At 62.1% G+C, this 54,157-nt stretch carries 58 protein-coding genes and 1 pseudogene (1 of these 59 only partly in view); 31 read left to right on the top strand and 28 right to left on the bottom strand.

What is annotated here, in order from left to right; all coding sequences use genetic code 11:
* Nucleotides 1-1,118 precede the first annotated feature (1,118 nt).
* Complete coding sequence (locus tag AC0L26_RS01280; protein WP_473630888.1) at nucleotides 1,119-2,042, bottom strand: hypothetical protein; 924 nt, start codon at nucleotides 2,040-2,042, stop codon at nucleotides 1,119-1,121.
* Nucleotides 2,043-2,418: 376 nt separating this feature from the next.
* Here AC0L26_RS01280 and AC0L26_RS01285 point away from each other — a divergent pair, with 376 nt between their 5' ends.
* Nucleotides 2,419-3,201 (top strand): class I SAM-dependent methyltransferase, encoded by a 783-nt coding sequence (locus tag AC0L26_RS01285; protein WP_473630889.1) that lies wholly within the window; start codon nucleotides 2,419-2,421, stop codon nucleotides 3,199-3,201.
* Nucleotides 3,202-3,302: 101 nt separating this feature from the next.
* Here AC0L26_RS01285 and AC0L26_RS01290 read toward each other — a convergent pair whose 3' ends face one another.
* Entirely contained in the window at nucleotides 3,303-4,217 is a 915-nt protein-coding gene (locus AC0L26_RS01290) for a LysR family transcriptional regulator (protein ID WP_473630890.1), read from the bottom strand.
* Between the two features lie 100 nt (nucleotides 4,218-4,317).
* Here AC0L26_RS01290 and AC0L26_RS01295 point away from each other — a divergent pair, with 100 nt between their 5' ends.
* Both AC0L26_RS01295 and AC0L26_RS01300 read left to right on the top strand, forming a co-directional pair.
* A complete protein-coding gene (locus tag AC0L26_RS01295) occupies nucleotides 4,318-4,641 on the top strand; it encodes a nuclear transport factor 2 family protein (RefSeq protein ID WP_473630891.1) in 324 nt (107 codons plus the stop codon).
* Nucleotides 4,638-5,417: an SDR family oxidoreductase gene (locus AC0L26_RS01300; RefSeq protein WP_473630892.1), complete on the top strand. Its 780-nt coding sequence runs from the start codon at nucleotides 4,638-4,640 to the stop codon at nucleotides 5,415-5,417. The genes AC0L26_RS01295 and AC0L26_RS01300 overlap by 4 nt, the downstream gene beginning before the upstream one ends.
* Before the next feature lie 24 nt (nucleotides 5,418-5,441).
* Here AC0L26_RS01300 and AC0L26_RS01305 read toward each other — a convergent pair whose 3' ends face one another.
* Nucleotides 5,442-5,912, bottom strand: coding sequence for a MarR family winged helix-turn-helix transcriptional regulator (locus AC0L26_RS01305; RefSeq protein WP_473630893.1), 471 nt, complete (start codon nucleotides 5,910-5,912; stop codon nucleotides 5,442-5,444).
* A gap of 142 nt (nucleotides 5,913-6,054) precedes the next feature.
* Between AC0L26_RS01305 and AC0L26_RS01310 the strand changes: the two genes are divergently transcribed.
* The gene (locus AC0L26_RS01310; protein ID WP_473630894.1) at nucleotides 6,055-6,849 is read left to right on the top strand and encodes an alpha/beta fold hydrolase; all 795 of its coding nucleotides are present in this window, start codon (nucleotides 6,055-6,057) and stop codon (nucleotides 6,847-6,849) included.
* A 342-nt stretch (nucleotides 6,850-7,191) separates the two neighbouring features.
* On the opposite strand, the gene AC0L26_RS01315 is transcribed toward AC0L26_RS01310, so the two are convergent.
* Complete coding sequence (locus AC0L26_RS01315; protein ID WP_473630895.1) at nucleotides 7,192-8,502, bottom strand: hemolysin family protein; 1,311 nt, start codon at nucleotides 8,500-8,502, stop codon at nucleotides 7,192-7,194.
* Between the two features lie 76 nt (nucleotides 8,503-8,578).
* Nucleotides 8,579-9,493, bottom strand: a complete 915-nt coding sequence (locus AC0L26_RS01320; protein WP_473630896.1) for a LysR family transcriptional regulator — start codon at nucleotides 9,491-9,493, stop codon at nucleotides 8,579-8,581.
* Between the two features lie 165 nt (nucleotides 9,494-9,658).
* Here AC0L26_RS01320 and AC0L26_RS01325 point away from each other — a divergent pair, with 165 nt between their 5' ends.
* Nucleotides 9,659-10,771: a Gfo/Idh/MocA family protein gene (locus tag AC0L26_RS01325; RefSeq protein ID WP_473630897.1), complete on the top strand. Its 1,113-nt coding sequence runs from the start codon at nucleotides 9,659-9,661 to the stop codon at nucleotides 10,769-10,771.
* A gap of 31 nt (nucleotides 10,772-10,802) precedes the next feature.
* Here the strand turns inward: AC0L26_RS01325 and AC0L26_RS01330 are convergent, their stop codons facing one another.
* The gene (locus AC0L26_RS01330) at nucleotides 10,803-11,510 is read right to left on the bottom strand and encodes an LssY C-terminal domain-containing protein (RefSeq protein ID WP_473630898.1); all 708 of its coding nucleotides are present in this window, start codon (nucleotides 11,508-11,510) and stop codon (nucleotides 10,803-10,805) included.
* A gap of 113 nt (nucleotides 11,511-11,623) precedes the next feature.
* Here AC0L26_RS01330 and AC0L26_RS01335 point away from each other — a divergent pair, with 113 nt between their 5' ends.
* On the top strand, nucleotides 11,624-12,343 hold the full coding sequence (locus AC0L26_RS01335) for a gamma-glutamylcyclotransferase (protein WP_473630899.1): 720 nt from the start codon (nucleotides 11,624-11,626) through the stop codon (nucleotides 12,341-12,343).
* A 1-nt stretch (nucleotide 12,344) separates the two neighbouring features.
* On the opposite strand, the gene AC0L26_RS01340 is transcribed toward AC0L26_RS01335, so the two are convergent.
* From AC0L26_RS01340 to AC0L26_RS01350, 3 genes are all read right to left on the bottom strand, one after another.
* Nucleotides 12,345-13,145, bottom strand: a complete 801-nt coding sequence (locus AC0L26_RS01340; RefSeq protein WP_473630900.1) for an extensin-like domain-containing protein — start codon at nucleotides 13,143-13,145, stop codon at nucleotides 12,345-12,347.
* A 119-nt stretch (nucleotides 13,146-13,264) separates the two neighbouring features.
* A complete protein-coding gene (locus AC0L26_RS01345; protein ID WP_473630901.1) occupies nucleotides 13,265-14,227 on the bottom strand; it encodes an extensin-like domain-containing protein in 963 nt (320 codons plus the stop codon).
* Nucleotides 14,228-14,302: 75 nt separating this feature from the next.
* Nucleotides 14,303-14,728, bottom strand: a complete 426-nt coding sequence (locus tag AC0L26_RS01350) for a DUF3775 domain-containing protein (RefSeq protein ID WP_473630902.1) — start codon at nucleotides 14,726-14,728, stop codon at nucleotides 14,303-14,305.
* Between the two features lie 197 nt (nucleotides 14,729-14,925).
* On the opposite strand from AC0L26_RS01350, the gene AC0L26_RS01355 reads away from it, so the two are divergent.
* Together AC0L26_RS01355 and greA are read left to right on the top strand one after the other, a co-directional pair.
* Complete coding sequence (locus AC0L26_RS01355) at nucleotides 14,926-15,462, top strand: tetratricopeptide repeat protein (protein ID WP_352933688.1); 537 nt, start codon at nucleotides 14,926-14,928, stop codon at nucleotides 15,460-15,462.
* 262 nt (nucleotides 15,463-15,724) lie between these two features.
* The gene (gene greA, locus AC0L26_RS01360; protein WP_065012064.1) at nucleotides 15,725-16,198 is read left to right on the top strand and encodes a transcription elongation factor GreA; all 474 of its coding nucleotides are present in this window, start codon (nucleotides 15,725-15,727) and stop codon (nucleotides 16,196-16,198) included.
* 27 nt (nucleotides 16,199-16,225) lie between these two features.
* On the opposite strand, the gene waaC is transcribed toward greA, so the two are convergent.
* From waaC to rfaD, 3 genes are read right to left on the bottom strand one after another with little or no spacing between them, the layout of a single operon-like run.
* A complete protein-coding gene (waaC, locus tag AC0L26_RS01365) occupies nucleotides 16,226-17,200 on the bottom strand; it encodes a lipopolysaccharide heptosyltransferase I (RefSeq protein ID WP_473630903.1) in 975 nt (324 codons plus the stop codon).
* Entirely contained in the window at nucleotides 17,197-18,204 is a 1,008-nt protein-coding gene (gene waaF / locus AC0L26_RS01370) for a lipopolysaccharide heptosyltransferase II (RefSeq protein WP_473630904.1), read from the bottom strand. Before waaF ends, waaC begins: the two co-directional genes overlap by 4 nt.
* The gene (gene rfaD, locus AC0L26_RS01375; RefSeq protein ID WP_473630905.1) at nucleotides 18,177-19,127 is read right to left on the bottom strand and encodes an ADP-glyceromanno-heptose 6-epimerase; all 951 of its coding nucleotides are present in this window, start codon (nucleotides 19,125-19,127) and stop codon (nucleotides 18,177-18,179) included. Before rfaD ends, waaF begins: the two co-directional genes overlap by 28 nt.
* A gap of 140 nt (nucleotides 19,128-19,267) precedes the next feature.
* Here rfaD and AC0L26_RS01380 point away from each other — a divergent pair, with 140 nt between their 5' ends.
* From AC0L26_RS01380 to AC0L26_RS01405, 6 genes are all read left to right on the top strand, one after another.
* Entirely contained in the window at nucleotides 19,268-19,504 is a 237-nt protein-coding gene (locus AC0L26_RS01380) for a type II toxin-antitoxin system Phd/YefM family antitoxin (RefSeq protein WP_473630906.1), read from the top strand.
* Complete coding sequence (locus AC0L26_RS01385; protein WP_473630907.1) at nucleotides 19,470-19,910, top strand: hypothetical protein; 441 nt, start codon at nucleotides 19,470-19,472, stop codon at nucleotides 19,908-19,910. Before AC0L26_RS01380 ends, AC0L26_RS01385 begins: the two co-directional genes overlap by 35 nt.
* A gap of 31 nt (nucleotides 19,911-19,941) precedes the next feature.
* Entirely contained in the window at nucleotides 19,942-20,574 is a 633-nt protein-coding gene (locus AC0L26_RS01390; protein ID WP_127206370.1) for a LysE family translocator, read from the top strand.
* Between the two features lie 151 nt (nucleotides 20,575-20,725).
* Nucleotides 20,726-22,216, top strand: a complete 1,491-nt coding sequence (rfaE1, locus tag AC0L26_RS01395) for a D-glycero-beta-D-manno-heptose-7-phosphate kinase (RefSeq protein ID WP_473630908.1) — start codon at nucleotides 20,726-20,728, stop codon at nucleotides 22,214-22,216.
* A 7-nt stretch (nucleotides 22,217-22,223) separates the two neighbouring features.
* Nucleotides 22,224-22,796 (top strand): D-sedoheptulose-7-phosphate isomerase, encoded by a 573-nt coding sequence (locus tag AC0L26_RS01400; protein ID WP_473630909.1) that lies wholly within the window; start codon nucleotides 22,224-22,226, stop codon nucleotides 22,794-22,796.
* Nucleotides 22,789-23,454 carry a D-glycero-alpha-D-manno-heptose-1,7-bisphosphate 7-phosphatase gene (locus tag AC0L26_RS01405; RefSeq protein WP_473630910.1) on the top strand — a complete coding sequence of 222 codons (666 nt, stop codon included), beginning with the start codon at nucleotides 22,789-22,791 and terminating at the stop codon, nucleotides 23,452-23,454. The genes AC0L26_RS01400 and AC0L26_RS01405 overlap by 8 nt, the downstream gene beginning before the upstream one ends.
* Here AC0L26_RS01405 and AC0L26_RS01410 read toward each other — a convergent pair.
* Nucleotides 23,451-23,936, bottom strand: a complete 486-nt coding sequence (locus AC0L26_RS01410; RefSeq protein WP_473630911.1) for an Lrp/AsnC family transcriptional regulator — start codon at nucleotides 23,934-23,936, stop codon at nucleotides 23,451-23,453. The genes AC0L26_RS01405 and AC0L26_RS01410 overlap by 4 nt on opposite strands.
* 259 nt (nucleotides 23,937-24,195) lie before the next feature.
* On the opposite strand from AC0L26_RS01410, the gene trxB reads away from it, so the two are divergent.
* Both trxB and AC0L26_RS01420 read left to right on the top strand, forming a co-directional pair.
* Nucleotides 24,196-25,170: a thioredoxin-disulfide reductase gene (trxB, locus tag AC0L26_RS01415; RefSeq protein ID WP_473630912.1), complete on the top strand. Its 975-nt coding sequence runs from the start codon at nucleotides 24,196-24,198 to the stop codon at nucleotides 25,168-25,170.
* Nucleotides 25,171-25,259: 89 nt separating this feature from the next.
* Nucleotides 25,260-26,156: a LysR family transcriptional regulator gene (locus AC0L26_RS01420; protein WP_126105318.1), complete on the top strand. Its 897-nt coding sequence runs from the start codon at nucleotides 25,260-25,262 to the stop codon at nucleotides 26,154-26,156.
* 233 nt (nucleotides 26,157-26,389) lie between these two features.
* Here AC0L26_RS01420 and AC0L26_RS01425 read toward each other — a convergent pair whose 3' ends face one another.
* The 3 genes from AC0L26_RS01425 to AC0L26_RS01435 form a co-directional block, all read right to left on the bottom strand.
* Nucleotides 26,390-26,887 (bottom strand): methyltransferase family protein, encoded by a 498-nt coding sequence (locus AC0L26_RS01425; protein ID WP_473630913.1) that lies wholly within the window; start codon nucleotides 26,885-26,887, stop codon nucleotides 26,390-26,392.
* A 706-nt stretch (nucleotides 26,888-27,593) separates the two neighbouring features.
* Nucleotides 27,594-29,645 (bottom strand): elongation factor G, encoded by a 2,052-nt coding sequence (locus tag AC0L26_RS01430; RefSeq protein WP_473630914.1) that lies wholly within the window; start codon nucleotides 29,643-29,645, stop codon nucleotides 27,594-27,596.
* Between the two features lie 400 nt (nucleotides 29,646-30,045).
* Nucleotides 30,046-30,912, bottom strand: a complete 867-nt coding sequence (locus AC0L26_RS01435; RefSeq protein WP_473630915.1) for an alpha/beta fold hydrolase — start codon at nucleotides 30,910-30,912, stop codon at nucleotides 30,046-30,048.
* Nucleotides 30,913-31,060: 148 nt separating this feature from the next.
* Here AC0L26_RS01435 and AC0L26_RS01440 point away from each other — a divergent pair, with 148 nt between their 5' ends.
* Together AC0L26_RS01440 and AC0L26_RS01445 are read left to right on the top strand one after the other, a co-directional pair.
* A complete protein-coding gene (locus AC0L26_RS01440) occupies nucleotides 31,061-31,639 on the top strand; it encodes a methyltransferase family protein (RefSeq protein ID WP_473630916.1) in 579 nt (192 codons plus the stop codon).
* Between the two features lie 150 nt (nucleotides 31,640-31,789).
* A complete protein-coding gene (locus AC0L26_RS01445; RefSeq protein ID WP_473630917.1) occupies nucleotides 31,790-32,185 on the top strand; it encodes a (R)-mandelonitrile lyase in 396 nt (131 codons plus the stop codon).
* A 64-nt stretch (nucleotides 32,186-32,249) separates the two neighbouring features.
* On the opposite strand, the gene AC0L26_RS01450 is transcribed toward AC0L26_RS01445, so the two are convergent.
* The gene (locus tag AC0L26_RS01450; RefSeq protein ID WP_473630918.1) at nucleotides 32,250-33,452 is read right to left on the bottom strand and encodes a pyridoxal phosphate-dependent aminotransferase; all 1,203 of its coding nucleotides are present in this window, start codon (nucleotides 33,450-33,452) and stop codon (nucleotides 32,250-32,252) included.
* 203 nt (nucleotides 33,453-33,655) lie between these two features.
* Between AC0L26_RS01450 and AC0L26_RS01455 the strand changes: the two genes are divergently transcribed.
* The 3 genes from AC0L26_RS01455 to AC0L26_RS01465 all read left to right on the top strand — a co-directional run bounded on the left by AC0L26_RS01455 (nucleotide 33,656) and on the right by AC0L26_RS01465 (nucleotide 36,113).
* Nucleotides 33,656-34,549 carry an EAL domain-containing protein gene (locus AC0L26_RS01455; protein WP_473630919.1) on the top strand — a complete coding sequence of 298 codons (894 nt, stop codon included), beginning with the start codon at nucleotides 33,656-33,658 and terminating at the stop codon, nucleotides 34,547-34,549.
* Entirely contained in the window at nucleotides 34,546-35,400 is an 855-nt protein-coding gene (locus AC0L26_RS01460) for an EAL domain-containing protein (protein WP_473630920.1), read from the top strand. The genes AC0L26_RS01455 and AC0L26_RS01460 overlap by 4 nt, the downstream gene beginning before the upstream one ends.
* Nucleotides 35,401-35,501: 101 nt before the next feature.
* Nucleotides 35,502-36,113, top strand: a complete 612-nt coding sequence (locus AC0L26_RS01465) for a glutathione S-transferase family protein (RefSeq protein ID WP_473630921.1) — start codon at nucleotides 35,502-35,504, stop codon at nucleotides 36,111-36,113.
* Between the two features lie 261 nt (nucleotides 36,114-36,374).
* Here AC0L26_RS01465 and AC0L26_RS01470 read toward each other — a convergent pair whose 3' ends face one another.
* Nucleotides 36,375-36,575 carry a hypothetical protein gene (locus AC0L26_RS01470; RefSeq protein WP_473630922.1) on the bottom strand — a complete coding sequence of 67 codons (201 nt, stop codon included), beginning with the start codon at nucleotides 36,573-36,575 and terminating at the stop codon, nucleotides 36,375-36,377.
* Between the two features lie 259 nt (nucleotides 36,576-36,834).
* Nucleotides 36,835-37,047, bottom strand: a complete 213-nt coding sequence (locus AC0L26_RS01475) for a cold-shock protein (RefSeq protein ID WP_023678332.1) — start codon at nucleotides 37,045-37,047, stop codon at nucleotides 36,835-36,837.
* A 331-nt stretch (nucleotides 37,048-37,378) separates the two neighbouring features.
* On the opposite strand from AC0L26_RS01475, the gene AC0L26_RS01480 reads away from it, so the two are divergent.
* Nucleotides 37,379-37,705, top strand: a complete 327-nt coding sequence (locus tag AC0L26_RS01480) for a hypothetical protein (RefSeq protein WP_473630923.1) — start codon at nucleotides 37,379-37,381, stop codon at nucleotides 37,703-37,705.
* 12 nt (nucleotides 37,706-37,717) lie between these two features.
* Here AC0L26_RS01480 and AC0L26_RS01485 read toward each other — a convergent pair whose 3' ends face one another.
* Nucleotides 37,718-38,287 carry a methylated-DNA--[protein]-cysteine S-methyltransferase gene (locus tag AC0L26_RS01485; protein WP_473630924.1) on the bottom strand — a complete coding sequence of 190 codons (570 nt, stop codon included), beginning with the start codon at nucleotides 38,285-38,287 and terminating at the stop codon, nucleotides 37,718-37,720.
* A gap of 179 nt (nucleotides 38,288-38,466) precedes the next feature.
* Between AC0L26_RS01485 and AC0L26_RS01490 the strand changes: the two genes are divergently transcribed.
* Together AC0L26_RS01490 and AC0L26_RS01495 are read left to right on the top strand one after the other, a co-directional pair.
* A complete protein-coding gene (locus AC0L26_RS01490) occupies nucleotides 38,467-39,333 on the top strand; it encodes a transglycosylase SLT domain-containing protein (RefSeq protein WP_473630925.1) in 867 nt (288 codons plus the stop codon).
* Nucleotides 39,334-39,443: 110 nt separating this feature from the next.
* Nucleotides 39,444-39,932, top strand: a complete 489-nt coding sequence (locus AC0L26_RS01495) for a GNAT family N-acetyltransferase (RefSeq protein WP_473630926.1) — start codon at nucleotides 39,444-39,446, stop codon at nucleotides 39,930-39,932.
* 359 nt (nucleotides 39,933-40,291) lie between these two features.
* Here the strand turns inward: AC0L26_RS01495 and AC0L26_RS01500 are convergent, their stop codons facing one another.
* On the bottom strand, nucleotides 40,292-40,633 hold the full coding sequence (locus AC0L26_RS01500) for a hypothetical protein (RefSeq protein WP_473630927.1): 342 nt from the start codon (nucleotides 40,631-40,633) through the stop codon (nucleotides 40,292-40,294).
* A gap of 197 nt (nucleotides 40,634-40,830) precedes the next feature.
* Here AC0L26_RS01500 and AC0L26_RS01505 point away from each other — a divergent pair, with 197 nt between their 5' ends.
* The 3 genes from AC0L26_RS01505 (at nucleotide 40,831) to AC0L26_RS01515 (ending at nucleotide 43,010) form a co-directional block, all read left to right on the top strand.
* The gene (locus AC0L26_RS01505) at nucleotides 40,831-41,286 is read left to right on the top strand and encodes a lysozyme inhibitor LprI family protein (RefSeq protein WP_473630928.1); all 456 of its coding nucleotides are present in this window, start codon (nucleotides 40,831-40,833) and stop codon (nucleotides 41,284-41,286) included.
* Between the two features lie 320 nt (nucleotides 41,287-41,606).
* Complete coding sequence (locus AC0L26_RS01510) at nucleotides 41,607-42,350, top strand: DUF899 family protein (protein ID WP_473630929.1); 744 nt, start codon at nucleotides 41,607-41,609, stop codon at nucleotides 42,348-42,350.
* Between the two features lie 108 nt (nucleotides 42,351-42,458).
* Nucleotides 42,459-43,010 carry a DUF4142 domain-containing protein gene (locus AC0L26_RS01515; RefSeq protein WP_473630930.1) on the top strand — a complete coding sequence of 184 codons (552 nt, stop codon included), beginning with the start codon at nucleotides 42,459-42,461 and terminating at the stop codon, nucleotides 43,008-43,010.
* 35 nt (nucleotides 43,011-43,045) lie between these two features.
* On the opposite strand, the gene AC0L26_RS01520 is transcribed toward AC0L26_RS01515, so the two are convergent.
* Entirely contained in the window at nucleotides 43,046-43,366 is a 321-nt protein-coding gene (locus AC0L26_RS01520; protein WP_354487090.1) for a DUF1476 domain-containing protein, read from the bottom strand.
* 476 nt (nucleotides 43,367-43,842) lie between these two features.
* Here AC0L26_RS01520 and AC0L26_RS01525 point away from each other — a divergent pair, with 476 nt between their 5' ends.
* From AC0L26_RS01525 to AC0L26_RS01535, 3 genes and pseudogenes are all read left to right on the top strand, one after another.
* A complete protein-coding gene (locus AC0L26_RS01525) occupies nucleotides 43,843-44,226 on the top strand; it encodes a DUF6152 family protein (protein WP_473630931.1) in 384 nt (127 codons plus the stop codon).
* Nucleotides 44,227-44,691, top strand: coding sequence for a DUF6644 family protein (locus AC0L26_RS01530; protein ID WP_473630932.1), 465 nt, complete (start codon nucleotides 44,227-44,229; stop codon nucleotides 44,689-44,691).
* Nucleotides 44,687-44,969: pseudogene (locus AC0L26_RS01535) on the top strand (Rid family hydrolase); the annotation flags it as partial. The gene AC0L26_RS01530 and the pseudogene AC0L26_RS01535, both read left to right, overlap by 5 nt.
* Before the next feature lies 1 nt (nucleotide 44,970).
* Here the strand turns inward: AC0L26_RS01535 and AC0L26_RS01540 are convergent.
* From AC0L26_RS01540 to AC0L26_RS01565, 6 genes are all read right to left on the bottom strand, one after another.
* Nucleotides 44,971-45,459 carry a hypothetical protein gene (locus AC0L26_RS01540; protein WP_473630933.1) on the bottom strand — a complete coding sequence of 163 codons (489 nt, stop codon included), beginning with the start codon at nucleotides 45,457-45,459 and terminating at the stop codon, nucleotides 44,971-44,973.
* A complete protein-coding gene (locus AC0L26_RS01545) occupies nucleotides 45,456-46,847 on the bottom strand; it encodes an HD domain-containing protein (RefSeq protein ID WP_473630934.1) in 1,392 nt (463 codons plus the stop codon). Before AC0L26_RS01545 ends, AC0L26_RS01540 begins: the two co-directional genes overlap by 4 nt.
* Before the next feature lie 122 nt (nucleotides 46,848-46,969).
* The gene (gene carB, locus AC0L26_RS01550; RefSeq protein ID WP_473630935.1) at nucleotides 46,970-50,467 is read right to left on the bottom strand and encodes a carbamoyl-phosphate synthase large subunit; all 3,498 of its coding nucleotides are present in this window, start codon (nucleotides 50,465-50,467) and stop codon (nucleotides 46,970-46,972) included.
* 364 nt (nucleotides 50,468-50,831) lie between these two features.
* Nucleotides 50,832-51,755 carry an SH3 domain-containing protein gene (locus AC0L26_RS01555; protein ID WP_473630936.1) on the bottom strand — a complete coding sequence of 308 codons (924 nt, stop codon included), beginning with the start codon at nucleotides 51,753-51,755 and terminating at the stop codon, nucleotides 50,832-50,834.
* Between the two features lie 279 nt (nucleotides 51,756-52,034).
* Nucleotides 52,035-52,793 (bottom strand): metallophosphoesterase family protein, encoded by a 759-nt coding sequence (locus AC0L26_RS01560; RefSeq protein WP_473630937.1) that lies wholly within the window; start codon nucleotides 52,791-52,793, stop codon nucleotides 52,035-52,037.
* 245 nt (nucleotides 52,794-53,038) lie between these two features.
* Nucleotides 53,039-53,395 carry an ArsR/SmtB family transcription factor gene (locus tag AC0L26_RS01565; RefSeq protein ID WP_473630938.1) on the bottom strand — a complete coding sequence of 119 codons (357 nt, stop codon included), beginning with the start codon at nucleotides 53,393-53,395 and terminating at the stop codon, nucleotides 53,039-53,041.
* Between the two features lie 194 nt (nucleotides 53,396-53,589).
* Between AC0L26_RS01565 and AC0L26_RS01570 the strand changes: the two genes are divergently transcribed.
* Nucleotides 53,590-54,157 carry the 5' portion of an MFS transporter gene (locus AC0L26_RS01570; RefSeq protein ID WP_473630939.1) on the top strand. Its footprint extends 611 nt past the window's final position, so 568 of the gene's 1,179 nt are visible here — the first part of the coding sequence; the start codon lies at nucleotides 53,590-53,592; its stop codon lies off the right edge, out of view.

Genomic DNA, 54,157 nt, shown 5'->3' on the forward strand with positions numbered 1-54,157 from the left:
GGGGCCCTCATCCCGCCCCCCCGGGGGCCCTCCGCCCGGCGCGGGTGTGTGGCGGGCCGCGCCCCGGCATGGGGGGGGGGGGGGCTTTGGGCCCCCCCCCCCGGGGGGGGGCGGGGGGGGGGGCGGGCTGACAAACTCACACTCGCGGGCATGGGTTGATTTCCGACCCAACTCAAGCGACTTCGGCAGCGCGCCGTGCGTCCCACTTACAGGTACAGGCCTGGAGCTACTTTATTGCAGTGACCCTGCCTGCCGTATTGAGGCGACAGCCGACTTGCGCCCGCCGAACTTCGATGCCGCCTTGTCTTGCGTAGTCTATTCGCACCTCGATCGGCGCCGTGAGTGCGCCTCGGCGTTGACGCAAGGCGCCTGCGCTTACCGCGTGCACACCGACGGCGCCAAGCGGCGTCGCAGCGGATATGATCGCCGCGCGGCAGGCTCGCACGACCTGAGCTGGCGTACCCGGTTTCGATTTCAGGGGTCCCAGAGATCCCAAGGGATAGCCCCTGGTGGAGTCACCCTCACCGGCTTTGGAAGGCCTAAGCACGGGTGGCAGGGCCATCCGTTGCCTGTTGGTCTTGGCAGAGGCAGTGGCCGTCGTGATTGCGGCCGGACTACCGGGAGCGGTAGCCGATCCGTTTTCGGCGGGCGGATGGTCGCCCACTGTCGAAGGGCTGCCGCTGGCACTAACGCCTGCGCCGACGGACACGTTACCTGTGCCGACCGAAGCTCCAAGGTTTGCTCCACTCGCACCGCCGACGCTCGTGCCGACCCCCACAGATGCGCCTTGCGAACCTGCACTCACGCCAGCACCGAGCCCGAGACCGCCGACGCTCGTGCCCACCCCCACAGAGGCGCCTTGCGAACCGGCGCTCACTCCAGCACCGAGCCCGAGACCGCCGACGCTCGTGCCAACCCCCACAGATGCGCCTTTCGAACCGACGCTCACGCCACCACCGACCCCGAGACCGCCGGCCTTACCGCCTAAACCTGCGTCAAGCGCCGAGGCAGGCCCGATTGCGATCCCGATCGTCAGCGCGGCTGCGACGTACTTTTTCATTTTCATACTCCCTCGGCATCCATTTCACGCGCTAGTCTTCACTGGCGTAGGTCGAGCTTTACATTGGTCGCGTCGGGAGCAATGCGGCGGGAAGAGCGATGGTTGCCGGCAGAACAGGATGGCGTGACTTTTGGACCTTCACTTTCTGTTTTTTCGGCAAGCCCGGTTTACGGGCTGGTTGGACGCCCGAACGCGATAGCGTACTTGCAAGTGGGGTACGTGATTTCGGCGCGCGCGCCACCACAGTGCGACGCTTCTCCTTGACGATGTCGATGGCCTCACGCGCGGCACTGAGGCTGCGTGCTAGACCGATGCCCCTTTGACGCTCTTTCTCCAGCGCCGCACTCAACGCTGCCGAGATCTGCTTTGAAGCGTCGCGTTCCTTTCGAACAATATCGAGGTCGCGTACGGCTGCATCTGCTCGTTCGCGTTCCAGTTCGAGTGCTTCTCCAGCTTGCTTTAGAGCGGTCTCGGCCACCACTCGGTCTTTTATGGCGTTGGTCTTCTCGACCGCGGCCAGGTTTGCGCCTGTCTTAAGAGCGTCGATAGTTTGGCGAGCCGTGGTGAGTTCTTGTTCCAAGAGTTCAACCTTGTGCCTTTCCTCATCAAGCGTTCGCTTCGCAGCCACTTGAGAGGCTTCAATAGACGCGTGCGCTCCGGCAGCCTTCTCGCGGTCCCAGAGAATGGCTTCGGCCCTAAAGCGTTCGATAACGCGCTGCGCGCTCTCCAGCGCTTCGTCTATTTGCTGCTGCTCTTTCAGGGTTTGTGATTGCTTAGCCAGTTCCGCTCGTGCCGCGGCCAATTCGCGGCGTAAGGCTTCTTCGGATCCGAGCGCGCCAAGTTGCGCCTTGCCCGGTTCTTGCGAAACCGCGACCGGCGAGCTGTCGTTAGCAGCAGCGATCTCTGACGCTTCTGGCGCCACCTGACTGTTTGCCGGAGATGCCAACAGCAGAATGAGGAATAGCGGAACGAGGTACAGCATGGCGGCCCTGCCATGTGTGGCGTGAAGGAAAATCAAAGGCGGTGGTTTAATGAAGGTGAAGTCACAGCGGCGACATCTTGACCTGGTGCTCTGCACATGACCCATCACTGAAACTCACTGACCGCGGCTCACCGCTATTTTATTCTCCACTTACTGCACGCCGCGGCACTGGATGACGCGCCACCTCAAGGTTATCTCCGATTTCCTGTTTTTCGTCATTCGAACGAACGAAATTTTGTTCATTTACTCTGGGAGTTGTTACTCCTGAGAGTTGTCTGAAATTCCGAAAGGCAGCCTGCTCAAATGCCGCAGGCCATATTGCCGCGCGCTTCGGCCCTGAGTTAGGTTGGCCATCCCGCCAAGACAGGTACAGGTGATGGCTTTCAATCGCGCTGATTTCTACGACGCGGAGTTGCGAAAGCACAACGAACACTTTCGTGCTGCCGTCAACGCCGGACCACGCGACCGCGTGCTCGATATTGGCTGTGGTGCAGGGCAAACCACATGTGACGCTGCTCGCATGGCCGTCAAGGGAAGCGTGATCGGTATCGACGTATCGGCAGAGATGCTTGAGGTCGCTCGCGAGCGTAGCTCAGAGCAAGGGTTACGGAACGTCAGGTTTGAACAGGGCGACGCTCAGGTCCAGGCGTTCCCCGCGGATCATTTCGACCTCTGCATCAGCCGATTTGGGGTGATGTTCTTTGCCGATCCGGCCGCTGCGTTCGTCAACATTGCGCGGGCGATGCGGCCGGGCGGGCGCTTGGTGTGGATGGTGTGGCAGAGCCGGGAGCGCAACGAATGGGCCACCGCCATTCCGAGCGCGCTAGCTCCGGACTCGGTCGCTCCTGTGAGCGCCAATGGCGCGTTCTCACTCGGCGATCCCGCTGCCGCCACCGGCGTCCTGACCGCGGCCGGCTTTGCGTTCATTGACTTTGCCGAGGTCCATGAGCCGGTCTTCTATGGTCCGGATGTCGATGCAGCGTATGACGCTGTTATCGGCTTCGGGTTTGCGCAGGAAGCACTGGCGGGCGTCGGCGCGGCGGCGGCTGACAAAGCGTCGCAGAGGCTACGCGCCTTGCTGGACGCGCACTTGACTGCCGACGGTGTGTTTTTCGACGCGCGTGCGTGGATCGTCACCGCTCAGCGGGCGAGCGAGTAGTCACGAGCGGTCCGTGCCATGTCCGAACGGAGCGGGCCAGCGGCGGCGTTGGTTGGCCGAATAGCCTGAATGACCGCTTCAGGCGCAAAGCGGCACGGCGCTTATAGAGCCGTGTTTCGGCCTTTTGAGCCGAGTTCCCGTGCTAGCTCAACGAATGCTCTGTGCGCCGCGGATGGATTCCGTCGTCCCGGGTAATAGATGCAGAGTTCGTCGGTAGGCGGCATCCATTCCTTCAGAACGCTGATCAATCGCCCTGCCTCAATATCCTCGCGCACGTCACGTTCCATTACGTAGCCCAGCGCCACGCCTTCGAGCACTGTGCCGCGGGACAGGCTTGCCTCATCCAAAGTCATCGGTCCGTTCACATCGATCAAGAGCGGTTCACCATCCTTCTCGAAGCGCCAGCGAAAGAGCGCGCCATTCGGCAGCCGGATACGGAGACACCTGTGTTGAAGGAGGTCAGTCGGCGTGGAAGGCGTACCATAGCTTTTGAAATAGTCGGGCGAGCCTATGACCACATTTCTCTGCGGCCGACCCAGCGAGATCGCAATCATGTCACTCGGCACGAGGGTGGCGCGACGCACGCCCAGGTCGAAGCCTTCCGCGACAATGTCCAGGAGCCGTCCCTCGGTCACCAGATCGATATGGACCTGCGGGTAACGCCTGATGAACTCCAGAAGCAGGGGTGAGAGGATCTCTCGCGCGGCAGTGGCATAGGAATTGATGCGGAGCGTTCCCGTGGGGTTTGCCTGCTTTGAGCGCGCTGCATCCATGGCACCGTGGATGTCCTGCAACGCAGGACCGACGTTCTCGACGAACAGGCGACCGGCATCCGACAGAGATACGCTGCGGGTGGTTCTGTTGAACAAGCGAACGCCAAGGTGGGCCTCCAGCTTGCCGACGGCATTGCTAAGGGCAGTCGTCGACATTCCCAGGTCAAGCGCCGCGCCGCGGAAAGAGGATCTGCGAGCAACGGCTACGACAGCTTCCAGATCGTGAAGGCCAGGCCTCGCCATTATCCTACTTTCCGCAATTCGACATCCATATTTATCCCAATTATCCGAACATCGGAATACGCCTACTTGTGGAGCGAACAACCGCAAGAGGAGATGAGAGATGCAACTGCCGCAGGCGATCCAGGCTTATTTCGACGCGGATCGGAAGAACAACTGCGAGGCTCTGCTGGCCTGCTTCGCGCCGGGGGCCGCTGTCCATGACGAGGGCAGCTCCCACTCCGGGCACTATGCCATCGGCAATTGGTGGGAATACTCAAAAGCCAGGTATCGGCACGTCGCCGATCCGGTCGAAGCCCTCACTGACGAGCATGGGACGAAGGTGATCGCCAAGGTCACCGGCGAGTTTCCCGGCAGCCCTGCAAATCTCACCTACGTCTTCCGTCTGATGGGCGACAAGATCGCAGCCCTGGAGATCGGCGCATGAGCGACTTCCTGAATCTATCAAGCAAGCGCGCCCTGATCACTTCCGGCACAAAGGGGGCCGGTGCCGCAACCGTCGACCTGTTCCGCAAACTCGGCGCGCGTGTGCTGACGACGGCCCGCTCGTTCCCCGCGAACTCTTCGGCAGACCTTTTCGTGGCTGCCGATCTTTCCACCAGCGAAGGCTGCTTCACGGTGGCCGAAGCCGTCAAGGATCAGTTGGGCGGCGTCGATATTATCGTTCACATGCTCGGCGGTTCTTCCTCGCCGGCAGGCGGCTTCTCGGCGCTGGGCGACAGTGATTGGCACAAGGAACTCGATCTCAACCTGTTTCCCGCCGTGCGGCTCGACCGAGAACTGATACCGGCAATGATCGCGCAGGGAAGCGGCGTGGTGATCCACGTCTCTTCCATCCAAAGGCTGCTTCCCCTGCCAGAAGCCACGACCGCATACGCCGCGGCGAAGGCGGCATTGTCGACCTACAGCAAAAGCCTCTCCAAGGAGGTGTCGCCGAAAGGCGTGCGTGTCGTTCGCGTGTCTCCGGGCTGGATAGAAACCGAGGCTTCCGTCAAACTCGCCCGACGTCTCGCGGATGAGGCAGGCACCGACGTTGAAGGGGGCAAGAAGATCATAATGGACTCCCTCGGTGGGATCCCCCTCGGTCGCCCCTCAAGCCCGGCCGAGATCGCCAATCTCGTTGCCTTTCTGTCTTCCGATCGTGCCTCTTCGATCACGGGTGCGGAGTACGTAATTGACGGAGGAACCGTGCCTACAGTGTAAAAAAAACCTCCCCTGCTTGCCGGCTCAGGCCGTGTTCCCCCAGACGCCCGTATGTTCATAGATCGCGTCACGCAGCTCCCTGACGTCACGGTTGATCTGGTTGAGATGCGCTGGGCTTTGCCCTGAGGAGGCAAGCAGAGCGTCAGCAAGGCAGCCCGCACGAGATCTGAGTTCGCGTCCCTTATCAGTTAGCGCAACCACGACCTGCCTCTCGTTCGCGGGGTTCCGTGTCCGGCGCAGAAGTCCTGCCGCTTCGAGCCGTTTGAGCAACGGCGTCAGAGTGCTCGACTCCAGCGCGAGCCTTTCGGCGATGCCGCCAACGGTCAGCTCGTCCTCGCGCCAGAGGACATTGAGTACGAGGTATTGGGGATAGGTCAGGCCCAAATCGTCCAGCAGTGGCTTGTACACCCTCTGGATGGCCATGCCGGCAGAGTAGATCGCGTAACAGAGCTGATCGTCGAGCGGCAATGGGTTGTTGGGTTTTTTCGTTGGCATGGTGGCTCTCCTTGGGCCTGATATAGCCTACCCGATCCGAAAAAAGAATATCGCGATAAAAATTATGCTGGACATATCGCAGCTGAAATCGTAGAGAAAGATATCGCGATAATTGTTATCGGATAAGTAAGAGGAGATCAGCATGACTTCCAGGACGACCAACCTTCTGGCCGCAACTGCCGCTGTCGCAGGAATTGCCGCAGCCACGGCCACTCACTCTGCCGAGAGAATTCCCGACAAGCAAACCGTCCAGAACGTGGTGCTGGTGCACGGCGCGTTCGCTGATGGATCGGGTTGGCGCGGCGTCTATGACGAACTGACCGCCCGCGGCTATCGTGTGTCGATCGTCCAGAACCCGCTCACCTCGCTTGCGGACGACGTTGCCGCAACCAAACGCATTCTTGACCGTCAGGATGGACCTGCGGTCCTTGTGGGGCATTCCTGGGGCGGCACGGTGATAACGGAAGCAGGTACCCATTCAAACGTGACAGGCCTGGTTTACGTATCGGCGTTGTCGCCAGATGCCGGTGAGACGACTGCACAGCAGTACGAGGGTTACCAGACCCCGCCTGAATTTGTCATCGAAACTACCGCGGACGGCTTCGGCTTCGTTTCTCCCGACAAGTTCAAGATTGGCTTTGCCAACGACACGATGGATGCTGATGCCGCTTTCATGCGGGACTCTCAGGTGCCGATAAACATGTCCGCCTTCGCAACCAAGCTCGAGCATGCCGCCTGGCGAAGCAAGCCGAGCTGGGCAGTAATTGCAACCGACGACAAGGCCTTCGATCAGCGTATGTTGCAAGCGATGGCGAAGCGCATCGGCGCGACAATCACGGAGGTCGCGGCAAGCCATGCGGTCTTTATGACCCAGCCAAAGGCCATCGCTGACGTGATCGACGAAGCTGCCCGCAAGGGATCTGTCGAAGCGCGATAGTTCGGCCACCCGCCGTGTGCGGACATTTCGAGCTTTCAGGTGTCAAAACGAAAATACGGCCGCCGGGTGGGTCATCCGGCGGTTTAGTTTCGAGAGTGTTTTCTCTCCAATGTCGGCAGACCACTGCCGGTCGTCTCCTTGAGGCGGCAATCCGGCAGAGGACTGCGCCGGCACTTCTTCGCCACGGCCGAGGCGGTCGCGGAATGTCCGGTGTCAGGCTAATTCGGATATCGCCGAAACGACCGAGTTTGAGGCGCGAAGCTGCTTATGCCGGTGACGGTATGGCGGCCCGCCACGGGCCGAGAGCTGGCACTCGAACCGGTGTATAAATCGTGTCGTTTGTCACCGCACGATTTCGCGATGGCCGCCGGGCAGGCGCGTGGCGATGAGCTTGTCGATACGGCGGCCGTCGAGGTCGACAACCTCGAAACGCCAGCCCTGCGCATCGACGCATTCGCCGGTCGCCGGCAGATGGTGCAGGTGCGACAAGACGTAACCGGCGACGGTCTCGTAGTCGCGATTCTCCGGCAGGTCGATGCCGAGAATGTCCGCCATCTCGTCGGCTTGCATATACCCGGCGAGCAGCCACGAGCCGTCCTCGCGCTTGACGGCGTTTTCCTCGTCGCCGGCGTCGAGATCCGCGCGGAAGACGCCGGTGATGGCTTCCAGTATGTCGGCCGGAGTGACGATGCCTTCGAAATGGCCGTATTCGTCATGGACCAGCGCCATCGGCACGTCGGATTCCTTGAGTGTCGAAAGGACATCCAGCGCGTCGGCCTGGTCGTGGACGATGGGAGCGGCGCGCACGTGCCGGCGCGGGTCGAGCGCGCGACCGCCAAGCATCGCGGCGAGCACGTCGCGGGTCTGAACAACGCCGATCATGGCGTCGACGCTGCCATCGCCGGCCGGCAGGCGCGAATGCTGGGTTTCCATCAGGAGCTTGCGGATCGCCGCATCGTCGGCCTGCAGGTTGATCCAGTCGACCTCGGTGCGCGGCGTCATCACCGCGCGGACGGCGCGGTCGCCGAGCCGCATGACGCCGGCAATCATGCGCCGTTCGTCCGATTCGATGGTGCCGTGATGTTCTGCCTCGGCGACCAGCATCTTGATCTCCTCGTCGGTGACCTTCTCCTCGCTTTCACCGCGTTGGCCGAGCAGCCACAGCATGGCGCGGCCGGAGATGTCGAGCAGGAACACCAGCGGTGCCGAGACGGCGGCAAGGATGGTCATCGCCGGAGCAACCCTGGCGGCGACGCGCTCCGGATCGCGCAGCGCGATCTGCTTGGGCACCAATTCTCCGATGATCAGCGAAAAGTAGGTGATGAGGGCGACGACGATGCCGACGCCGATCGGATCGGCAAGGCTTTCGCGGATGCCGGTCGATGCCAGGAACACGGACAGCCGTTCACCGAGCGTGGCGCCGGAAAAGGCGCCTGACAAAACACCGACCAGGGTGATGCCGATCTGCACCGACGACAGGAATTTGCCTGGATTGGAGCCGAGCGCCAAAGCGCGTCCGGCACCCGTGACGTTGCGGTCGATCATCGCCTTGAGGCGGGCAGGCCGTGACGAGACAATGGCAAGCTCGGACATTGCCAGAAGGCCGTTCACGCAGATGAGGACGACCACGATAGCGATTTCAGCGTAAAGCATGAGGGGTCAATAGCATTGCGGCGAGGTCTTCGAAAATAGAGGAGCGTCATTTTTCGTGGCGGCGGAGGCAACCATCTCACGCGGCATCCCATGGCGGCGAAGAAAAATGCTCGATCAGGGCGTCGACGACGACACGGACTTTTGGCGTCAGGCTGCGTGTCACCGGCCAGACGGCATGCACGACGATATCTTCGACGAGACAGTTCGACAGGACCGTCTCGAGTTCGCCGCTCCTGAGGCTGTCGGCCGCCAGCCAGGTCGGCAGAAAAACGATGCCGCAGCCGGCAAGGGCTGCATCCAGCATCGGTTCGCCGTGACCCAGGACAAGCCGCGCCCTTGGCACGAATTTTCCAACGTGGCCGTCAGCATGCCTTACGGTCCAGGGCCGGACAACGCCGTCGCGGCCGTAGCCGACGACGCTGTGGTCGGCGAGATCCTCGATCGATCGCGGCCGGCCGTGTTTTTCGAGATAGGCGGGGGCTGCGCAAATGGCCGAGCGCTGGGCGTAGATGCGGCGTGCGGCGAGCGACAGGCTGTCATCGAGATCGCCCATGCGGACCGCCAGATCGATGCCTTCCTCGATCAGATCGACGCGCCGGTCGTTAAAAGAGATTTCGATCGTCAGATCCGGAAATTGCCTGGAGATCTCGAAAAGCACGGGTGCCACGCATCTGCGGCCGAAGGCCAGGGGAACGTCAACACGAAGCCGGCCGGAAGGCACCAGCCGACGTGCGGCCAGCAATGACTGGGCGGCTTCAATTTCGGACAGCGCCCTGACGCAGGCTTCGTAGTAGCCCAAGCCTTCGCTGGTTGGGCTCAGGCTGCGGGTCGTGCGATTGAGCATGCGAACGCCCAATCGCTGTTCCAATTGCGCGACCGCCTTGCCGACCGCCGATTTGGTCACATGCAGCCGCTGACCGGCGGCGGTGAAGCTGCCGGCCTCGACCGTCCGTACGAATGCGAGGACGCCTTGCAGGCCGGCTGGTTCCAACGCCGCTTTCCATTTGTAGATTTTTTCTCGTCAATCTGTTTCCGAATATGCAGCATGGAAGAGCTTTATTCCATAGTGAAACGGCATAAATGTCCGACGTAGCCAACTGCCGATCTCGCAATTTTGACGGCAAAGCCAAGACTGCATGAAGGAGAACCGAACACCATGCCAGGACAACGCCTCAAAGTCGGCATCGTCGGACTGCAGCCGGGCAGGAGCTGGGCGGCACGGGCCCATATTCCTGCGCTTAATGCCCTATCGGAGAGCTTCGAGATCGTTGGCGTCGCCAACACCAGCCTGGCCAGCGCCGAAAAGGCGGCCGGCGCGACCGGGCTGCCGCGGGCCTTCGCCAGCGTTGCCGAGTTGATCGCGGCGCCGGAGATCGACATCGTCACTGTCACGGTGAAGGTGCCTCCTCACCTGGAGATCGTGAAAGCGGCGATCGGCGCGGGCAAACACGTCTACTGTGAATGGCCGCTTGGCAACGGGTTGGCCGAGGCCGAGGAACTCGCCGCGCTTGCTCGGTCCAAGGGGGTCCTGGGCGTGGTCGGAACCCAAGCGCGCGTTGCTCCCGAAATTGAGTATCTGCGACATCTGATCGCCGACGGGTTCGTCGGCGAGGTGCTGTCGACCACCCTGGTCGCGCGGGGCGGCGGCTGGGGAGGCTCCATCTCCGAAAAGAAGACCTACGCCTATCTGCTGGATCGCGCCAACGGCGCCACCATGCTGACGATCCCGGTGGGGCACACGCTGGCGGCGCTCAGGGATGTGCTCGGCGACATCGCGGAGGTATCCGCGGTGCTGGCTACGCGGCGGCCCATGGCGCTTGCCGTCGATACCCGGGAAACGCTGCCCGTGTCCGCCCCGGACCAGGTGCTGGTCAATGGGGTCCTCGCCAGCGGCGCGCCGCTTTCCATCCATTATCGCGGCGGCGCGGCGCGAGATGACAACGGCCTGGTCTGGGAGATCAACGGCACGGAAGGCGATATCCTTATATCGGGTCTCTCCGGCCACACGCAGATGGTGCAGCTTTCCCTCAAGGGCGCGCGGAACGGGGAGAAGGTGTTCCGGCCGCTGGAGGTCCCCGCCTCATACCGTTCCGGCTGGCCGGAGGATGTGGAGCCGGGGAACGTCGCCCGCGTTTATGCCAGGATGGCTAGGGATGTGCGCGAGGGTACCCGCTCGGCGCCGAGCTTCGAGGATGCGGTCGCAGTGCATCGGATCATCGCCGCGATCGAGAGAGCAGCCGAAAGCGGAAGCCGCACCACGCTGGCGTGATCGGGCCGGCCAAGGATCGCCAGCGACGCGCCTATGGCAACTGGCTGAGCACGCCTACCACCGCCTTGCCGTCCGTGAAATAGGGGTCGCCACCGCCATTGCGCCCGGCCTTTGTCGCACCGATGCCTGGTATCTCGCTGGTCGAGGTCAGCATGCCTGCGGCAGACAGGTCGCGGATCAGGAAGTCGCGTTCGGCGTCGATGTCGGGACCGATATGGTGGGTGATCGCGCCGGTGTCGTGGCTGAGGCCGACGCCGCGATCGAAGCTTGCCGAACCCAGCCAGAGCGGCCGGCCATCGTCTCCGGTCGAGTCGGTCTGCCAGAAGCGGACGTGATGACGGCGGTCGGCACTGTCGCCGACCGGCTTCTCGAAGGCCAGGTCCTGGGCACGGCCTTCGAACAGCAATTGGCTGACCGGCGCGTCGGGATAGGGCCGATCGAACAGCACGCTTTCGCCGATCTCGATCGCGGTCTTCAGCGTGATGGCGTCGGCCGTATCCCATCCGGCGACGGCGAAGGCGTGGACCAGCTCTTTTTTGGTACCGACAAGGCCGACATTGATCGGATCGCCCGCAATGCCTTGCGGCGTGCGCGTCACCATCTCGAAGCGCTGCGAGCGGAAGTTGCGGTCCCGCAGGGTCCAGAATTCCGGCGCGGCGAAGTAGGCGAGCACGAGATAGCCGGCACAGAACGCCACCAGCCAGGTCGTTGCGCGTCGTCGAAGGCTTCGTCGGCTCATGATTGCCGCCCAATGGTGGCGAGTATCTCTCTCGCGATAGCCCCCGGAAATCAATGGCTATCGATGTACGGCCAATCTATCTTCGGTCGTCGTCATTGGGGACGTTGGGCAAGATGAGCCGGAAGCCGATAACCCGCAAGTCAATGGCTTTGACTGCCGAACTTGTCGCTCGGGTCGAGCGGATCGAGCCGGACCCCGGCCCTGAACCCGGTACCAGCGAGCATACAGACGCGGAGTTCGACGATCTGGTCGAACGTCTGCTTTCCGAATACCGGCCCGAAACACTGTGGGTTTTTGCCTACGGCTCGCTGATCTGGAATCCCGAATTCACTCACATCGAACAGCGCCCGGCCAGAGCGCCGGGGTGGCACCGCTCATTCTGCCTGAAGCTGACCCGCTGGCGTGGAACCCGCGAATTGCCGGCGCTGATGCTGGCTCTTGATCGGGGAGGCAGTTGCAATGGTATCGTCTACCGGCTGCCAGCGGAAGACCATTTCGGACAGCTCGGCCAGTTGATGCGGCGCGAAATCGATGCGAACCCACCAACCAACGTGCCATGCTGGATTACGGTCCGCACCCAGGATGGGCCGCTGCGTGCCTTGGCCTTTGTCGCCGCGCCGGACGGCAGGGCTTATGCCGGACGCTTGCCGCTTGATGAGGTAGCGCAGACGCTGGCGCGCGCCGCCAGGCATTGGGGCTCATCGGCGCAGTATCTGTTTCGGACCGTCAGCAAGCTCGAAGAAAGCGGCATCCGGGACAGGAATCTGTGGCGCATCCAGGATTTGGTAGCACAGCAAATCGCCGCTTCCACAGGCGCCACCCTGCGCGTCTGATCTAGCGGCAGGCGCGGTAGCCGTTCTTGCGGTTCTTGATGTCGAAATGGAAATGGTTGCGGTGGTCGTAATTGTAGCCGGGGCCGAGCACGGTGGTGAAATACTGACAGCCGTCGGCGCGCACCGTGTTGAGGAAGCCGCGCGTGCGGAAGGCGAACAGGCCGGGCTTGCGCACGTCGATGTCGTTGCCATTGCTGAGCTCGATGCTCATGATGTCGAGGGCGTTGCCTTTGCCGTGCTCCGACAGCACGCCTTCGCCGGCGATCCTGCGGCAGGAATAGCTCGAGCCCTGGCGGATGGTCTTGACGCCGGAGAAATAACGCCAGCGGGCCGACGGGACCAGTTCGTTCCTGGTCCAGCCGGCGAAGGTGGCGGCCATGTCGCAGGTCAGCGTCGCGGCCGGTTTCATCTGGATGCTGCCGATGGCCGAGACCTTGACCGGATAGTCGATGCCGCACTGGCCTTCCCGGATCGGCGCAAGATCGGTGTAGACGGCGCCGAGGCGTTTCAATTCCTTGCGGCAGTCGATCTCGCTGGCCGGCATCTGTTCGGTCGGCGCCATCGGCTCGTCCATCCGCGGATAGGCGGCGGTCATGTATGGGTTGGACGGAACGAGGCTCTGCATGCCTGCGTATTTCGGAACGGCTGATGTCTGGCTGCCGACATCGACCGCCGGTTCCAGCGAAAGCACGCTGCCGGTGGTGCAGGCCGAGATCGCCGCAATGGCAAGCGCGCCGGCAACCATGCGCGCGCGTCTGGTTTGCCGCACGGCGACAAACGCTGCGCGAAATATCCCGGCCATTGGCAGGTTCCCTGTCCCTAGATGAGACAGAGCTTAACCGCCAAGAGTAAAGGAAAAATCAGCGGCCGCGTTTACGGCTGCGGCCAAATTGCGGCGCTGCCTATCGGTCCGACATCATGTCACTGGCAGAAGGTGCCGCCGTTGCGGCGCGGTGCAAGATCGAGATGGAGATGCAGCGAATGATCTGCATCGCTGCCCGGGCCGAGCACTGTCTTGAACGGTCCGCAGGCTGCCTTGCGCACCGCGTTCAGGAATTTCGCGTCCTTTTCCGGCGGCACAGGGCCGACATCGATCCTTCTTCCGTTGGACAAGGTGAAGCTGGCGATGTCGAGCGCGTTGCCGAAGGCGTGCTCCGACAGTTTCCCGCCGCCATTGCGGTGTCGGCAGACAAAGGCGGATGCCTGGTCGATCGACTTTAGCTCGGCGCCGAATTCGGCCTTGGCCGCCGGCTGGATGATATCGATGGCGAAGCGCGCGGCGGCCTCGGCCATCTGGCAGTTCAGCTCGGTTTCGGGACTGATATCGAATGACTTGCCCAGCGTCTTCAGCGCGATCGGATAGGGAATCGAGCAGCCGACCGCCGCATCGTGCTCGGCCTTGCGGTCCTCGAAGTCGACGCCCATCGACTTCAGCCGCCCGCGGCAGGCAAGTTCTTCCTCCGGCATTTTTTCCTGCGGCACAGAGGCCGAGCGCGGGTCGGGAGGGATTTCTTTTTCCTGCGCTTGCGCCGGCTTCTCCGCCGGTTGCGGGACGGTGGGCGGCGGTTCCGCTGCGGCGGGCTTTTCGCCCGGCGTTGGAGCGATTGCCGGCGGCTCCGGCCGGGCTTCCTTATGCCCGTCCGATTTCCGCTGGTTCAGTTTGTCGGTCGCGGGCTGATCAGGCTTCGGTGCATCCGCAGGACGCGGCTCGGGAACCGGCACGTTGGCAGGTGGGGCTTGCTGGGCCGGTGATTGATTGAGCTCCGGGACAGGCACGGTTTCAGGCAATTCCGGAGCTTGGGCCAGCGCCGCCCCTGCGAACAGTATCGCCGCTGCCAAAGGCAGCGCCAATCTGATCAATCCGGGAAGGGGGAACGCCGCCATTCGATCTTAACGGCGGGCGAATGCGGAAGTTGCCCTGAATGAGGGGTTGGCCGATCACGATAGGTGACCGCGGTGTTACGCACCAATCGCTTCCAGTCCTTCCTCCAGCCAGTCGGCCAGCAGCGGCATGCCGAGCAGATATTTCGCCGTGCGCTTATTGGCGCGCTCGCGCGCGGCCGCCAGCGCGTCGGCCCATTCCGAGGCGTCATAATCGCCGCGGCCGACCCAGGCCAGTGCTACGAGCTCGGCCGCCTCGTCGACATTGAGGTCGTTGATCAGTTCGCGCAGTTCCTCTTCGGTGAGATCTTCGGAACTTTCCTCCGCCAGACCGTCATGATGGTGGTTGTCATGCGCTTCGCCATCCAGTTCTACCTCGTGCTCGGCGCCATCGGCATAGTCTTCGTTGACGGCGGCGCTCAGCGCCTTCGCCTTGAGGATGAACAGGCGCACCGTGTCGGGACCGATCGAAAGTTCCCATTCCTTTTCAAGGCCCCGCTGCACTGGTCGTCTCCGGATATTCCGTTTGCCGTCTGCCGGATGATAGCGAATTTGCAGCGCTCGTCACGTCATGTTAGGCGCTTCAATTTTCCGACCGGCACAGATCGTTTAAAAAAGCTTTCAGCGGCTATTACTTTTCCGGGATGAAAAGGCTTTTGCCCGGCGTTAGTCCTGCATTGTCATGCTTCAAGGAGGCTTCGATGCGCAGACGATTGCTGATCCACGTTCTGGCGGTTGCCGCCCTGCCGCTGTTTGCGGTTACGGCGTTTTCGGCCGGTGAAGGTGGAGGCGGGAGCGACCAGACCACCACCCAGTGCAAGAAAGGCACGGTCTGGGACAAGAAGCTGAAGAAGTGCGTGGCACCCAAGCAAGGCATGCTGGACGACGACAACATCTATGAAGCCGGCCACGCGCTGGCGATGGCCGGACGTTATGACGAGGCGATCGCCGTGCTCAGCCTGGCTGCCGACAAGAAAGACCCACGCATTCTCAACTATCTCGGCTACTCGCATCGCCATTCCGGACGCGTCACCGTCGGGCTCGGCTATTACGAGGAAGCGCTGCGCATCGATCCGAACTATACGCTGGTCCGTGAATATCTGGGCGAGGCTCATCTGCAGATCGGCGATCTCGCCGGAGCCCAGGAACAGCTCCGCGAGATCGAGAAGCGCGCCGGCAAGGGGTCTCGTGAATACGGCATGTTGTCGGAGCAGATCGACCATTTCATGAGGAGCTGATTCGGATCCCAACCCTCCTCAACCGGCTGTGAGCAATCGCAGCCGGTTTTTGTCGCCGGCGTGGCGGCATTTCCACAAACGGTCGATGAATTTTCAGAAACCCCCTTTTTTGGGCGTGAAAAACGCGCCAAGATTGCTATATCTAGGGAAATTGCGGTGAGACGGTTCCGTTAGCCCGAGGCTGCCGGACCGTTTTCTTTTTGTACCCATCGACAAGGTCGCTCCCGGAGTGCGGGGGCGGCGGCAGGAAAGGTCAGGCATCATGAACAAGGTCCCGATGACAGGCGAGGGGTTCGCGTCATTGAAGGAAGAACTGCGCTGGCGCCAGCAGGAAGAGCGGCCGCGCATCATCGAAGCAATCTCAGAAGCGCGCTCGCATGGCGATCTTTCGGAAAATGCCGAGTATCACGCGGCGAAAGAGGCGCAGAGCCTCAATGAAGGCCGCGTCAACGAGCTTGAGGACTTCATCGCACGCGCCGAGGTGATCGACGTTACCAAGCTCAGCGGCGAAAAGGTCAAGTTCGGCGCCACCGTGGTGCTGGTCGACGAGGACACGGAAGAGAAGAAGACCTACCAGATTGTCGGCGACCAGGAAGCGGACGTGAAGTCCGGCCGCATCTCGATCTCCTCACCGATCGCGCGGGCGCTGATCGGCAAGGAAGTCGGCGATGCGATCGAGGTCAATGCGCCGGGCGGTGCGCGGGGCTATGAGATCGTCCAGGTGCAGTTCATCTAGGACCTTTTGATAATTCTGAAAAAGGTCCTATGTCGCGGCCTGCGTTTTGAGTGCCAGCAGCCTCTCGGCCTCTGCCACCACCTCCGCAGGCGCGACGCGACTGCCGGGCGGGCCCAGCAGCGTTGACGAGAACGGTCCGCGCGGGCCGGTCAGGCCGGGTTCTGTCGCCAGAAACACGGCGACCGTCGGCAGGCCGAAGGCGCTGGCGAGGTGGGTGAGGCCGGTGTCGGCGCCGATGACCAGCACCGAGCGGCCGATGATCGCGGCGATCTCGGCAAGCGGTGATCTTGGCACCGACACGGTCTGCGGAACGGCCTCGGCGATCGCTACGGCAACCGCCTTTTCCCTGTCGTTAGACCAGGTGGTGACCGGCGTCATTCCTCTTTCCACGAGAAACCGGGCAGTTTCGACCCAGTCGCCGACCGGCCATTTCTTGTCCTCGCGGCTGGTGCCGTGCAGCAGGAAGGCGGGTTTTTCGCCGGGAAAATCCGAACTGCCGGCCGGCGGCACGATGCCGGACTCGAGCCTTGAAAAATCCGGCTCATAGCCGAGCGCCAGCCCGAACAGCCGCCTTGTGCGTTCGATGGCGTGCAGATCGCGCGGCACCGCGTAGCGGCGGTCGTAGAATAAAGTCGCCGAAGGTTCGCGGGCGCTCGACCGGTCGAAGCCGGCGACCGGCGCCGTGGCCAGTTTCGCCACCAGGGCCGATTTCAGCAATCCTTGCGCATCGATGACGAGATCGTAGCGGCAATCCCGCAAGGCGCGGCGCAATCTTGCCGCTTCGCGCCATGTGCTGGGGACGAGCGGGCGCGTGCGCCAGCGCCGCATCGCCACAGTGTGGATGGTTGCGATCGCTGGATGTAGGGCCACGATGCCGCCAAAAGCCTCTTCCACACACCAGTCGAACGACACATCCGGCCGGCTGCGGCGTGCATCCTCGACGGCCGGAAAGGTGTGGATGACGTCACCCATCGAGGATGTCTTGACGATGAGCACCCTCATGCTGCGGCCGGCATTTCCAGCAGCCGTTCCGCTGCCGCCGCGACCTGTGCCACCTCGAGCGTTTTCAGGCAATTGAGATGGCCGAGCGGGCAGATTTTCCGGTGGCAGGGCGAACAAGACAGACCGAGCCAGACAAGTTCGCGCTGCTCGGCGAGCGGCGGCGTATTCTGCGGCGAGGTCGACCCGTAGACGGCAACGATCGGCGTGCCGACCGCGGCGGCGACATGCATCAGCCCGCTGTCGTTCGACACCGCAAGCCTGGCCGCGGCGATCAGGTCGATGGCGTCCTCCAGCCGCGTCTCGCCGGCGAGGTCGACAACGCCTGGTGCAAGCGCGGCGATTTCCGCCGTCACCTCGGCGTCGTTCTTCGATCCGAACAGTGCGACCCTAAAGCCTTTCGCTATCATCTCGCGGGCAAGGCCGGCATAGCGTTCGCTCGGCCAGCGTTTGGCCGGGCCGAACTCGGCGCCAGGCATCAGCGCGACGAATTCTTTTGCCTTCAGCCCGAAACGGCTCAGCAATTCAGCCTGGTTTTTCGTGTCGACGGCGAGCTTGGGAGCGCGGAACGTACCTCCCTGCGCGAGACCGAAATAGGCCTGCGCCGTGCGCCGTTTCATATGGTCGGGCAAGGGAACGATATCCGTCAGCAGCCGGTAGCGCATTTCCTTGAGATGGCCGACACGGCGCGGAATGCGGGCAAAGAACGGCACCAACGCCGACTTCCAGCTGCCGGGCATGACATAGGCGATGTCGTAGTGGCCGCGCAGCAGGCGGCCGAAGCGCCTTCGGATGCGGAATTCCAGTGCGCCAGATTTCAGCGGCAGATCGATCTGCTGACGTATCTCGGGCATGCGTTTGACCAGTGGTGCCGCCCATGCCGGGGCCAGCACGTCGATCGCGGCGTTGGGGTGAAGTTCTCTCAGCGCCGAGAACAGGCACTGCGCCATCACCATGTCGCCCACCCAGCGTGGGCCGATCACGAGGATCGTTGGGCTTTCAGCCATTCGACATAGTCTCTGACGCCGGTTTCCACTGTGCGAAACTGACCATTGTAACCGGCGGCGCGCAACCTGGACATATCAGCTTGGGTAAAACTCTGGTAGCTGCCCTTGAGATGATCGGGGAAGTCGATGAACTCGATCTCGCCTTTGCCCAGCGCGCCAATCACCGTTTCGGCAATGGCGCGGAACGGCTGGGCACGGCCCGTGCCGCAGTTGAAGATGCCGCTGGAACCCCGCTTCCATAGCCACAGATTGACGTCGGCGACGTCGCCGACATGGATGAAGTCGCGGCTCTGCTCCCCGGGTCCGAAACCGTCATAGGCGCCGAACAGCTTCGGGTTCTGGCCCTGCTCGACCTGGTTAAACAGGTGGAACGCGACCGAGGCCATGGCGCCCTTATGGGCTTCACGTGGTCCATAGACGTTGAAATAGCGCAGGCCCGCGACAGGCGAATGGTCTGTGCTGAAGACGGTGCGGCGGACATAGTCGTCGAACAGCTTCTTTGAATAGGCATAGACGTTGAGCGGACGTTCGCATTCCGGCTCCTCGCGAAACTCGGCGCCGCCGCCATAGACCGAAGCCGAGGAGGCATAGAGGAAGGGCACGCGCAGTGCCAGGCAAGCATGCAGCAGCCGCTTCGAATAAGCGTAGTTCACCTCCATCATGAACCTGCCGTTCCACTCGGTGGTGGTCGAGCAGGCGCCCTGGTGGAAGACGGCCTCGATGCGACCGAGGTCCCCGGCCTCCATCCGCGTCAGGAAATCGTCCTTGTCGAGATAATCGGCGATCTGGAAGTCGGCGAGATTGGCGATCTTGTGGCCGTCGGTCAGGTCGTCGACGACGAGGATGTCGCTAATCCCTTCTGCATTGAGCGCGGCGACGATGTTGGAGCCGATCATGCCGGCGCCGCCCGTGACGATGATCATGAAGGCCTCTGGGTGCTTGCGATTCCGGTCCTTATAAGGGAGGCCAGCCGGGCTGTCGACAAAGCAGGCGATTGCCCTGTGTCGTCGTCTTGCTTGTCTATTTTGGCTGTTTTGTCTATTATGCACAAAACGGAGTGGCCATGAAACACTATCCATCGACGGATCTGAAACAGAATCTTGGAGACGTGCTCGCGGCTGCCAGCCAGCAGCCCGTCTCTATCACTCGTCACAACAAGCCTAGATATGTCCTGATGAGCATCGAGACCTACGAGGCTCAATTCTCCAAGGATAACCGCCGGGCCTACGCGGCTAAGGATGCCCCATCCGAACATGTCGAGATGCTTGAGGAATACGCCGCCGAGTTGGATCCTGATTAAACCCAATACCGCCGACGTCTGGCGATATCCGTATCTGTGGCATCGCCAACGTGGGGGCGGCGAGACCGAAGGTCGCAAGTCGCGACCGGTCGCATTCGTGGCCGTCCTTCCGGGGAAAGCCGGTGGCACGAACCTCTTTATCCTTGCAATCACCTCCAAGCCGCCGGGCCGCGATCGCGTCGCTGTTGGCGTTCCGGAAATTGAACGTCACCGTGCCGGGCTTGACCCTATCCCCCTTTGGGTCATAGTCGACGAATACAACCACGATATCCTGGAATCTTCAGCCTACTTCGAACCCGGTGCGCGGATCGGCGCATTCAGTCCGTCATTCCACAAGAAAGTCATGTCCGCTTTCATTGCCGCTGTCCGTACAGGCCAGACCAAGGCCATCCCGCGCGCGGACTGAATCGCCTGCAACCGGATCTGAAGGAGAAGAGATGCCGTCGACCGAACTGCTTATCGCCTTTTTCGCCACCACGGCGATCTTCGCTTACATCCCCGGCCCGGCGATGCTTTACGCCGCTGCGCAAACCATGGCTCGCGGCCGCTGGTCCGGCCTGACGGCCGCGCTGGGTATTCATCTTGGCGGTTATGTGCATGTCATCGCCGCCGCTGCCGGACTGTCCGTGCTTTTCCATGCCGTGCCGACGCTCTACGTGGCGGTCAAGCTGGCCGGCGCGCTCTATCTGATCTGGCTGGGCGTATCGCTGTTCCGCGCCAGGGCGCAAGACGATGCGGTAATTCCGGGCATTGTTCCGAAGTCGGCCCGCCGCGCTTTTTTCGAGAGCATCACCGTCGAGGTGCTCAATCCCAAGACGGCAATCTTCTTCATGGCGTTCCTGCCGCAATTCATAGACGCGTCGGCGACGTTTCCCGTCTGGCTCCAGTTCCTCGTTCTCGGGACGATCGTCAACCTGATGTTCTCCTCGGCGGATGTCATGTGCGTGGTGCTGGCAGGTGCGCTGATCACCAGGCTGCGGCGCTCGAGCCACGCGCAGCGCCTCATGCGGCGTGCCGGCGGTGCGGTGCTCGTCGGGTTGGGCGTTCATGTCGCTTTGCAGAAAAGCTGATCCGTCGACCGCCGTTGGCTGTGATCCGCTAGGCGCCTGCCGTTGCCTTGGGCCGAATTGCGGTATATCGGCTTCGCCATGAACGACCAGCCCCGCCAGTCCAGCGCTTTCACGGCATCGGGACTGGCTCCCATTGCACGTCGCGGATGACATGAGCGAGCAATACCTGCCTTCTCCCGAACCCCTTCACCGCGCCATTTCGCGGTTCAGCGGCGTCACCGTGCTGGTGGTCGGCGACTTCATCCTTGACCGTTTCGTCAACGGCGTCATCGAGCGGATTTCGCCTGAAGCGCCTATTCCGGTGCTGCGCGGGCGTGGTGAAACCTCGGCGATGGGCGGTGCCGGCAATGTCGTCTCCAACATCGTCTCGCTCGGCGCCACCGCGATACCGGTCTCGGTGATCGGCGACGATCAGGTCGGCGACAATCTCATGCGGATGCTCGCCGAGCTTGGCGTCGGCACTGGCGGCCTCGCACAGGACGCGAACCGCATGACCTCGTCAAAAAGCCGTTTCAGCGCGCTCAACCAGCAGGTGCTGCGCTTCGATGAAGAGGAAATCAAGCCGCTGGGCGACGCGGAGCGGGCCACGCTGATCCGGCATTTCCGCGCCGCGCTCGCGCAAGCCGACATCGTTATCCTTTCCGACTACGGCAAGGGCATATTGCTCGACGGCGTCGCCGGCGAGTTGATCTCAATGTGCCGTGAAGCAGGAAAGCCGGTGCTGGTCGATCCCAAGGGCCGCGACTATGCGTGCTATGCCGGGGCGACGGCGATCACGCCCAATCGCAAGGAACTGGGCGAGGCGGTCGGACGCGCGGTGTTTGCCGATGACGAGATCGTGGCCGCGGCACGTGAGCTGATCTCGGCGCATGGCTTCGATTTCGTGCTCGCGACGCGCAGCGAAAAAGGCATGAGTGTCGTCGGCGCGGACGATGCCCGCCACATCGCCACGCAGGCGCGGGAAGTGTTCGACGTTTCCGGCGCCGGCGACACCGTCATCGCGACGTTTGCGTTGGCTCTCGCCGCGGGCGCCGACCGCATCATGGCCGCCGCCATCGCCAACGCGGCGGGTGGCGTGGTGGTGGGAAAGCGCGGTACCGCGCGGCTGACGGTCGAGGAACTCACCGGCGCGCTGTTTCGCTCACACGGACCGATTGCCCACAAGGATGCGATCCTCGATGCCGCTGCCGCCGCAAGGCTGGTGGCGACGTGGAAGGACGAAGGCCTGAGCGTCGGTTTCACCAATGGCTGCTTCGATATCCTTCATGCCGGCCATGTCAGCCTTTTGCATGCGGCGCGAAGCCAGTGCGACCGGTTGGTTCTCGGCCTCAACAGCGACGCCTCGGTGCGCCGGCTGAAAGGGCCGGGACGCCCGGTCAACGACGAGCATGACCGCGCCTGCGTGCTGGCGGCGCTTGCCTCGGTCGATGCCGTCGTCGTCTTCGAGGAAGATACGCCGCTCGCGCTGATCGAGGCGCTGAAGCCCGACATACTGGTCAAGGGCGCCGACTATACGATCGATCAGGTGGTCGGCGCCGAAGTGGTGCAGAAGGCGGGCGGCCGTGTCGTGCTGGTCGATCTCGTCGCCGGCAAGAGCACCACCGGCACCATCGGCAAGTTGCGCGCCGGCAGTACAAACTGAGGGTTTCATGTCCGAATTGAACGATTACCTGGTCCGCTCGGCGGCCGCGATCACCGCGATGGTCGAGCGCGATCTCAGCAGCGAGATGGAGCGGGCGGTTACCGCCGTCGTCGCCGCACTTTCGCAAGGGAAGGCGCTGCTGATCTGCGGCAATGGCGGTTCGGCGAGCGACGCCATCCACATCGCCGGCGAGCTGGTCGGCCGCTTCCTTAGGGAACGCAAGGCCTACAACGTCATCGCGCTGCCGGCCAATGCGGCGGTGCTGACCGCCTGGGGCAATGATTACGGCTTTGACACGGTGTTTTCACGCCAGGTAGAGGCACATGGCGCGGCGGGTGCTGTGCTGCTCGCCATCTCGACCAGCGGCAACTCGGCCAGCATCCTCGCCGCCGTCGAACAGGCGCGCATGATGGACATGACGGTGATCAGCCTGACCGGCGACACCGGCGGCAAGCTCAAGCCACTCTCCGATATCCTGCTCAACGTACCCTCGACCTCGACGCCGATCATCCAGCAGGGTCATCTGTGTCTCTATCATCATCTGTGCGAAATGGTCGAAGCGCGCCTCTGTGATGGCTGACATCGGCCCTGTCGTGAGGTCGAATCCGTACCCGCTCGAAGAGCCGGGCCTGTGGGTCGAGCGGATCGATACCTCGGTCTTTCCAGTTGGCACGCCGGCGCTGTTCCTCGATCGTGACGGCACCATCAATGTCGATAGCGGCTATCCCAGCGATCCGGCTGACATCGTGCTGCGGCCGGAGATGCTGCCGGTGATCCGAACGGCCAACATCGCAGGCCTTCCTGCGATCGTGGTCTCCAACCAGTCGGGTATAGCTCGCGGTTACTTCGGCTGGCCGGATTTCGCCGCCGTCAATGCTCGGCTGCTGGCGCTTCTCGAAGCGCAGGGTTGCCGGATCGATCTGGTACTCGCCTGTGCCTACCATTCGAGCGGGACGGGTGAACTGGCAGCAGGTGATCATCCGATGCGCAAGCCCAATCCGGGAATGCTTCTGCGCGCCCGCGATCTGCTGGGCGTGGATATCAGCCGATCGATAATCGTCGGTGACAAGGCTGATGACATGGAAGCCGGACGGCGAGCCGGGCTATGCGAAGGCTGGTTGGTGCACGGCAGATTCAATCGGACTTCTAGCGACGGTACTTTCACGATACGCAAACTGATGACCGGCAATGATCACAGGAAACTCTGCGAGACCATCGCTGGACTCGGCGGGGATTAGGTTCTCATTTCGCTGAAAGCCACCAGGCCCTCGTCCTTGACCCGGCGGATGGTCAGTGCAGTGCGCACCGTGTCGACATTCGGCGCCGAGGCCAGTTCCTCGATTACGAATGTCTGGAAGGTGCCGAGGTCGCTCGCCACGCAATGCAGCAGGAAATCGGATTCGCCCGACACCATCCAGGCGTCGCGCACGATCGGCCAACCGCGGGTGCGTTCGGCGAAGGTTTTCAGCTCGGCGTCGGCCTGGTGGTGCAGGCCGATGAGGCAGAAGGCGACGACGTCCAGGCCGAGCGCCGGCGCATTGAGCAAGGCGCGGTAGCCGCGGATAATGCCGGTCTCTTCCAGCCGCCTGACGCGGCGCAGGCATGGCGGCGCCGAAATGCCGACCCGGCCGGACAGCTCGACATTGGTCATGCGCCCGTCTTGCTGAAGCTCGCGCAGGATCTTCCAGTCGATGGCATCGAGATCGGCTTTGAGCGGCATGGATACCTTCGGCGCTTCACGCAAGAATCTTTCGTGATCTTGTAATTAAACGACTTCGGTGTCCATTCCATCCCTTCAGCCGGTGATTTTCGGACAGTCACTGCGCAAGATGTTCATGGATCGTCTGTTTGTGCCGAAGCTTTCCGGGGACGAAGGCCAGGTCGTCTTGCTGGCGTCGCCTGCAACACCTAGATTAGGGCCGATATCGATCCCTGTGCCGGACGCTTCATTCGCGTCCGGTTGTTGTGAAAGCTCTGCTATGACCACCAAGCACGCGCCCGTTCTCATCATCGGCTCCGGTCCCGCCGGCTATACGGCGGCAATCTACGCCGCCCGCGCCATGCTGAAGCCGATGCTGGTCGCCGGTCTGCAGCAGGGCGGTCAGTTGATGATCACCACCGATGTCGAAAACTATCCGGGATTCGCCGATCCGATCCAGGGTCCGTGGCTGATGGAACAAATGCTGAAGCAGGCCGAGCATGTCGGCACTGACGTCATCAACGACATCATCACCGAGGTCGACCTCAATGTGCGCCCATTCCGCGCCAAGGGCGATTCCGGCGCCACCTATACCGCCGACGCCCTGATCATCGCCACCGGCGCGCAGGCGAAATGGCTGGGCATCCCGAGCGAACAGACCTTCATGGGCTTTGGTGTGTCGGCCTGCGCCACCTGCGACGGCTTCTTCTATCGCGGCAAGGATGTCGCGGTGATCGGCGGCGGCAATTCGGCGGTGGAGGAGGCGCTCTACCTTTCCAACCTGGCAAAGAGCGTGACGGTCATCCACCGGCGCAGCGACTTCCGCGCCGAGCGAATCTTGAGCGAGCGGCTGTTCAAGAAGGGCAATGTCCGTATCATCTGGGACACCGTCGTCGACGAGATCACCGGCCAGTCCGGCAAGATGCCGCTGCCGCCGTCGGTGGAAGGGCTGAAGCTGCGCAATGTGGTGACCGGCCAGGAGATGCATCTGACGGTCGACGGCGTGTTCGTGGCGATCGGCCATGCACCGGCGGTCGAGCTGTTCGCCGGCAAGCTGAAGCAGAAGCCGAATGGCTATCTGTGGACGGCGCCGGATTCAACCTGCACCGACGTGCCGGGCGTGTTCGCCGCCGGCGACGTGACCGACGACATCTACCGCCAGGCGGTGACGGCGGCGGGGCTCGGCTGCATGGCCGCGCTCGAGGCGGAAAAGTACCTTGCCGGGATCGAAGTTCACCGCGAAGCAGCGGAGTAAGGAAGCGGCCGAGAAAAGCCGCGCAAAAGCCTGATTTTTCATTCAGGCGCTAAAAACAGGCAGACGCCAAAAAACAGAACGGGGGCATCATGGCGTTGGACTGGGACAAGCTACGCGTGTTTCACGCTGCGGCGGAGGCTGGGTCGTTCACCCATGCCGCCGAGACACTGCATCTGTCGCAATCGGCGATTTCACGGCAGGTCAGCGCGCTCGAACATGATGTCGGCGTGCCGCTGTTCAATCGTCATGCCCGCGGCTTGGTGCTGACCGAGCAGGGTGAGATGCTGTTCCGCACGGCGCACGACGTGCTGATGAAGCTGGAGACGATCAAGTCGCGGCTGACCGAGGCCAAGGATCGGCCCTCCGGCGTGCTCAGGGTGACGACCACGGTGGGGCTGGGCGCCGGCTGGCTGACCGAGCGCGTGCAGGAATTCATCGAGCTCTATCCCGAGATCAGCCTGCAGCTGATCCTGGCGAACGAGGAACTCGACCTCACCATGCGCCGGGCGGACTGCGCCATCCGGCTGCGGCAGCCGCAGCAGCCCGATCTTATCCAGCGTCGCCTGTTCACCGTGCATTTCCATCTCTATGCGGCGCCTTCTTACGTCAACAAGTATGGCAAGCCGGCGTCGATCGCCGAGTTGAAGGCCCATCGCATCGTCACCTTCGGCGTGCCGGTGCCGGCGCATCTGTCGGAATTGAACTGGCTCGAAACGGTCGGCGATTTCGAAGGCGGGCAAAGAGTGCCGACGCTGCAGATCAACGACATATTGTCGATCAAGCGCGCGGTACAGGGTGGCGCCGGCATCGCCATGCTGCCCGACTATGTGGTCAGCAAGGACTCAGGGCTGGTGCAGTTGCTGCCGGAGACCGAAGTGCCGTCCTTCGACACCTATTTCGCCTATCCCGATGCCATGAAGAACCAGGCGAAACTGCATGTCTTTCGCGATTTCATCATTGCCAAGGCGCGAAGCTGGTCGTTCTAAGGGCATGTCGATATTCAGGTGATGCCGGCCTGCGAACGAGGGCTTCCTGCGCTTCCGGTCTTCGCCGGCCGAAGCACTTATGGGCGTTCGCGGCAGTTAAGGCTACGGCCGGCGTAGGCCGGTAGTCACGGACCCAAACGTCCGCTCCGTTCCGGTTCTCGGAATCCCCGTTCTCGGCTCGGCCTGACCTGAATCTCAACATACCTTGAAATAAAGCGGTTCCGTTTCCGGGCTCACTCACGCCATGGCGTCAGGCGGGGCAGCCAGCCGGGAACGGCGCGGCGGTAGGCCTCGTAATCGGCGCCATAGCGGCGGGCAAGCGTCGGTTCCTCATGGAACTTCACGAATGAGACCATGGCCGCGGCCGCAATGACAGCGTAGGCAACGAGCGCCCAGCTCGAAAACAGCAGCGCCTGGCCAAAGATGATCGACAGCACGGCAAGGTACATCGGATTACGGACATGGCGGTAAACGCCGCCGATGACCAGTCGTTCGGTCGGCGCAACCGGGGCGGGCGTGCCCAGCTCTTCAAGGGCAAAACGGGCGAAGGCGTGAAGCAGCAAGGCCGTAGCGACGACAATCAGGATCCAGCCGACCGGGACCAGGCCGGGCAGGGTCGACCACGGCGGGCGATAGCGATGGGTCAGCAACCAGGGCAGCAATCCCGCGACCATGCCGGGTGCTGCGATGAAGAACAACGCGCTGCCGGCGATCGCCGAAACTCTCCGCACCGGTGGCTCCTTGCCAGATTGCCGCAGAAATGAACGCGAACTGCCCGATTCCACGCCATTCGGCGTTTTCAGTGTTTTCACCGAGAATTAATGTTGATTCGCCTTTTCCGCTGTGATTCCCGGCTCGCGAAACCCTGCATTCCAACGATTTTGCTGGTCCTATGAGGCCAAGGAATGGGTTAGACCACAGCCTGTGTCATTTTGCATGTGTGTGTTGCAAAATAGATGCTTGTTTCTTGGGCATGATGAGCACATATATATATCATCTCCTGGGCGCGTTCTCCTCCCATTAGCGCCCTAGAGTGTTCCCCTCTGGAGGTTAGCCCTAACAGGCACTTCCAATCAAACTCAGCCGGATCTTCATTGATCCGGCTTTTTTGTTGCCTGAAACCTGCCGGCGCCGAGGGAAAGCCAACCGAATTGTCACGTAACGGTGACATGTAACCTCAGGTAACATATCGCAGGCGCTCCGCATCGACTAAGCAGATCATAGGACGCGGTGTGGTTCGTGCGGGAGATGGGGGCATCACTCGGACGATCCGGGCTCAGGCGGCTACCGCGTCCGAACCATTCTTCCGCTGAAGCCGTCAGGCGCTGGCGGCATGTGCGGCGGACCTGCCGTTTCGCCTCCCACGAAGACGGTCCGCAAGAGGGCGGCGTCCGGATCATTCCGGGCGCCGTTTCCTTGTGTTCGCCAAATCCAGTGTCAGGCGGCCTTGCCGTTGGCGCTTAACGCCTCGTCGGCCAGGCGGCCGGTGAGTTCGGCCATATGGTCGAAGGTGGCACGATAGCTGGCCACGCCGGCGGTAGCTGAACGCAGTTCGATGATCAGGTCGCCGATTTCGGCCTGCGGCATGGTCGCCTCGACGACATCCCATCCCGGCCAGCCGGGCCGCGCATCGTAGCCGAGGATCTGGCCGCGCCGTTGCGGGATCAGGGCGATGATCCTCGACGTCGCGTCGGACGGCGTGACGATCTCGACCTTCATGACCGGTTCGAGCAGCACCGGCGAGCAGGCCGCCATGCCTTCCTTCATCGCCAGCTTTGCCGCCATCTGGAAGGCCATGTCCGACGAATCGACGGCGTGGTAGGAGCCGTCGGAGAGGTTGACGGCGACATCGACCACCGGAAAGCCGAGCGGGCCGGATTTCAGATAATCACGAACGCCGGTCTCGACCGACTGGATATAGGTCTTCGGCACGGCGCCGCCGGTAATGGTGTCGGTGAACTGGAAGCCGGAGCCGCGCGGCAGCGGTTTGATTTCGATCACCACGTCGCCAAACTGGCCATGGCCGCCCGACTGCTTCTTGTGGCGGCCACGCTGCTGCGCCGTTTTGCGGATCGTCTCGCGATAAGGCACGGCCGGCGGATGGCCCTCGACCGGGATCTGGTTCTTACCTTCCAGCCGCTCGCGCACGACGCGCAGATGCATCTCACCATGGCCTGACAGTACAGTTTCGGCCGAATCCTGATTGTGGCGCAGGCTGAGCGAAGGATCTTCTTCGGCAAGGCGCTGGATGGCCGCCGACATCTTCACCTCGTCCTTGCGTTCCTTCGGGCGCAGCGCGAAGGCGAAGACCGGTTGCGGCGGCGCCAATGTGACCAGCGGCTTGATGCCGCCCTTGACCGAGCTCAGCGTCTGGCCGGTCGTGACGTCGTCCAGCTTACCGAGGGCGACCGTGTCGCCGGCCGTAGTCGAGGTGAGCTTTGTCTGGTCCTTGCCGAGCATTCTGTAGATGCCGGAGACTTTTGCCGTGGCGCCATTCGAAAGGAAGAGCTCGGAGGCGTCGGCAAGCTGGCCGGACAGGATGCGCGAGACCGACAGCTTGCCGCCATGCGCAGTGTGAATGGTCTTCATCACCTGGACCACGGTTGCCTTGCCGTCAGGCGCGCCGAGGCGCTTGCGGGTCGCCTCGATGTCGGGCGCGTCGTGGCGGATCGTCTTCAACAGGCGCAGCACGCCGTTGCCCTTCTCGGCGGTGCCGATCAGCACCGGCGTCACCGCGCCGTCACGCAGGTCAGCGGCGAGGTCGTCGAAGATCGCGTCCTTCGGCGGCTCGATCTCTTCGAGGAGCTGTTCCATCAACTGGTCGTCATGATCGGCAAGCGTCTCCAGCATCGAAAAGCGCGCCTCCAGCTCGCGCGCCTTGTCGTCACCTGGAATCTCGGCGATCTCGCTTTCGGCATATTCGCGATAGATGTAGGCGCGCTCTAGAGCGAGATCGATCGAGCCGATGACGACGCCGTTCTTGCGCAGCGGAATCTGGCGCAGCAGCAACGGCGCCGAGCTTGCCGGCTGCAGCATCTTCAGCGTGTCGCGCACGGCTGATATGGCCTTGTCGACCTTGTTGAGGAACATGATGCGCGGAACGCCGAGATCGTCGAGCTTGCGCATGATCAGCTGCAGGGCAGGAATCTTCTTCTCGTCGGCTTCGGCGACGACGACGGCGATGTCGCAGGCGGCGAGCACCGGCTCTGCCTCGAAGGAGAATTCGATGGAGCCGGGACAATCGACGAAGGTGAGCTGCTCGCCCATGAATTCGGTGGTGGCAAAGGTCGCCTCAACGCTCATGGCATGGGCGCGCGCCTCAGGCGAATGATCGGAAACCGTGTTTCCCGACGATACGGGATTCTGGCGGGGAATGGCGCCGGTGCGGGCCAGTATGGCTTCGAGAAGTGTCGTTTTACCGCTTGCAAAGGGACCGACTATGGCAATGCATTTCGGTCCCGTACGTCGTCCTCCGGCGCGAGTTCCCATGACTGACCTCCACTCAGGCGTTTCCCTGGGAGCGGCGGCCGGCCTGTCGACCGTCGCGGGCGGGGCTTTTTTCAGTTTGCCACCTACCCAAAAGCATCGTCCCACGGGTTAGCCGGGAGGGCAAGGGATTTGAGGTTCGGGGCAATCGGGTGGGCGCATCGCCCTTCTTTCTTGCTGCCTCAAACGCCGGCGAACGCATCCGCGACCTTGGCTTCACGCGCCAAAGGGCGCGGCGGCCGGTCGGCCTTGCCATCTTCGCTTCACGAAATGGTTTCACCGCCGATGCAGGGCAGCAAACAGGATTTTTTTCCTTCACCCGATTGCCCGGATTTGAGGTTCGCCTTACGTCGCGGATGTTTCGGCCACGGACGCAGGGTGGACAACACCCCGTCGACAGGTTTCAGCCGGCCCAGGTTCGGCGTGGTGCCAGCGTGGCTTCGTCCCTGCTTTGCTCGGCTACCGTTTCGGCAAAGCGCGCCAGCAGCGGATTGAACAGGTCCGGACGCTCCCAGAAAGGAGCGTGCCCGGTATTGGGGATGACATGGCAATGCTCCCACAGCGAGCCGTAGGCGAGCGTTTCAAAATAGCCGAGCCGGACAAACGGGTCATTCTCGCCGTTGACGATCGCGACCGGAAACGCGGCCTGCTCGATAACCTGTTTCTGATCGGCGCCTTTGCCGGTGATCATGCCCCGCGTCACCGCGGCGCGCAGCCGGCCGTCCGTGCGCAGGATGGCCTGGCGGAAGGATGGATCGGCGGTGTCGCCGAAGCATAGGGTTTCGAAGCGCTCGGCATCGCGTTCCGAGTAAGCTTTCTTGGACGCGAGCAGCATGTCCCAGTGGGCATGAAAGCCGCGCAGCATGCCGAACGGTCCTTTCGACACCGGTGGCGCGCCGGTCAGCATCAGCCCGGCGACCGCCTGGTGAAAACTCGCGAGCTCGATTGCAACGTGTCCGCCGAGCGACCAGCCGAAAACGACGGCGCGATCGATTCCCAGGCTGTCGAGAAGTTGAGCCGCCGATTGGGCCAGGCCGGCTATCGTATAGGCGGTTGCCGGGTCATCGGCGTCGGACGATTCACCGTGGCCTGGAAGATCGAAGGCGATCAACCGGTGGGCAGCCGCCAGGGAGCTGTCGAACTGCCGAGCGAATACCGCCCGCGAACTGCCCGAGCCATGGATCAGCACGATGGGGATGCCAGAGCCCGACGACTGGCTGAGGCGCAAATCCGCTTGCTGGGTGCGGATCGTGCGGTGGGAAACGACCATGCTGGATTAGACCCTCGGATTGGCTGACGGCCAACGTCGCATCTCAAGGTCACCATGTTGTTTAGGTTTGTAGTTAAGAAAGGATTTATCCGCGGCAATCGGGTACAATGACGAATCCACGAGAGCTAATCTGGGGGGACCATTGGTGATGGAAGGCGCGCTCGATCTTCTTGTCTCGATCACCAGCATCGCGACGCTCGGTCAATATGCCTGGTCCATGCGCGCTCATTTCCAGTCGCCGACCATGCCGCCAGGCGCCATGATCGTTTCGGCTGTTGTGATCGGCGTGGCGTTGTTCTTTCTCGCAATCCTGTGGATCGAACGGCAGCCGGTGGCGGCGAAGATCGGCGGGCTCGCCATCGAACTGGCAAGCTCCGTTCTGTTCTGGTGGGCGATCGCCATTTCCCGCAAGGCACGGCTGCGCTTTGCGTTCGACGCCGACAATCCCGACAGTTTGGTGACCGACGGCCCTTACTTCTATATCCGCCATCCGTTCTATGCGTCCTACATCATCTTCTGGATCGGATGGGGGATCGCGACCTGGTCGATCTGGGCGGTGGTGCCTGTCGCCGGGATCGTCGTCATCTATACGATCGCTGCGATGGACGAAGAGAGGAAGTTTTCGCGCACTGCGCTGGCCGGCGCCTATGGAGCGTACCGCGCACGCGCCGGCTTGTTCTGGCCGCGCCTGCGCCGTGATCGGCGAAGCCGCCGGATGCGAGCATAGGCGTCCCATCAAATCCCGCGACAGAGCCGTCGCCGAACAGCCGCGAAAGCGGTTGCAGCATGATGGCTATCGGACGAAAGTGCCCGTTTCTAGCAACAAAAGGAACGGTCGCCGCCGACCGATCCACCATCAGCTCGAGGATTCGCAACGATGAAGATCATTGCCTGTGGCAGCGCACCGACCATTATTGCGCCGGAAAAGTACTTTACCGGCCGTGTGTTGCAGACGCCGATCATCGAGAAGGAAGCGCCGGCGCGGCTGCGCGCCGTTATGGTCAGTTTCGAGCCGGGCGCGCGTACCCACTGGCATACACATCCGCTGGGCCAGACGCTCTATGTCATATCGGGCGCCGGCCTCGCGCAAAGCTGGGGCGAGCCGGCACAGGCGATCAGGGCCGGCGACGTCATCTCGTTTGCGCCTGATGAAAAACACTGGCATGGAGCCGGCCCGAAATCGGCGATGGCGCACATCGCCATGCAGGAGGCGCTCGACGGCGTCCACGCCGACTGGCTGGAGGCGGTGACGGACGAGCAGTATGGCGGCTAAGGCTTTTTGAGCCCAATGAAACCCGGCTCGCGGCCGGGTTTCATTTTCGATTTTGATGGTCGCCTTAGATCAGCGACGCGGTGAAGCGCTGGATGCGCGTGCAGGCTTCTTCGAGCAACGCCTCCGATGTGGCGTAGGAGATGCGGAAGTTCGGGCCGAGGCCGAAGGCCGAACCGAACACGACCGCCACCCCCTCCGCCTCGAGCAGTTCCGAGCAAAATGCTTCGTCGCTATCGATCACCTTGCCGGCTTTGGTCGTCTTGCCGATCAGCTGGGCGCAGGACGGATAGACATAGAAGGCGCCTTCGGGCGATGGGCAGGAAATGCCGCGCGCCTGATTGAGCATCGACACGACGAGATCGCGCCGAGCCTGGAAGATCGCCTTGTTTTTCGCAATGAAATCCTGCGGACCGTTCAGCGCCTCCACCGACGCCCACTGCGCAATGGTGCAGGCGCCTGATGTCTGCTGGCCCTGGATCATGTCCATCGCCTTGATCAGCGCGACCGGTCCGGCCGCATAGCCGATGCGCCAGCCGGTCATGGCATAAGCCTTTGACACGCCATTCATCGTCAGGGTGCGCTCATGGAGCTTCGGCTCGACCTCGGCGATGGTCTTGAAGACGAAGTCGCCATAGATCAGGTGCTCGTACATGTCGTCAGTCAACACCCAGACATGCGGATGCTTCAACAGCACGTCGGCCAGATCGCGCAATTCAGCCTCGGTATAGGCGGCGCCCGACGGGTTCGACGGGGAGTTCATCAACAGCCATTTGGTGCGGGGCGTGATCGCCTTTTCCAGCGCCGCCGCCGTCAGCTTGAAGCCGTTGTCGATGGAGGTGTCGGCAAAAGCCGAGGTGCCGCCGCAGATCGCCACCATCTCGGGATAGCTGACCCAATACGGTCTCGGGATGATCACCTCGTCGCCGGGGTTCAGCGTCGCCATAAAGGCGTTGAACAGGATCTGCTTGCCGCCGGTACCGACGATGGTCTGCTCCGGCCGGTAGTCGAGATTGTTCTCGCGCTTGAATTTCTTCGCGATCGCCTCGCGCAGCGGCACGATGCCGGAAACCGGCGGATATTTCGTTTCGCCACGGCGAATGGCCTCGATCGCAGCATTCTTGATGTTGTCCGGCGTGTCGAAGTCCGGCTCGCCGGCACCCAGCCCGATGACGTCACGGCCGGCGTTTTTCAGCTCGCGCGCTTTCTGCGTCACTGCGATGGTCGCGGAAGGCTTAACGCGGGAAAGGACGTCGGCAAGAAAGGCCATGACGATGTTGCTCCTTGTGGGCTTAGGCGGTCCATCCAACCGCGGGCTTCTCATGTCGCATCATTCCAACAAGCGCAAGCATTGTCGGATGAGCCAGATCCCAAATCCCCGGCAAATCCGGCAACAATAAATTCACTTACCGGCGGTAAAACCCGAGTGGCTGGATCACGACCCATTCCGCCAGTCTCGCAAAGCGAGGAACCGTGTCGCGCAGCATCGGACTTGCCCATATCGTCCGTCATGATGACGGCACCGCCAGCGGTGTCTGGGGCGCCTATACGCTGCGGAGCGCTTTCCAGCCGATCTTTGCCTTCAGCAACGGCAAATTGTCGGCCACCGCATTCGAGGGGCTGATCCGGCCGTTTCGCGACGGCGAGCCGCAGTCGCCGATGAGCTTTTTCGACAGCTGTCCGGCGGTTGACCGCCTGCACATCGAGGCGCTGACAAGGACGCTGCACCTTTTGAACGCCGGCGCCTGTCTGCCGCAAGAGGCATTCATCTTCATCAATTTCGATCCGTCGGTGTTCACCGACCGCAGCATCGCCGACAAGGCGCTGCGCGACATGCGGCTGGTGCTGCATGAGGCTGAAATCGATGCGAGCCGCGTCGTCTGCGAGGTGACCGAGCAGAAATCGGCGTCGCAGGAAACGCTCTATAATTTCGTCGAGGCGCTCAGGGCCAATGGGTTTCGCATCGCCGTGGACGATTATGGCGCCGACGAGTCCGATATCAACCGCGTCAAGGAGCTCAGGCCTGATATCGTCAAGTTCGACGCTCGCTGGATCGCGCAACTGATGGAGTCCGGCGCCGGTTTCGCGCTGCTTACCGCCATGGTGGCAAGCTTCGAAGAACAAGGCATCCGCACGGTGTTCGAGGGCATCGAGGAGGGCTGGCAACTTGAACTGGCCGAAAAATCGGGAGCCTCGATGGTGCAGGGATTTGCGCTGGCGCGCCCGGAACTCGCGCCGACCAGCTTCCACGTCTTCGGCAAGGACAGGCAGACGCCTGCGGCAGTGCCCAATGCCGGCGGTGCACCTGCGACCGTACCGGCTTCGCTGCGGCCGAAACGGGCTTTCGGCCGCAAGGGGGCGCCATGACCGAGCGGCACGACAGGCGGCGCAATGTCGGCGAGGCGATCTTCGCCGACGAGGTCGGGATCGAATACGGTGTCTATGGCGCGTTCCGGCTGAGGAGCGCCTATCAACCGATCTTTGCGCCGCGCGGCAGGTTTTTGACGGCTGTTGCGGTCGAAGGGCTGATCGAACCGCACCGCGCCGGCAGGCCGGTCGCGCCGTCAGTATTTTTCCAGGGCGTACCCGTGCCGGATCGGCTGTTCGTCGAGACGATGTGCCGGGTGCTGCATCTCCGGAATTTCCGCAACATCGGCGTCGATGGGCTCGACCTGTTTTTCAACTACAATCCGCTGATCAATGATGACCCCGGGCGGGCGCTGGCCGAAATCAGGCTGATGACCCGGCATCTCGCCGAGTTCGACCTGCACCCCGGCATGCTGGTCTGCGAAATCACCGAGCAGGCGGCCGATGACAAGGTGCTCGTCAGCCTGGTGCGCGAGATGCGGCGTGACGGCATTCGCATCGCCATCGACGATTTCGGCACCGGGCATTCGACGGAGGAGCGGGTCGCCCTTGTCCAGCCGGACATCGTCAAGATCGACGGCGCCTGGTTTGCGGAATTCTGTCGCCATGCCGCCGCCGAACGATTTTTCCGGCCGCTGGTTTCGGCGCTGCACGACCGCGGCGCCAAGGTGCTGGTCGAAGGCATCGAGCAATCCACGCATCTGCGTGTCGCGCTGGACGGCGGCGTCGACCTGATACAAGGTTTTTACCTTGGCCGGCCGGCGCTGGCCGGCACGGTTTTCGACGAGGAGCCGCTATCGATCGACGGATTGCTTGGCAGGACCAACAACGTCGTGCCGTTATTTGGCTGATCTATCAGCGGCGCTGATGGTTGCGCCAAAACAAATCACTGGATCAAGTCGTTGGCGCCGGGATAGAGCCTGGACTGTCGCGCAAGAGCGAGGGAGCACCGATGACCATACTCTACGGGATGATCGACAGCGGCAATTGCTACAAGCCGCGCCTCTTGATGGCCAAGCTCGGCATCGCTTTCACCAATGTCGAGGTCAGCTCGCATACCGGCGACACGCGCAAGCCAGACTATGTCGCCAAGAACCCGAACGCCATGGTGCCGCTGCTCGAGCTCGACGACGGCAGGCTGCTTGCCGAATCCAACGCCATCCTGCTCTATCTCGCCGAGGGCACGCAGTTCCTGCCTGTCGATAAATACGAGCGGGCATTGGCCTATCAATGGCTGTTTTTCGAGCAGTACAGCCACGAACCTTATATCGCGGTGCGCAAGGCGCTGCTGACTTTTCCCGAACGGGCCAAGGACGCGACGCCGGAGCGGCTGGCGGTGACGCTGGAACGCGGCAACAAGGCGCTCGGCGTGATGAACAAGCATCTGGCGGGCAGTGCGTTCTTTGCCGGTGATGCCTTGAGCGTCGCCGACATCGCGCTCTACGCCTATACGCACACGGCCGAGATGGGCGGCTTTCAACTCGACGCCTATCCGGCGGTGGCGGCGTGGCTGAAACGGGTCGAGGCGGATAAGGGGCACGTGCCGATCGAATGGCTGGGATAACTCTGTCCTCACGGCTATTTCAGCAGGCGATCGTATTCGGCGTGAGTACCGATCCAAAACCAGACCATGTCTTCATGCGCGCGCACAGCAACGGCGCGATAGCTCTGGTCAACCCGCGCCGACCAGTAGCGTCCAACTTGTTTGAAATGTAGCGATGGATGTAAAAGATCAGAGCGCAGTTTGTCGAAACGCTTATCTGCTTTGGATCTGATCGATGCAGGTTGCTGTAAGCCTCCCAGAATGAGGGAGTGGCGACATGATTCACAGAGGCCGGGTCCGGCCGGCGCGATGATCAGCCAGTGCCTGCTCGGCAAGTTTGTCCAACCTGCCAGCCTTGGCGTCGGCTTCGATCTGCCGATCCCACATATCCGCCTGCAGCCCCTCGAACCAGGCAGCAAACGCCTTCAGTTCCTCAGGGCTAAATTCGGCAACGGATTTTTCGATCTGTTCGAGCTTGCTCATGGGCTAAAAATACCATGATTGGCACAATAAGGCCAAGGTAGCTTGTTTCATCGGAAATCCGGACAGCAAAAAGGCGGGACAAAATCCCGCCTTCCCATGCTTGGTAGCCTGATCGGGAGCGTTCCGTCCGGGCCGGCAGCAATCTGCTGCTCGGCTTGTCGGGATCTTTCCGCTCCGGTGCGCTTCTCGCGCGACCGTCAGTACATCCGTGACTTGCCGCGCGCCCCGAGCTATCGCCCGGCGCGCGCCATTCGCAAAATCAGGCCGCCTTGCTCAGAGACCCAGCGGACGACTTGCCAGTGCGGCGGTCCTGCTCGATCTCGAAGTTGATCTTCTGGCCTTCGACTAGGGTCGACAGCCCAGCGCGCTCGACTGCGGAGATGTGCACGAAAACGTCCGCGCCGCCGCTGTCAGGCTGGATGAAGCCGAAACCCTTGGTGGAATTAAACCACTTGACCGTACCTGTTGCCATTTCGATAGTCCTTATACGTTTGCTTTAGCTTGACCGAACCGAAGTCCAGCCGGTTTGTATCGAGATTTTGGAGATAGACGTCAGCAAACGCGAATATCGCGAGGCCCGGATCGATCGGCCGAAATATCAATGGACCTCATATAGTCCGCTTCTGCGCAAAAAACAAGACTGCGCGAAAAAAGGCGCTGATGCGGTGCTGCCCAACGGCCGCCCCAATCGCGTGAAAGCCTTGTAACGTCGCGCGTTGCGGAGGATTGCATCGGTTATCGCGCACATTGCGGGGAAGGACCGTGCCGCCTTCGAGCGTCCGGTCCTGTTTTGGGAGAGGACCATGAAAACTGTTCTGCTTGCCGCCTGCCTGGTGCTGGTGGCCGCCGAGGCGCAAGCGATCTCGCGCTATGACCCGAGCCGCATGAGCTGCGACAGGGTGCGGGCGACGATTGCGAGGGAAGGTGCCGTCATCCTGCGTTACCAGTCGACGCGCACGCCGGGGCTGCCGCTCTACGACCGCTATGTGCGGAGCCAGCGTTTCTGCAATATGGGTGAGGTCAGGGCACGCGCTTCGGTGCCGAGCGCCGATACGAAATCCTGCATCGTCTACAAATGCAAGCGGGTGGACACAGACCGGCGCTTCCGCCGGCGTATTCTCCCCGACTAGCTACGCCTGGTTTCAGAAGCCGAATGAGACCTGCGCCGGAGGCGGCGGGCCGACGCGCACGCCTTCCATCGCCAGCATCTTTTCCTTGGTGGTCGAGCCGCCCGGGGCGGAAAAACCGCCGATCTTGCCACCGGCGGCAAGAATGCGGTGGCAAGGGATGACCAGTGGCACCGGGTTGGCGCCGAGCGCAGCACCAGTTTCCCGCGCCAGCCCAGCATGGCCGGCGCGCTTGGCCAGCTCGCCATAGGTGGTGGTCTCGCCGAAGGCGAGCTTTCGCGCAGCGTCATAGATGGCGAGGCGGAAATCGTCGACGCCGGTAAGATCCACCGGCACATCGGAGAAGTCGACGTCTTCGCCTGATGCATAGGCCTTTATCGCCGCGATCAGCTCGATGACCCACTGCGGTTGGGGGCTCGAAGCGGCGCTGCCGGCGTGATGCAAGAGCCGGCGTTCCACCGCGTCGCGGTTGCGCTGGGGCAGGCAGAGCCTCGTCAATCCGGCTTCGCTCCAGGCGATGCCCATGAAGCCGATCACGGTTTCGAAGACCGCGTGGCCGACGGTGGCTTGAGAGGTGCTTTCCATGATGTGCTCCTTTCCGATAACGGACGGGAATCCAGTACATATCGAGAACGAGATATCGCATTTTCAGGTGGCGGTTGCCACCCGAAAACCATTCGAAGTCCACAACAGGCTGCGGATTGCCGGGGGAAAGGCGCTGGTGTAAGGATTTTCTTAACAGACGAACCGGACCCGAGCGCGGCTTGCCAGCAAAAATCATCTTTCCCGCGATCGGCGTGATGCTTGCTGCGGCCGGCCTCAGCGGCTGCACCTCGACTTCGCAGACGAAGGCCGTGCCATCCCTGACTGAAACCGCCGCCGCAGCCGGTAGCGATGCCGGCTTTACACTGGTGCTGCCCGACACGGTTTCGGTGCTGCCGGAATCATCCGGCGTCGCGCCCGTCCAGACGGCGGCGCTGACTGTCGATCCCGCCGCGACGCCTGCCCCGCCAGCCGCCTTTGCCGGCCCGACTCCGCTGGCCGCAACTGCACCTGCAGCCATGGCGGCCGATGCCGCGCCCACCAGCGCAGCACCTGTCTATGCGACGGCTGCTGTGGCCATGCCGGTCACTGGCTCGGCAGGCAAGACGATGCCCGGGGTTCAGCAAGCCGCCTATGTCGTGCCTGAGAATCCGTCCGCCCTGCTTTCGACCAGCCCTGCCAAGGAGTACTCGACGGGGCCGCGCGGCGAGATCGAGCGGCTGATCGAGAAATACGCCGCCTTCTATGAGGTACCGGTCGATCTGGTGCGCCGCGTCGTCAATCGCGAGAGCACCTTCAATCCCAAGGCCTACAATCGGGGCCATTGGGGGCTGATGCAGATCAAGCACGCGACTGCGCGCGGCATGGGCTATGACGGGCCGGCGAGCGGGTTGTTCGACGCCGAGACCAATCTGAAATATGCAGTAAAATATCTGCGCGGCGCCTGGCTGGTGTCCGGCGGCAACGCCAAGCGCGCCGACCGACTCTACCAGAGCGGCTATTACTACGACGCCAAGCGCAAGGGTATGCTGGAAGAAACCGGCCTTGGCCGCGACCGTGGTCGGCGTCGCCTGCAGCCCGACGCCTAAAAGCGCGTCGCGTTTGGACGGGTTGATGCAACGGGCTTTTAGGTTCTTGTTTTGATGCATGTCGGTATCGCAAAACCGCTGCGCACTTTTGCGCGACAGGCATAGACGCCATGTCCGAGCCGCGCCCGCCGGCGCCGAACGACGTGAGGCTGCGCAAGATCCTCGATGACACGCTTGCTCCGCCGCGCTGGCCGGAAGGCTTCGTCATGCGCGGCTTCGAGGCCACCGACGCGCTCGCTTTGCATGCGCTGCTGACCACCGTGTTCGACGATGGCGCGGATGGGCCGTTCGACGAATGGTGGTCGCGGATTTCAAGCGACGCGGAATTCGACCCTGCTTTATGTTTCCTGGTCATTGACAGCAAAGGCCGACTGGCGGGCGCGGCGCTGTGCTGGACGCGGGCGTTCGTCAAAGACCTTGCCGTCCATCCCGAGGCGCGCGGCCGAGGTATTGCCGAAGCGCTGATGTGGCACGTCTTCGCCGCCTTTCACGCACGGGGCGCTGCGCATGTCGATCTCAAAACCAACACGGTTGAGAATGCCGCCGCTGTCAGGCTCTACGAGCGGCTGGGGATGTTCGAAGTCGACTGGGCTGGCTAGCGCGGCGGACTCTCAAGTCAAATCGTACCGCCGCTCTATCTCTTTGTTTGAGCATCGGATTTTCCCCAAACCGCTTCGCACTTCTGAGTCCGATGCTCTAGCCCGGCTCCGGTCGGCTGCCCTTACGCCGGGGAAAGTGCATCGTTTGTGAACTGCTTCACATAGGGCGCCGACGGCAAGTGCTAAGACCCTGCCACGCCGTTCGGTCGGAGTACCGAGCGGAGGGTGTCGGAGGGGGCTGCACCGGCATGTGTCAGCCGCACTCCACGGCGGGTCCCGAGGCGGGTCCGGGATCCGCCTCATCGTACGCTACCAAGCACCGCCCGCGAACCTTTCCGTTCCAGCTGCTTTGTTATCGCTCAGACGGGCGCGTTGCCGATCTTCTGCTTGAGCTCGAGCGCCCAGGCCCGGCCTTCGTCGCCGCCCCATAAAAGCCAGCCGATATAGTCGGCCGACGGGTTTTCTTCACTGCCGAAGTTGCGGTCCTTCTTGTCGACCTCATGGCGGTCGAAATAGCTGACCATGCGCTGGATGGTGGAGGGCGAAAGCTTATCGCGGTTCTTGAGCTCGGTAGCCTGCGCAACCCCGAATTCGGTGCCGACACGGCCAAATATGCCGTGCAGCCTGAGGCCCATGGCGGCATTGTCGGCGACGATCTGCGGACAGCGCAGGTCGATTTCGTCATTGTCGGCTTCGCGCATGGTTTTCCCCGATGTGGACCTATCCTCCTGAACGAAAAATGCGGTGAAACGCATCCCGTTCTGCAACGCTATTGCTTCGCAGCCGTCGGCGCCGGCCTGAAAGGAACTGTCCACCATGGCGACAGGCTGCATCTTGCCTGTTTTCGTCGCGCGGCTAGGCTTTGTTACAGCGGGATTTTCGAAATCGGAAAAACACGATGCGGCTTTTGCATTCCAAAACGCGTCTGGCCAAAACGGGTCTGGCCAAAACCGGTCTCGCCACCTTGGTCCTCGCCGTTTCGCTGCTTGCCAACGCGGCGCGTGCCGACGATTGCGCCAACGCGCAGGATCAGGCGACCATGAACGAATGCGCCGGCAAGTCGTTCACCGAAGCCGACAAGAAGCTCAACCACGCCTACAAGCAGATCGAGGGCCGGCTGAAGGACGATGCGGCGTCAAAGAAGCTGCTGGTTAATGCACAGCGCGCCTGGATCGCTTTTCGCGACGCCGAATGCAATTTCCAGGGTGGCCCGCGCGAGAGCGCCGGCAGCATGTATCCGATGGTGGTCGCCGGCTGCCGGGAGGCCGTCACCAACGACCGGCTGAAGGATTTCGAGGGCTACCTCAATTGCCAGGAAGGCGACACGAGCTGCCCGGTGCCGGCGGCGCAGTAGCTTCGGCCGATTGGCAATCGCATATGGGGTCCCCCTCATCCGGCCGCGGAGCCTGTCCTCGGGCTTGCCGGAGGCAAGACCCGTGGGCGTCCACCTTCTCCCCGAGGGGAGAAGAGCTGGCGCCGGCGCTGGCGATCTCCTCTCCCCTCGGGGAGGTCGGATTGCCCTTCGCAATTCGGTTGGCAATCCGGGTGAGGGGGCTTCTGCCGCCCGTGTGCGCAAAATGTCGGAACCGTCCGTCGCCATCCGTCCTTGAGAGGCAAGGCGCGTTGCCGGAACCTTGGCGCGCGTCGTCAAAATCCCCACTGATGGAGATGACGATGATCAGCTTTCCCAACGAATCCGAGGAATACCGCACCGCCCGCGAAACCCTTTTGCAGAAGGAGATCGAGCTGCGCCGCGCCATGGAAGATGTGGCCGTCGCTCGTCGTGCACTGCCGCCGGGCGGGTTGGTTCCACAGGATTATGTGTTCGACGGGCTTGGCGACGACGGCAAGCCGGCTCGCATAAAACTGTCGGAGCTGTTTTCGCCCGGCAAGGACACGCTGATCGTCTACTCGATGATGTTTCCGCGCCATCCTGAGGAGACGCGTGACGTGGCGACGAGCGGCGGCACGGCGAAGCTCGCACGGGCCGATCAGCCTTGCCCGTCCTGCACGGCGCTGCTCGACCAGTTCGACGGCGCCATTGGCCATCTCGAGGCCGCCGGCTTCAACTTCGCGGTGGTGGGCAAGACCGCGCTCGAAAATATGATCACGCTTGGCCGTGACCGCGGCTGGAAGAACATGCGGCTGGTCTCCTCGGCCGGCAACAGCTTCAAACGCGATTACCATGCCGAGGCCGACGACGGCGCGCAGTTGCCTGTCCTGTCGGTGTTTCATCGCCACGCCGAAGGCATCCGCCATTTCTGGAGCTCCGAACTAGGCTTCGCGCCGTCCGAACCCGGCCTGGATCCGCGCGCTGTCGGCACCTGCGAGATCTTGTGGAACCTGATGGATTTCACGCCGGAAGGCCGGCCGAACTGGGACGAGCAGCTGCAGTATGCCGGCGCGTCCTGCCACTGAGGCGGGCTCTGCCTTCTCCCACAAGCGGAAGGGAGGGTGCTCCCTCCGCGCAACCTCATGGCATCTACCGCGTTGAGCCTTCGAGGAGACACAACCCGGAGATTTTCGATGAGACCGCATCTCGCTATTGCCACGCTTGCTTTGCTTGCCGGCGCGCCGGCGGCCTTCGCCCAGTCCACTGCCCCGGCCGACATACCTGCCGTCGACGAGACCAAGGTCGACACCGAGACCTTCTCCAAAACGGCCGCCAGCGCCAACCGGTTCGAGATAGAAAGCAGCAAGCTGGCCGAGCAAAAAAATGTCGCCGCCGACGTGAAGGATTTTGCCGCGCTGATGGTGAGGGATCACACCAAGGCTGGTGAGGATCTCAAGGCAGCTCTGGAACAGAGCCAGACGACGGCCTCGGTGACACCGAGCGGCCCTGCTTTGTTGCCGAAAGACCAGGCGATGCTGGACGAGCTCAAGAAGCTCGATGGCGATGAATTCCAGGCGAAATACATCACCCTGCAGACCGAGGCGCACAAGCAGGCGCTGGCGCTGTTTTCCACCTATGCGCAGTCGGGCGAAGACCCGGCGCTGAAGGAATTCGCCAAGAAGACGCTACCGACGCTGCGGACGCACGAAAAACACGTAAAGGATCTGGTGGCGGCCCATAGCTAGCTGGAGCCAGCAGGGCGGTTCAGACTGAGCGGTGTTCAGCTGGTTTTGATCTGCTCGACCGCGGTCACCAACAGTTCGGCCATGGCGCCGCGAATCTGATGATCGGACTGGGCGACGCCGGCCGCGTCGAAATCGGCGCGTACCTTGCGAAATACATCGTCGTCGCCTGCCTCTTCGAAGTCCGCGCGCACCACCTCTTTCGCATAGGCGTCGGCGTCCTCGCCTGATTTGCCGAGCTTTTCTGCGGCCCACAGGCCGAGCAGCTTGTTGCGGCGCGCCATGGCCTTGAACTTCGTTTCCTCGTCCATCGCAAACTTCTTTTCGAAGCCTTCCTGACGGTCTCTCATACTGCTCATGGTTTGCCTCGTTCAGGGGTTGAGTCTGCGACCTTAATGCGGCGGACAAGAAGGGCGGTGGGTAGGGAACATGGCGTGCATGGATGTCATAAGCAAGACCGGACCGTTCATTCCGCGTGGCTATCGCTTCGGTTTGCGCTGCGCCTCAACGCGCTGCCTTCCTACGCTGGCGATTAGCGAAAGCCGTAGCGACATCCAATCTCCCCCCTTGCGGGGGAGATGTCCGGCAGGACAGAGGGGGGTGTGAAGGATCGCCAACTTTCGACTTCAGCCGTTCCAACCGAAAACAGCTTGAGGGCGTGGCTATAACTGGTTGAGAGGTCGGCGGGACAGCACCCCCCCTCTGCCCTGCCGGGCATCTCCCCCGCAAGGGGGGGAGATTGGCAGCTTCGCCGACTGCCCGTCGCACCGATGTGATTTGACGTTGCCGCGCCGTGACCTACTCTCGAATGGCGGGATGGCCGAGGAGACGAGCGATGCAGTTCAACGGGATTCGGAGCGTCGCGCTGGCAGCGGCAGCGATCCTTGCCGCAGCCACCGCAGCCTATGCCCATCACGGCTGGTCGTGGACCGAGGACGGGTTTTTCGAACTCCGGGGCAAGATCACGGCCATCTATATCGGCAATCCGCACGCCACGCTCGATGTCGACGCGGAGGGAGAACTCTGGCGGGTGGAGATGGCGCCGCCGTCGCGCACCATCGCCGCCGGCTTCACGGAGGAGGTCGCCAAGGTCGGCGACGAGGTGACCGCGATCGGCAACCGCTCGCTCGATGAAAAAGAAAAGCGCATGAAAGCAGTCCGGATCATCGTCGGCGGCAAGACCTATGATGTCTATCCCGACCGTGTGCCGCCGGCCTGAATGGACGGGCTTCTCGCCGGCATCGAGCAACTCGCCTTCGTGCGGGGACTGAAGGCTTCCTTCATCGCCTACCCCATAGTCAACGCGCTGCACATCATGTCGATCGGCGCGCTGCTGACCAGCGTCTGGCTCATGGACCTCAGGATCCTCGGCGCCTTCCGCTCGCTGCCGCAGGCGGCGTTCATCGCGCTGCTGCGCCGTGTGGCGTTGAGCGCGTTCACTGGGGCGCTTGTCACCGGGGCGCTGCTCTTTTCAGTTAGAGCGAGGGAGTATGCGGCGATGCCGATTTTCCTCACCAAGATGACACTCATCCTTCTCGCCGGAGCCAACTTCCTCGTCTTCATGCGGCGCGCAAAAGGTGGTGGCGAACCGGGCGGCGGGACCGTCGCCATCCTCGCGGTGGTCTCGATGGTGTTGTGGACGTCCGTGTTGTTAGCCGGGCGGTTTATTGGGTTTCTGAACTGAGGCGATGGTGCGCGGCGACATCGAAACGCAGACCGAGAGGTCGTTGAAGGCGCTGAGAAACATTGTCTGGAAGTGGCGGGAACCTCGCTCGACAATGTGGTGATGGTGCGCATGTACGCCGTCAATTCCGGCTTCTACAACGCCATCAATCGGGTTATGCCAAGTACTTTTCGACGAACCCGCCGGCACGCAGCCTCGTGCCGGTGGCGTCGTGGCCGATGGAGTTCGATACCGAATGCGTGGCGGTGACGTGTGGGCGGTCTCCGATCGTTCGATGAATCAAACCTTTTCCAATTCACTAAGCAGTTTTTTTGCTTTCTGCACCCTCTCTTGTGTCGATTTATCTTCCTTTCTTTTGATTGTCTCCTTCCATGGATCGTTTTCAAAACCATTTTTGGACAGGAAATCTGCAGTTGCAGCCAATTCTATGGATATCGAATCATATTTCGAAAGGGTCTCTAATATAGACTTTCTTCTATCGTCTTTTTTCTCTTCTTCGGGTTTTAAATTTGACGTAAATACAGCGTATTTGGCTCCGTCTTTCGTTGATTTCCACTCTAGGTTTAAATACCCGAGGGCCTTTGCATCATCCATTCCTATGGAAACTTCGTCACTGTATGGTCCATAGTAATGGTACTCAAAAATGAATTCATTCCCTACGCCAAGCTCCTCAAGAAAGTAGGCCGACTTTTGTAGCCTTGTTTTTCCAACGATTGAGCCGCCGTTCAACGAAACAATTTTTGCGACATAAGAAGCGATGTCACTCATTTTCCCATCCTCCGAATAAGTTCTTCTATCTTCGCCTTTGCTTTTTCATCGCGCACGTACACGCGATAGATCGATTTCTCTTGGAGTGCCCTCACAACATCTGAGCGGTCGCTAAGGTCGTCAGGTCTCGACCCGTCTGCGCGCATGATGTGGATTTTAGAAAGCGCGTCGGGAGAGCCATAACCTCGCCGTTTGTAGGGATTTCGCGATGGTTGATCTTCGAAAATTTCAACCTCGTCGAAATCGCCATTCTCTTTCGCCTTAGTCAATTCAGCGCGAAAGTGAGCAACTGCATTGGCGTCGCCGCGACCTTCAAAGTGGTCAGAAATGTCGAGGGCCTTGTATAATTTTCTGGAGAGCAATCTCTGGGAGAGTTCGCTCAGAATCGCATCCTTAGATTCTGCCATCACGGAAAGGCTGCCCCAAACAACGAAATCGTCGGCCTTCAGATATGAATCAAGGTCGCGATTCTGGACAAAAGTCAGTATCGGATTTCCTTCACTCAAAGCGGTCAACCCGGCGTTTCCTTCAGCGCACAATGTCCCAACCCTACGTAGGACAGCCGACAAAATTTTCTCGGCTGAGCGAGTGGCTTTGTGGAAATATACAGCAAAATAGAGATGGAACAAACCAAGAACGTAAGATTCTGCAGCTTGGAACGCCTTATGGCCCAAAACCAGGCTATCGACGGTCGAATACGTCTCATCGTCAATGGCAAGCGGGATCGATCCAACCTCAAAATTGGCCAATATCCACGAATAATCAAAGCCGCCATGCTTGGCGCCCGTCATCAGCCGGTCACGACGGACATAGTCCAGCCTGTCCGCATCAAATTGACTTGAAACCACTGCGGCGTAGATGTCGCTTGGAGTATCTGCAATTAGGAGCTTCGACACAGCTTCTTGAAAGTCAGCACTGCGCGATCTGAGAGCATTGCCGACCTCGGTATCTCCAAGGATAATATCAGAGGTCCATTGCTCGTGCTTCTTAAGCTTTGGAGGCCCTTTCTCTCCGTTACGCTTTGCATTGTCCTTGTTAAGAAGCTTTATTGCTTCTTCGAATGCGTGACTGAAAGGACCATGTCCTAAGTCGTGCACTAATGAGGCGGCTAACGCGATTTCAGCCTTCTCCTGTTCAAATTTCCCGCCAATCCTATTGGAAATTAATGTCACAAGCTGACGCGCCGTGTGAAATACTCCAATACTGTGTGCGAAGCGGGTGTGAGTTGCGCCTGGGTAAACAAGCTCGGAAAATCCAAGCTGTTTTACGCGCCGGAGACGCTGAAATTCTTTAGTGTCGATCAAATTCCAAAGAAATTGATCGAATTCACCTATGCCAAACTCAATGAGATCGTGTAATGGATCTCGAATCCGTTGAGTTTTTGACATAGCGTGGCGAATCACCCAAGGGCATTTCAGCGGAACATAACAAAGACGCGTGGAAAGTTAAAATTTATAAAATATTTACTTTCGCGGCCACGGGGATCGTGGTGAATTTAGTCTGATCCGCCTCACGCAAAATACTCCTGCAGCGGCCGTACTTCCAAACTCCCCGCCCGCAGCGCCGCGATCGCCTCGGCCACAGCCGCCGCGCCCGACAGCGTCGTATAGTACGGCACTTTCTGCATCAGCGTTGCCCTGCGCAGCGACTTCGAATCCGAAACTGCCTTCTGGCCGTCCGTAGTGTTGAAGACGATCTGGACCTGGCGGTTGCGGATGGCGTCTTCGATGTGCGGGCGGCCTTCCAGCACCTTGTTTATTTTCTCGGCGGCGACGCCGTTCTCGGCGAGGAAGCGCGCAGTGCCTGAGGTGGCCAGCACCTTGAAACCCTGGCCGGCGAGGCGCTTGACCGCCGGCAGGATGCCCTTCTTGTCCTCATCGCGCACCGAGACGAACAGCGTGCCGGAGCGGGGGAGATCAACACCCGCCCCGAGCTGGCTCTTGGCGAAGGCGAGCGCGAAGTCGCGGTCGAGGCCCATGACCTCGCCGGTCGAGCGCATTTCGGGCCCGAGCAAGATGTCGACGCCGGGGAAGCGGGCGAAGGGGAACACGGCTTCCTTGACCGCGATGTGGCCGGGGTTGCGCGGGTCGGGCATGGCGCCGTAATGGGCGAAGGCGTCTTCGAGGCTCTCGCCGGCCATGATGCGGGCGGCGATCTTGGCAATGGGCCGGCCGATGGTCTTGGCGACGAAGGGCACGGTGCGCGACGCGCGCGGGTTGACCTCCAGCACATAGACGGTGCCGTCCTTGATCGCATATTGCACGTTCATCAGGCCGCCGACATTGAGCGCGCGGGCAAGCGCCGCTGTCTGGCGCTCCAGCTCATCGACCAGCTCCGAAGGCAGCGAATGCACCGGCAGCGAGCAGGCCGAGTCGCCCGAATGGATGCCGGCCTCCTCGATATGTTCCAATATGCCGGAGACGAAGGTCGATTTGCCGTCGCAGAGGCAGTCGACATCGACCTCGATGGCGCCCGAGAGATAGGTGTCGAACAGCAGCGGGTTCTTGCCCAGCAGCGTGTTGATCTGGCCTGTTTTGTCGTTGGGGTATTTCTGCTTGATGTCCTCCGGCACCAGGCCGGGCACGGTGTCGAGCAGATAGGTCTGCAGCATGCTTTCGTCGTGGATGATCTGCATGGCGCGGCCGCCCAGCACATAGGACGGGCGCACCACCAGCGGGAAGCCGAGCTCGCCGGCGACGAGGCGGGCCTGCTCGACCGAATAGGCGATGCCGTTCTTCGGCTGGCTGAGGCCGAGCTTGTGCAGGAGCTTCTGGAAGCGGTCGCGGTCCTCGGCCAGATCGATCATGTCGGGCGAGGTGCCGAGGATCGGGATGCCGGCCTTCTCCAAGGCGTCGGCGAGCTTCAGCGGCGTCTGGCCGCCGAACTGGACGATGACGCCGACCAGCTCGCCCGATGCCTGTTCGGCACGCAGGATCTCCAGCACGTCCTCCGGCGTCAGCGGCTCGAAATAGAGCCGGTCCGAGGTGTCGTAGTCGGTCGACACGGTCTCCGGGTTGCAGTTGACCATGATCGCCTCGAAGCCGGCATCGCGTAGAGCGAAGGCGGCGTGGCAGCAGCAATAGTCGAACTCGATGCCCTGGCCGATGCGGTTCGGGCCGCCGCCGAGAATGACGATTTTTTTCCGCGACGAGACCTGCGCCTCGTTGGCGAGCGCGCCGGCGAAGGGCACCTCATAGGTCGAGTACATGTAGGCGGTGGGCGAGGCGAACTCGGCGGCACAGGTGTCGATGCGCTTATAAACTGGATGAACGTCGAGCTTTTCGCGAATCTTTTGAATCTCTTCGACGTCTTTCCTGACCAGGGACGCGAGGCGGGCATCTGAGAACCCCATCGCCTTCAGCATGCGCAGATTGACGGCGTCCTCTGGAATGCCATGTTCGCGGATGCGAGCCTCCATGGCCAAGATGCCTGATATCTGGTCGAGGAACCACGGGTCGATTTTGCACATGGCGTGCACGTCTTCGAGCGAGGTGCCCATGCGGATCGCCTGCGCCACCATGCGCAGCCGGTCCGGCGTCGGCGTGCCTAGTGCGGCGCGGATGGCGTTGCGGTCGTCGGCGTGACTGGCCGCGCCGTGCGCGAGGCCGGGGATCTCGATCTCGTCCAGACCGGTCAGGCCGGTTTCCAGTCCACGCAATGCCTTCTGCAGCGATTCCTGAAAAGTGCGGCCGATGGCCATGACCTCGCCGACCGACTTCATCGCCGTGGTCAGTACCGGCTCGGCGCCGGGGAATTTCTCAAACGCAAAGCGCGGGATTTTGGTGACGACGTAGTCGATCGACGGCTCGAACGAGGCGGGCGTCGCGCCGCCGGTGATGTCGTTCTCCAGCTCGTCCAGCGTGTAGCCGACGGCGAGTTTTGCGGCGATCTTGGCGATGGGAAAACCGGTCGCCTTGGAGGCGAGAGCCGACGAGCGCGAGACGCGCGGGTTCATCTCGATGACCACCAGGCGGCCATCGGCGGGGTTGACGGCGAACTGCACGTTGGAGCCGCCGGTCTCGACGCCGATCTCGCGCAGCACCGCGATCGAGGCGTTGCGCATCATCTGATACTCTTTGTCGGTCAGCGTCAGGGCAGGGGCGACGGTGATCGAATCGCCGGTATGCACGCCCATCGGGTCGATGTTCTCGATCGAGCAGACGATGATGCAATTGTCGGCCTTGTCGCGGACAACCTCCATCTCATACTCCTTCCAGCCGAGCACGCTCTCCTCGATCAGCACTTCGGTGGTCGGCGAGGCGTCGAGGCCGGACTGGACGATCTCGTAGAATTCGGCCCTGTTGTAGGCGATGCCGCCGCCGGTGCCGCCCATTGTGAAGGACGGGCGGATGATGGCGGGAAGGCCGACATGGTCGAGCGCCTGTGCGGCGATCGCCATGCCGTGGCTGATATAGCGCTGCTTGCGGTCGCCTTCGCCGAGGTTCCAGCGCGTTTCCAGTGCGTCGAGCGCGGCGTCGAGGTTTTCGGGCTTCTCGGCCTTCAGCGCGGCGCGCTCGGCCTCATGCGTCTTGCGGTCGGCGTTCTTGACGTCGGTAGCGTTGGCCAGCATCGACTTCGGCGTTTCCAGGCCGATCTTCTTCATCGCCTCGCGAAACAGCGCGCGGTCCTCGGCCTTGTCTATTGCGTTCGCGTCGGCGCCGATCATCTCGACATTGTAGCGTTCGAGCACGCCCATGCGGCGCAGCGATAGAGCGGTGTTGAGTGCAGTCTGGCCGCCCATGGTCGGCAGCAGCGCGTCGGGCCGCTCCTTGGCGATGATCTTGGCCACCACTTCGGGCGTAATCGGCTCGATATAGGTGGCGTCGGCCAGCTCCGGGTCGGTCATGATGGTGGCCGGGTTGGAATTGACCAGGATGACGCGGAAACCCTCTTCCTTCAGGGCCTTGCAGGCCTGGGTGCCGGAATAGTCGAACTCGCAGGCCTGACCGATGACGATGGGGCCGGCCCCGATGATCAGGATCGACTTGATGTCGGTACGTCTTGGCATATCGAGTGTCCGTTCGGCAGGCGGCTTGCACGAAAAACCGGACGGGAAGACCCGGCCGGTTGTGCTCGCGATTCTGGTATCAGGCTAGGAGGGCCTTATAGGGAAGAGTTTTGCCTGATGTAACCCCCTAAAATGCGGGTTCTTGCGAGGCTGCCTGAGCAAACAGGCGCCTCGTTCCGTCGCGCCCCCCTCTGTCCTGCCGGACATCTCCTCCACACGGGGGGAGATCGGCCTTCATCTTTTGACTTCGCCAATCGCCAACCTCGAAAAGGGCGCTGTCGGTGAAACAGCCAATCTCCCCCACGTGGGGAGATGTCCGGCAGGACAGAGGGGGGGCGCTGTCCCTCCGGCGTCCCGAATCTGCCTACCCTCCGGTCGCCAAAGCATCAGGAATCTCGAAGCGCTCCGAAACCCCGACGCGGATCATGTTCAGGGTGCCTTCGCGGGTGAAGCGGAATTCGCCTGATGCATCGGAACTGGCCGGCAGGCCGGCGGCGAAGCTGATGACGCGCGTGCCGCCGTCGGGCCAGGTCACGGTCACGGTGGCCTTGCCGTCGGCCAGGCGCACGGTGCTCACTTGGCAACTGGTCATCGGCTGGCCGACATAGCGCGCGCAGGGGATCTTGCTGGTGGCGCCAGAGGCTGGCGGCCCTGGAGGCTGCAGCCGCGCAACGGTTTGCGCGTCGGCCGGAGGCGCCGCATTGGCGGCGCGGCTCTGGACGGGCTCCGCTGCCGGCGCCTGCATCTCCCCGCTTGACGGGTTTCCGCCCGCCGCGAGCGCCAGGGCGTCCTCGATGGCGGCCTTGCCGATGGCCTCAGCCGCTGTCACTGCGGTTTCGGATTCGGTCGCGCCGAGGCGTGCCGTCAGGTCGGGAAGCGGCTGATCTGCCGTTGCCGGGTTCGAGGCATCGGCTCCAGGGGCCGTGCTTTCGCCGGCCGTTTCGGTACCGTCATCCGGAACGGCAACCGGATTCTCGGGGTTCAGGTAGCGCGCGGGAGCCCATCCGGTCAGTTGCGGATTGTCAATCTCTGCGACCTTGCACCAGCGATAGCCATTGACGTCGTTGCAACCGAGATTGTTCACGCTCGTACCGTTCGGCAGCCGCGCCTTGATCTTGCCCATCGCCGATGCCGTGGCGCGGACGTTCAGGAGGTCGCCTGGAGCGAGGTCGGTCACGATGGAAACGAAAGGCGCCTCCTCGGCCTTGGCCGGCACCAGCGCCGTCAGCAGGAGAGGAGCGGCAATCAGCGCGTACAGCGTCGGTCGGAGCGTAACTGTGCGCCTCATCATTTTGGCCGTGGGCGATAGATGCGTTACCGAGGGCGCGGCCAGGCACCGAAACGCCACCGCATGCCAAGTCGATTTTATAAGGGACGACATGGCGCTATGTAAGCCCGAAAATGCGACCTCGGCATGAAGGCGGTTCAGCCGGGCATGAGGCATTGAGCTCGTGCCTTGCTCAGCCTGGCATGAACGCGGAACGCGTTCAGCCCGGGGTATGAACTCGTTCCTCGTTCAACCCGGTATGAGGCAAGTTCAGCCGGGCGGCATGAACGCGTTCCGCGTTCAGCCTGATATAAATCCGGTGCGTAGCGCGTGGGCCCATTCCGGCCGTCCCGCCTGTTCGGCCTGTCGCGCTGCTGCCTCATGGTCATAGTCGACGGCGATGGCCTCGAAGCGGTCAGGACGGCCCGGCTCGCCCAGCTCGACGATGCCGTAGCGAGCATGCGGAGAGCCTTGCTCGGAGACATGCGCCGGCGGGGTCGAATCGTCGTAGGCGGGGCAGCCGATGCTGCCCGGATTGAAGACGACCGGGCCGTCGGGGATACGGATCAGTTCGCTGCGGTGGCTATGGCCGCACAGCACGATGCGGCAGGCGGGATCGAGGGCGGCCAGCCGTCGCTTGATAGCGGCCAGCGGTGCGCGCACCAGCTGGCCATCGGCTATCGTGTCGGTCAGATATTTTTCGTCGTGGTCAGGCCGGGCATGGAAGGCGGTTATTCCCGGCGCGATCTCCAGCGTGAGGGGCAAGGCGAACAGCGCCTCGCGCTGCGCCGCCGTCAGCCGCCCCTGCGCGTAGCGGTCGGACGGCCACATCTGGTCGTCGGCCGGGTCGACGGCGACGCGGCGGTCGTGATTGCCGCGCACCGTCGGCAAAGCGAGCGTTTCAAGCCGCTCCATGGTTTCGCGCGGCCAGAGCGGGCCGGAGACGCAATCGCCGAGATTGACGACAAGGTCTGCCCCGCCACGCTGCTTGAGATCGGCGAGCACGGCATCCAGGGCGAGGACGTTGCCATGGATGTCGGCGAGGACGGCAATGCGCATTGGGAGCTCCGTGGGTTGATTGGTCGGGTAGAGCGGGACTTTGCAGGACTTGGTTTCCTCGCCCCCACAAAAGTTGGGGGAGAGGTGGCTCGGCGAAGCCGAGACGGAGAGGGGGACTGCGCCGACTTCTGAATGCTCTAGACCAACCTTTCCCCCGGTATGCCACTTCGGAGGCCCCCTCTCCGACCGCTTCGCGGCCACCTCTCCCCCGCATAGCGGGGGAGAGGAACCCAAGTCCTGCAAGGCTAGGCCGATACTTCAACCTCGTGGCCGCCGACCGCGGGCAGCGCGGTATCGTCGACGGCAGCGGCAATGACGCTGTCGAGCAGGCCCGGAAAGCGGGCGTCGAGGTCGTCGCGGCGCAGTGTGATCAGCCGGCTGGTGCCGACCACCTCGGCGCGAGTGACGCCGGCCTCGCGCAATTTGGCCAGGTGATAGCTGAGATTGGTCTTCGAGCCGAGATCGAGGAACTGGCTGCAGTTCAGCGGCACGCCTTCCTTGCTGGCGAGATAGCGCACGATGGCCAGCCGTGTGGGATCGCCAAGCACGGCAAGCACGTTCGGCAGGCTGATCTGATCGGCGGTGGGATGAGGCAGGGTCATGCCCAGGAATTAAGCGCAATCGGGGCTGATTTCAACGCATCTCCTCCTTTGGCGAGTACACACGGTTCCTACGTTCATGCCCTATCCTGACACCGGGTTGTCAGCAGGGGTCAGCTATTTTCGCGAGGCTTCATTGACACCATGCCCCATAATGTACAATTGTTCAATAAGTTTTGAACTAAGGATCTGTTGCCATGGACAAGCGCCTTATCTGGCTTGCGCTCGGGTCGTTCACGATCGCGACCGAGGGCTTCGTCATTTCAAGCCTGTTGCCCGACATCGCAGCCGACGCCGCCATCTCGGTTCCACTCGCCGGCACGCTGATTACCGCCTTCGCGCTCGCCTATGCGCTCGGCACGCCGATCCTGGCGACGCTCACCGGCGAATGGGACCGGCGGCGCGTCATCTTGTGGACGCTGGTGTTTTTCGTGCTGGGCAATCTGGCGGCGGCGCTGAGTTCGTCGTTCGAATTGCTGCTGATCGCCCGCATCGTCATGGCGCTGTCGTCCGGCCTGTTTGCCGCGACGGCGCAAGGGACGGCCGTGGCGCTTGTCGATGATCATCACCGCGCCCGCGCCATTGCCGTTGTCGTCGGCGGCACCACGGTCGCAGTGGCGGTCGGCGCGCCGCTCGGCGCGCTTGTTGCCACGGTTGCCGGCTGGCGCGGCACGTTCTTTGCCATCGCCGGGCTCGGCGCGTTGGCCGGCGCTATCCTGTGGTACCGGCTGCCGCGCGGCATCGTCGGCACCAAGCTGCCGCTCA

The sequence above is a fragment of the Mesorhizobium sp. WSM4823 genome (assembly GCF_055811195.1).

Coding starts and splice junctions, on each gene's coding strand:
- AC0L26_RS01280 (WP_473630888.1), bottom strand. CDS start 2,042: ATGCTGTACCTCGTTCCGCTATTCCTCATTCTGCTGTTGGCATCTCCG.
- AC0L26_RS01285 (WP_473630889.1), top strand. CDS start 2,419: ATGGCTTTCAATCGCGCTGATTTCTACGACGCGGAGTTGCGAAAGCAC.
- AC0L26_RS01290 (WP_473630890.1), bottom strand. CDS start 4,217: ATGGCGAGGCCTGGCCTTCACGATCTGGAAGCTGTCGTAGCCGTTGCT.
- AC0L26_RS01295 (WP_473630891.1), top strand. CDS start 4,318: ATGCAACTGCCGCAGGCGATCCAGGCTTATTTCGACGCGGATCGGAAG.
- AC0L26_RS01300 (WP_473630892.1), top strand. CDS start 4,638: ATGAGCGACTTCCTGAATCTATCAAGCAAGCGCGCCCTGATCACTTCC.
- AC0L26_RS01305 (WP_473630893.1), bottom strand. CDS start 5,912: ATGCCAACGAAAAAACCCAACAACCCATTGCCGCTCGACGATCAGCTC.
- AC0L26_RS01310 (WP_473630894.1), top strand. CDS start 6,055: ATGACTTCCAGGACGACCAACCTTCTGGCCGCAACTGCCGCTGTCGCA.
- AC0L26_RS01315 (WP_473630895.1), bottom strand. CDS start 8,502: ATGCTTTACGCTGAAATCGCTATCGTGGTCGTCCTCATCTGCGTGAAC.
- AC0L26_RS01325 (WP_473630897.1), top strand. CDS start 9,659: ATGCCAGGACAACGCCTCAAAGTCGGCATCGTCGGACTGCAGCCGGGC.
- AC0L26_RS01330 (WP_473630898.1), bottom strand. CDS start 11,510: ATGAGCCGACGAAGCCTTCGACGACGCGCAACGACCTGGCTGGTGGCG.
- AC0L26_RS01335 (WP_473630899.1), top strand. CDS start 11,624: ATGAGCCGGAAGCCGATAACCCGCAAGTCAATGGCTTTGACTGCCGAA.
- AC0L26_RS01340 (WP_473630900.1), bottom strand. CDS start 13,145: ATGGCCGGGATATTTCGCGCAGCGTTTGTCGCCGTGCGGCAAACCAGA.
- AC0L26_RS01345 (WP_473630901.1), bottom strand. CDS start 14,227: ATGGCGGCGTTCCCCCTTCCCGGATTGATCAGATTGGCGCTGCCTTTG.
- AC0L26_RS01355 (WP_352933688.1), top strand. CDS start 14,926: ATGCGCAGACGATTGCTGATCCACGTTCTGGCGGTTGCCGCCCTGCCG.
- greA (WP_065012064.1), top strand. CDS start 15,725: ATGAACAAGGTCCCGATGACAGGCGAGGGGTTCGCGTCATTGAAGGAA.
- waaC (WP_473630903.1), bottom strand. CDS start 17,200: ATGAGGGTGCTCATCGTCAAGACATCCTCGATGGGTGACGTCATCCAC.
- waaF (WP_473630904.1), bottom strand. CDS start 18,204: ATGGCTGAAAGCCCAACGATCCTCGTGATCGGCCCACGCTGGGTGGGC.
- rfaD (WP_473630905.1), bottom strand. CDS start 19,127: ATGATCATCGTCACGGGCGGCGCCGGCATGATCGGCTCCAACATCGTC.
- AC0L26_RS01380 (WP_473630906.1), top strand. CDS start 19,268: ATGAAACACTATCCATCGACGGATCTGAAACAGAATCTTGGAGACGTG.
- AC0L26_RS01390 (WP_127206370.1), top strand. CDS start 19,942: ATGCCGTCGACCGAACTGCTTATCGCCTTTTTCGCCACCACGGCGATC.
- rfaE1 (WP_473630908.1), top strand. CDS start 20,726: ATGAGCGAGCAATACCTGCCTTCTCCCGAACCCCTTCACCGCGCCATT.
- AC0L26_RS01400 (WP_473630909.1), top strand. CDS start 22,224: ATGTCCGAATTGAACGATTACCTGGTCCGCTCGGCGGCCGCGATCACC.
- AC0L26_RS01405 (WP_473630910.1), top strand. CDS start 22,789: ATGGCTGACATCGGCCCTGTCGTGAGGTCGAATCCGTACCCGCTCGAA.
- AC0L26_RS01410 (WP_473630911.1), bottom strand. CDS start 23,936: ATGCCGCTCAAAGCCGATCTCGATGCCATCGACTGGAAGATCCTGCGC.
- trxB (WP_473630912.1), top strand. CDS start 24,196: ATGACCACCAAGCACGCGCCCGTTCTCATCATCGGCTCCGGTCCCGCC.
- AC0L26_RS01420 (WP_126105318.1), top strand. CDS start 25,260: ATGGCGTTGGACTGGGACAAGCTACGCGTGTTTCACGCTGCGGCGGAG.
- AC0L26_RS01430 (WP_473630914.1), bottom strand. CDS start 29,645: ATGGGAACTCGCGCCGGAGGACGACGTACGGGACCGAAATGCATTGCC.
- AC0L26_RS01435 (WP_473630915.1), bottom strand. CDS start 30,912: ATGGTCGTTTCCCACCGCACGATCCGCACCCAGCAAGCGGATTTGCGC.
- AC0L26_RS01440 (WP_473630916.1), top strand. CDS start 31,061: ATGGAAGGCGCGCTCGATCTTCTTGTCTCGATCACCAGCATCGCGACG.
- AC0L26_RS01445 (WP_473630917.1), top strand. CDS start 31,790: ATGAAGATCATTGCCTGTGGCAGCGCACCGACCATTATTGCGCCGGAA.
- AC0L26_RS01450 (WP_473630918.1), bottom strand. CDS start 33,452: ATGGCCTTTCTTGCCGACGTCCTTTCCCGCGTTAAGCCTTCCGCGACC.
- AC0L26_RS01460 (WP_473630920.1), top strand. CDS start 34,546: ATGACCGAGCGGCACGACAGGCGGCGCAATGTCGGCGAGGCGATCTTC.
- AC0L26_RS01465 (WP_473630921.1), top strand. CDS start 35,502: ATGACCATACTCTACGGGATGATCGACAGCGGCAATTGCTACAAGCCG.
- AC0L26_RS01470 (WP_473630922.1), bottom strand. CDS start 36,575: ATGAGCAAGCTCGAACAGATCGAAAAATCCGTTGCCGAATTTAGCCCT.
- AC0L26_RS01475 (WP_023678332.1), bottom strand. CDS start 37,047: ATGGCAACAGGTACGGTCAAGTGGTTTAATTCCACCAAGGGTTTCGGC.
- AC0L26_RS01480 (WP_473630923.1), top strand. CDS start 37,379: ATGAAAACTGTTCTGCTTGCCGCCTGCCTGGTGCTGGTGGCCGCCGAG.
- AC0L26_RS01485 (WP_473630924.1), bottom strand. CDS start 38,287: ATGGAAAGCACCTCTCAAGCCACCGTCGGCCACGCGGTCTTCGAAACC.
- AC0L26_RS01495 (WP_473630926.1), top strand. CDS start 39,444: ATGTCCGAGCCGCGCCCGCCGGCGCCGAACGACGTGAGGCTGCGCAAG.
- AC0L26_RS01500 (WP_473630927.1), bottom strand. CDS start 40,633: ATGCGCGAAGCCGACAATGACGAAATCGACCTGCGCTGTCCGCAGATC.
- AC0L26_RS01505 (WP_473630928.1), top strand. CDS start 40,831: ATGCGGCTTTTGCATTCCAAAACGCGTCTGGCCAAAACGGGTCTGGCC.
- AC0L26_RS01510 (WP_473630929.1), top strand. CDS start 41,607: ATGATCAGCTTTCCCAACGAATCCGAGGAATACCGCACCGCCCGCGAA.
- AC0L26_RS01515 (WP_473630930.1), top strand. CDS start 42,459: ATGAGACCGCATCTCGCTATTGCCACGCTTGCTTTGCTTGCCGGCGCG.
- AC0L26_RS01520 (WP_354487090.1), bottom strand. CDS start 43,366: ATGAGCAGTATGAGAGACCGTCAGGAAGGCTTCGAAAAGAAGTTTGCG.
- AC0L26_RS01525 (WP_473630931.1), top strand. CDS start 43,843: ATGCAGTTCAACGGGATTCGGAGCGTCGCGCTGGCAGCGGCAGCGATC.
- AC0L26_RS01530 (WP_473630932.1), top strand. CDS start 44,227: ATGGACGGGCTTCTCGCCGGCATCGAGCAACTCGCCTTCGTGCGGGGA.
- AC0L26_RS01540 (WP_473630933.1), bottom strand. CDS start 45,459: ATGAGTGACATCGCTTCTTATGTCGCAAAAATTGTTTCGTTGAACGGC.
- AC0L26_RS01545 (WP_473630934.1), bottom strand. CDS start 46,847: ATGTCAAAAACTCAACGGATTCGAGATCCATTACACGATCTCATTGAG.
- carB (WP_473630935.1), bottom strand. CDS start 50,467: ATGCCAAGACGTACCGACATCAAGTCGATCCTGATCATCGGGGCCGGC.
- AC0L26_RS01555 (WP_473630936.1), bottom strand. CDS start 51,755: ATGAGGCGCACAGTTACGCTCCGACCGACGCTGTACGCGCTGATTGCC.
- AC0L26_RS01560 (WP_473630937.1), bottom strand. CDS start 52,793: ATGCGCATTGCCGTCCTCGCCGACATCCATGGCAACGTCCTCGCCCTG.
- AC0L26_RS01565 (WP_473630938.1), bottom strand. CDS start 53,395: ATGACCCTGCCTCATCCCACCGCCGATCAGATCAGCCTGCCGAACGTG.